The sequence below is a fragment of the Lentisalinibacter sediminis genome (assembly GCF_040706615.1).
Lineage (GTDB): Bacteria > Pseudomonadota > Gammaproteobacteria > Steroidobacterales > Woeseiaceae > Lentisalinibacter > Lentisalinibacter sediminis.
The window spans coordinates 338309-395979 of the sequence record NZ_JAPDRF010000002.1 but is presented as its reverse complement, the minus strand read 5'-3'; the positions used below and the strand labels follow the sequence as shown (position 1 = coordinate 395979).

The window sequence follows — 57671 nt, the reverse complement described above, 5'->3', positions numbered from 1 at the left end:
CATGGTCTGGTTGTCGGTCGAGAGCCGCGGGCCCACGTCCCGGATCACGAAGCCGAAGCGCAGCCGGTCTTCACTGCGGATCGCCACGGCGGAGATCTCCACCTCGGTGACCGTGCCGTAATTGCCCTGCACGGAAGTGGAGAACAGGCGCACCGAACCGTGCTGGCGCACGTTGGCGATGAGTACGTTAAGATCCACGCCCGGCCGGCCGAGCCACTGGTCCAGCGACTCGCCCTTGGCTTCGTCCTCGCCGGCGAGCTGTGCCAGTTCCAGGAAGGCCGCGTTGGCGCTGACGATACGACCGTCCTGGCTCGTGACCACGATGCCGTCCGGCGCGCTCTCCACGATACTGGCGAGCTGGCGCTTCGCCTCGGACAGCGACGAGTCCGCCTCGGTGCCGTCCAGCGTGTGCAGGCGCACCAGCATCAGCGTGCCGCTTTCCTGGCGCAGGAGCGCGGCACGCACGGTGAGGCGCCGGTCATCGGGCAGCTTCGCCTGGATGTCCTCGGCGCGTCCGGCCGCCCGCACCTCGGCCAGGAAGTCATGGATTGCCGCCGTGCTTTTCTTCGCGAAGGCATCGGCGAGCGGCCGGCCGACGGTCTTCTTGCCCCTTTCGCCGAGCAGTTTCTCGGCCACCGGATTCATTTCCAGAACCTTCTGGCTGCCCGCATCGACGATCAGCACGGCCTCGGAGGCGGTCTGGAACAGGAAGCGGTAACGGGTCTCCAGCTGACGCAGGTTCCAGTAGTCGCGCTCGACGGACTGCTGGGCGTCCACCAGCCGTTGCTGCAGGTTCGCGATGGCCTGCAGGTCGCGGCCCACTGCCACGATGTTGCCGTCCTTGCGCAGGCGCACCGTGCAGTAGCGGACGGGTATGTTCCGGCCTTCGGTCGTGAGATGGTTGACGTGACGCCAGCGGGGCGTCTCGCCCCGGGCCGCGTCCTCCAGCAGCGCCTCTACCTTCGACCGGCTGTCGAGAGCGACCGTCTCGAGCCACGGCTTGCCCAGCCAGTGGTCACCGAGCTCCGGCGGCAGATCGCTGCCGCCCAGCGACAGGTCGACGATGACGCCCTTGCCGTCGATCACGAGCGCGATGTCCGCGCTGGCCGCAATCAGGGTAGCGATGGTATTGGCGGTCAGCTGATCCAGCGTCCGGACCGCTGAGCGGAAGGCCTTTCTTATGGCCGTGTGCCGGTTACCTCTTGCACTTACCTGATGCGGGTTGGTCACTAATGCCTCTTCAATTGACGGGGCAGTTCCAGCGCGTCCAGTGCTGCCTGCCGCCCGTCCAGGGCCGTCGCGTCGGCGCCGACTTCGCGCACGAGCTCAGGGTTGTCGACAAATACCCGGCCACCGACGAGTACGCCGATCTCCGGATTGCGGGATTGGTTGCGGATGGTCTGGATCCACTCGGTCAGCTCGTCCAGTCGGTCGTCGCAGCTCACCGAGAAGCCGACCACGGTGAACTTCTCGGCATTGACGACCTGCAGGACGTCGCTGTGGCTGGCGGAAGGGCCGCCCCAGACGTCCCAGCCTTCGCGGCGGAAGAACTCGGTCACCATGAGCAGGCCGAACGTGTGTTGCTCGCCGGGCACGGGTGCCAGCAGGGCGCGCCTGATCTCCACACCGTTGCCGGCGCGCATGAAGCCCGGGCTCATCTCGCGCACCAGCTGGTGCAGCCGGCACAGACCCACCGTCACTTCGGTGAAATCACAGAGGTCGTCTTCCCACAGGCTGCCGAGGTAGCGGGCCGTCGGGCCGAGCAGGTCGAGAAACAGTCTCTCACGCCGGAGGCCCTTGTCGCGCAGTGAGCGGACATAGGTCAGGGCGAGTTCCTGGTTCGGTGAGAGCACCAGGGCGGCGAGTTCGCGCACCGCCTCGGGGCCTACGCCGGGCCCGACCTGTTCCTGCTGGTCGTCGAGTGCGACCTCTTTCTTATGCGCCAGCACTAGTCTCGGGATGGTCTCGGATTCGATGATGCGTACCAGCTGGGCCAGACGGTCCCGCGGCACCTCGCAGTCGTCATCGTCCTCTGTCCATCGGTCCTCGTCCGTTTCGCCGCTCTTTGCCAGCGGATGATGGTTTGGTCCCTGGTCGTCTCCGGCCAGATGCCGAGCTCCCCGTTCGGGCATCGCGCGCCTCCTTCTGTGTCTTCTGCGGCCGGCCAAAACCCTTTGGCCGGGCCGCCGCGGGCCCCTAGGCCCTGCTCCAACATCCACCGTCCTTGCCGCTCTGCGGCGGGTCTGGCGGCGGATGCGCTCCCCTCAGGGGCAGCTTATCCGACAGCCGGCGCGCGCCCTTATGGGGGCGCGAGCCTCATCATCGAATTCTACCCCCGATTTGTCAAGTCTTGTTTACGTCCGGTTTAGTTGACAGATCGAAACAAGGCGTCTAGATTCGTGAACAACGGCACCGAGATCAGCGAGACACGTGGTCGCATGACCCGGCACAAGAACAGAAAACCTCTTTACACGGAAGCGGAGCGCAAGAGGCGGGACGAGTCCCGCTGGACCCTGGTGCAGGGTATCCTCGCGCCGCTCCAGTTCCTCGTATTCCTGGTGAGTTTCGCCCTGGTGATCCGTTATCTCGGCACCGGCGAGGGCTATTACGTCGCGACCGTCTCCGTCGTCGTCAAGACGTTGATTCTTTACGCAATTATGGTGACGGGATCGATCTGGGAGCGGGTGGTGTTCGGCCGCTGGCTGTTCGCGCCCAGCTTCTTCTGGGAGGACGTCGTCAGCATGCTCGTCATGGCGCTGCATACGGCTTATCTCGCGGCTCTTGTCTTTGGAATTATGGAGGCGCGCCATCAGATGCTCCTTGCGTTGGGAGCGTACTTGGCTTATGTCGTCAACGCAACGCAGTTCCTGCTGAAGTTGCGCTCCGCGCGGCTCGAGCAATCGGCGCCGCGGACGAGCCCGGGGCGCGGTGCGCCGGCGGAGTACGCGGTCGAATGAACCGTAGCGCTGCAGCCACCAGCCTCCCCGGCGGCTGTTCCGAGCGGGCGGTGCTGCGCGAGCGGGGCCAGCGGGAGGTCTTCTGCGGCCTCACCGGCATCGTCTGGCTGCACCGCAAGATCCAGGATGCGTTCTTCCTGGTAGTGGGCTCGCGTACCTGCGCACATCTTATACAGTCGGCCGCCGGCGTCATGATTTTCGCCGAGCCGCGGTTCGCCACGGCCATCCTCGAGGAGCGTGACCTCGCGGGGCTGGCCGACTGCAATGACGAACTCGATCGTATTGCCGCCCAGTTGCTGGAACGGCGACCCGAGATCCGCACCCTGTTCCTGGTGGGCTCCTGCCCGTCGGAGGTCATCAAACTGGATCTCGCCAAGGCCGCCGAGCGCCTGTCCCACGCGCACCGGGGCCGGGTCCGCGTGCTCAACTATTCCGGCAGCGGCATCGAGACCACCTTCACCCAGGGTGAGGACAACTGCCTGCAGACGCTGGTGCCGGAACTGCCGGCGCTGCCGGCAGGCGAGCGCTCACTGCTGGTGGTCGGGACCCTGGCGGACGTGGTCGAGGACCAGTTCGCCCGGCTGTTCCGCGAGATCGGGATCGGCGACGCGGATTTCCTGCCGCCGCGGGCCGCGGCGGAGCTGCCGCCGGTGGGGCCCGGCACCGACGTGCTGCTGGCCCAACCCTTCCTCGGCGAGACGGCGAGGGCACTGGCCGCGCGAGGCGCGCGGCTGATCGACGCACCCTATCCCTTCGGCGTGGAAGGTACGCTGGCCTGGCTCGAGGCGGCCGCCGCCGCCAGGGACATTGCCGCCGAGCAGGTCCGCGCGGCCACCGACGCGCCGGCCTCGCGCGCGCGCCGCGCCGTGGCGCGCTACCGGGAAAAACTCGCCAGCCGGCGCATCACCTTCCTGCCGGATTCCCAGCTCGAGATCCCGCTGGCCCGCTTCCTGCACGAGGAATGCGGCATGGAACTGGTCGAGGTGGGCACGCCCTACCTGGACCGCCAGGTGGTGACGGCGGAGCTGGAGCGCCTCCCGCAGGACGTGCGCCTGTCGGAGGGCCAGCACGTGGAGCGGCAGCTGGACCGGGTGCGCGAAGACGCGCCCGATCTCACGGTCTGCGGCCTCGGGCTCGCGAATCCCCTCGAGGCGGAGGGCTTCCGCACAAAGTGGTCCATCGAACTCGTCTTCACACCGGTGCACGGCTTCGAGCAGGCGGCGGATCTCGCCGAGCTGTTCGCCCGGCCGCTGAACCGGATGGAAAGGCTGGCGGTGTGATATGCAGCTGACCCTCTGGACATACGAAGGTCCGCCCCATGTCGGGGCGATGCGCATTGCCACCTCGATGGAGGGTGTGCACTACGTGCTGCACGCGCCCCAGGGCGATACCTACGCGGACCTGCTGTTCACCATGATCGAGCGGCGCCCGACTCGTCCGTCGGTGACCTACACCACCTTCCAGGCCCGCGACCTCGGTGCCGATACCGCGGGTCTCGTGAAGGACACGCTCAGGGAAGCTTATGAACGTTTCCGTCCCCAGGCGATGCTGGTGGGTGAGTCGTGCACCGCCGAGCTGATCCAGGATCAGCCCGGCTCGCTGGCCGAGAGCATGGATTTCCCCGTGCCGATCGTGCCGCTGGAACTGCCGTCCTACTCGCGCAAGGAGAACTGGGGTGCCAGCGAGACTTTCTATCATCTCGTGCGCACGCTGCTCACCGGGCGCATACCGGCGCCGGGCAGCGAGCCCGCGTCCCGGCCCGAGGGGCGCCGGCCCAGTGCCAACCTGCTCGGCCCTTCGGCGCTCGGCTTCCGCTGCCGCGACGACGTGCGCGAGATCACGGGCCTGCTGCAGAACCTCGGCGTGGACGTCAACGTGGTGGCGCCGGAGGGTGCGACGCCGGAAGACCTCCAGCGTATCCCCGACGCGGACTTCAACGTCTGCCTGTATCCGGAGATCGCGCACACCACCTGCGCCTGGCTGGAGCGCATGTTCCGCCAGCCGTTCGTGAAGACGGTGCCCATCGGCGTGGGCGCCACGCGGGACTTCATCGCCGAGGTCGGCGAGCTGGCCGGACTCGACGTCAGCGACGCCCTGGCGACCTCCGCATCGCGCCTGCCCTGGTATTCACGCTCCGTCGACAGCACCTATCTCACCGGCAAACGCGTGTTCATATTCGCCGATGCCACCCATGCGGTGGCCGCGGCCCGGATCGCCAAAGAGGAGATGGGCTTCGACGTCGTCGGCCTCGGCACCTACAGCCGGGAATTCGCCCGCGAGGTGCGCCAGGCAGCGAAGGAGTACGGCGTCGAGCCGCTGATCAGCGACGACTACCTGGAAGTGGAGGCGAGGGTGGCCGAACTCGAGCCGGAACTCGTGCTCGGCACCCAGATGGAGCGCCACATCGCCAAGCGCCTCGGCATCGGCTGTGCCGTGATTTCCTCGCCGGTGCACGTGCAGGACTTCCCCGCGCGCTACTCGCCGCAGATGGGCTGGGAAGGCGCCAATGTCATCTTCGACACCTGGGTGCACCCCCTGATGATGGGTCTGGAGGAGCACCTGCTGACCATGTTCCGGGACGATTTCGAATTCAACGACGAGGCCATGCCGTCCCATCTCGGCCACGGCCGCAAGAACGCCGCCGGTGAGCGCGCCGCAGAGGCACCCGCCACCGGCCATGACCCCGGCGACACCCTCGACACTACCGTCGCGGTGTGGACGGAAGACGCCGAGCAGGAGTTGAAAAAAATACCGTTCTTCGTGCGCGGCAAGGCGCGCCGGAACACCGAGCGCTATGCCACCGAACAGGGCGTGGCGAGCATCACCGTCGAGACACTGTACGATGCCAAAGCACACTTCGGCCGCTGATCGGACGGCGATGAATTTCGTCATGGTGACGCTCGACAGTCACATGGCGAGTGCCGTCGAGCGCGCCCATCGTCAGCTGCGCCGCGAGCTGCCGGGCCTGTCGATGCATCTGCACGTGGCCACCGAATGGAGCGCCGACGAGGATGCGCTGGCCCGCTGCCGGGAGGACATCGCCCGGGCCGACATCATCGTGGTCACCATGATGTTCATGGACGACCACATCCAGCCCATCATCGAGGACCTGCGCGCGCGCCGGGACGGCTGCGATGCGCTGGTGTGCTGCATGTCCGCCGCCGAGGTGGCGCGGCTCACGAAGCTGGGCAATTTCCGCATGGACGGCAGCCAGAAGGGGCCGCTCGCCTTCCTGAAGAAGCTGAAACCGAAGAAGGCCGAAGGCGGCGGCAGCACCGCCGGTGCACGTCAGATGGCCATGCTCCGGCGCTTGCCGCAGATCCTGCGCTTTATCCCCGGCACCGCCCAGGACGTCAGGGCCTACTTCCTGACCCTGCAGTACTGGCTGGCCAGCTCCGACGACAACGTGGCCAACATGGCGCGCTTCCTGATCGGCCGCTATGCCGACGGCCCGCGGCGGGGGCTGCGCGACCGGGTGAAAGCCGCGCTGCCGGCCGAGTACCCGGAGGTGGGTGTCTACCACCCGCGCCTCAGGCAGCGCATGGGCGAGGAGGCACGCCGGCTGCCGAAGACGGATGGTCGCAACGGCGCCGTCGGGCTGCTGGTGATGCGCTCCTACGTCCTCGCCGGTAATACGGATCATTACGACGGCGTCATCGCCGCGCTGGAGGCGCGCGGACTCAGGGTGATACCGGCATTCTCCAGCGGCCTGGACGCCCGTCCCGCGGTAGAGCGCTTCTTCCGCCGCGACGGCGAGACCCTGGTGGACGCGGTCGTCTCGCTGACCGGTTTCTCCCTCGTCGGCGGGCCGGCCTATAACGACTCTGCGGCCGCCGAGCAGCTGCTCGGCGAGCTCGACGTGCCCTACCTGGCCGCCCACGCCGTCGAGTTCCAGTCTCTGGAGCAGTGGGAGGATTCCACCCTCGGCCTGATGCCGGTGGAGTCCACGATGATGGTGGCCATCCCCGAGCTGGATGGCGCGACGGCGCCGATGCTGTTCGGCGGACGCTCCACGGCCGCAGCGGAGGATCGCAAGCGCGATATGCATCCCCAGCCCGAACGGGCCGCGGCCCTGGCCGCACGGGTGGAGCGCCTGATCCGCCTGCGGCGCACGCCGGTGGCCGAGCGCCGGGTGGGCCTGGTGCTGTTCAACTTCCCGCCGAACTCCGGTGCCACCGGCACGGCGGCGCACCTGTCGGTGTGGGCCTCGCTGCTGCACACGCTGCGTGCTCTGGCACGCGACGGCTACGAAGTGGAGGTGCCCGAGAACGAAGATGCGCTGCGCGAGCGCCTGCTCGGCGGCAATGCCGGGCAGTACGGCGCCGACGCGAACGTCTGTGCCCGCATCGGTACCGACGATTACGTCCGTCGCGAAACCTGGCTCGCCGACATCGAATCCCAGTGGGGACCGGCTCCGGGCCGGCATCAGACCGACGGCAGCTCGATCTTCGTGCTGGGCGAGCACTTCGGCAACGTCTTCGTGGGCATCCAGCCGGCCTTCGGCTACGAGGGCGACCCGATGAGGCTGCTGTTTGAACAGGGCTTCGCGCCGACCCATGCCTTCTCGGCCTTCTACCGTTATCTGCGCGAGGATTACGCAGCGCACGCGGTGCTGCACTTCGGCACCCACGGTGCGCTCGAATTCATGCCGGGCAAGCAGACCGGCATGTCCGCCGCCTGCTGGCCCGAGCGTCTGATCGGCGATCTGCCCAATCTCTACCTGTACGCGGCCAACAATCCGTCAGAGGGCACCATCGCCAAGCGCCGCGCCGCCGCCACGCTGATCAGCTATCTCACGCCGCCGGTGGCCCAGGCCGGCCTCTACCGGGGCCTGGCCGATCTGAAGGCCAGCATCGAGCGCTGGCGCGCACTGCCGCCGGAGTCGGGCAGTGAGGGTGTGGAGCTGGCCGCCCTGATCCAGGCCCAGGCGTCCGAGCTGGATCTGGCCGCACTCGAGCCCGAGTGGCCCGCCGCCGCGGCGGAGGGCGAGATCGCACGCCTGAACGAGGCGATGCTGGAACTCGAATACGCCCTCATACCCCACGGCCTGCACGTCGTGGGCGAGGCCCCCTCGGAGGCCGAGCGGGCCGACATGCTGGCCGCCATCGCCGAGGGCGCCACCGGCGAGCGGCCGCCTGCGGCCGCGATGGAAGCGCTCGCAGCCGGTGCATCGGCCGCCGAGGCACTCGCCGCGGGCGGCATGGAGAAGAACGAGAACAGTCTGGAGGTCTTCGGCGAACTGGCCGCTGCCTCGGCGCTGCTGTCCGAAGATCACGAGATAGAGGCCATACTGAAGGCGCTGGACGGGCGTTTCGTGCGGCCGGTACCGGGCGGCGACCTGCTGCGCACCACCGACATCCTGCCGACGGGCCGCAACCTGCACGGCTTCGACCCGTTCCGCATGCCGAGCGCGTTCGCGCTGGCCGACGGTGCCCGGCAGGCCGACCGGCTGCTCGAGCGCCACCTGGCGGAGGGCAACCGCCTGCCGGAAACCACGGCGCTGGTGCTCTGGGGCACGGACAATCTCAAGAGCGAAGGCGCGCCGATCGCCCAGGCCATGGCGCTGATGGGTGCGCGCCCGCGCTTCGACAGCTATGGCCGCCTGTCCGGCGCCGAGCTGATCCCGCTGGCGGAGCTGGGCCGGCCGCGCATCGACGTGGTGGTGACGCTGTCCGGCATCTTCCGCGACCTGCTGCCGCTGCAGACCCGCATGCTCGCCGAGGCGGCCTGGCTGGCGGCCGGCGCGGACGAGCCCTGCGAACAGAACTTCATCCGCAAGCACGTGCTCGCCTACCAGGAGGCCCACGACTGCGACCTGGACACCGCCGCACTGCGGGTGTTCAGCAACGCCGCCGGCGCCTACGGCTCGAACGTCAATTTCATGATCGACAGCGGCTGCTGGGACGACGAGGACGAGCTGGCCGACACCTACACCCGGCGCAAGTGCTTCGCCTACGGGCGCAGCGGCCAGCCGATGCAGCAGGCCGAACTCCTGAAGAACGTGCTCGGCGGCGTGGAGCTGGCCTACCAGAACGTGGATTCCGTCGAGCTCGGCGTTACCACCATCGATCACTACTTCGACACCCTCGGCGGCATCAACCGCGCGGTGAACTCCGCCGCCGGTCAGAGCGTGCCCGTCTACATCGGCGACCAGACCCGAGGCGAGGGCACCGTGCGCACGCTGTCCGAGCAGGTGGCGCTGGAGACCCGCACCCGCATGCTGAACCCGAAGTGGTACGAGGGCATGCTGAAGCACGGCTACGAGGGCGTGCGCCAGATCGAGTCCCACATCACCAACACCATGGGTTGGTCGGCCACCACCGGACAGGTGGCGCCCTGGGTGTACAGGCAGCTGACGCAGACCTTCGTACTGGACGAGGAGATGCGCCAGCGGCTGGCCGACCTGAATCCGACGGCCTCGGCGCGGGTGGCGAGCCGCCTGCTGGAGGCTCACGAACGACAATACTGGACGCCCGACGAGAGCATGCTCGAAGCATTGCAGCGGGCGGGCGATGAACTGGAAGACCGGCTGGAAGGCGTGGTCGAGGGGGTAGCAGTAGCATGAATGTAACGAGCGTTCCGATGTCCGAGATCGGCAACCGGAGCCGCGGCCTGGACGGCGAGGGCAGCGTGCAGGTGCACATGGAGCCCGAGAAAATCGGTCGGGCGAAGGTATTCGCCGTCTACGGCAAGGGCGGCATCGGCAAGAGTACGACCTCGTCGAATCTCTCCGTGGCGTTCTCGAAGCTGGGCAAGCGGGTCCTGCAGATCGGCTGCGACCCGAAGCACGACTCCACCTTCACGCTGACGAAGCGGCTGGTGCCGACGGTCATCGACGTGCTCGAGTCCGTGGACTTCCACCCGGAGGAGCTCAGGCCTGAGGACTTCGTGTACGAGGGCTACAACGGCGTCATGTGCGTCGAGGCGGGCGGACCGCCGGCCGGCACGGGCTGCGGCGGCTACGTCGTCGGCCAGACGGTGAAACTGCTGAAGCAGAACCACCTGCTGGACGACACCGACGTGGTCATCTTCGACGTGCTCGGCGACGTGGTCTGCGGCGGCTTCGCAGCACCGCTGCAGCACGCCGACCGCGCCCTGATCGTCACGGCCAACGACTTCGATTCCATCTTCGCCATGAACCGTATCGTCGCGGCCATCCAGGCGAAGGCGAAAAACTACAACGTGCGTCTCGGCGGCGTCGTCGCGAACCGCAGTGCCGGCACCGACGAGATCGACCGCTTCAACGCCGCCATCGGCCTGGACCGGGTTGCCCACTTCCCGGACCTGGACGTCATCCGGCGCAGCCGGCTGAAGAAGTCCACGCTGTTCGAGATGGAGGGTGCCGAAGGGCTGGAGGCCGTGCAGCAGGAGTACCTGCGCCTGGCCCAGGCACTGTGGGACGGCACCGACCCGATGGATGCCACGCCCATGAAGGACCGGGACATCTTCGATTTTCTGGGATTCGACTGATGACGACCATGACCTACCAGGAACGCCGCGGCGAGCTGGAGACCTATTTCGATCGGACGGCCGTCGACGCCTGGCGGCGGCTCACCTCCGACGAGGCGGTCGGACGCGTGCGCGCCACGGTGCGCGCGGGCCGTGACCGCATGCGTGAGCGGCTGCTGTCCTGGCTGCCGGAGAATCTCGAGGGCCGCACCATCCTGGATGCCGGCTGCGGTACCGGCGCGCTGGCGGTCGAGGCCGCCCGCCGCGGTGCCCGCGTGACCGCCGTCGACCTGTCGCCGACGCTGATCGAACTGGCCCGGGAGCGTCTGCCGGCCGAGCTCGGTGCGGGCCGGATCGATTTCCGCGTGGGTGACATGTTCGACGAGAACCTCGGCCGCTTCGACCACGTCGTGGCCATGGACTCTCTGATCCACTACGACGCGCCGGACATCGTCCGCGTGCTGAGCGGCTTCGGCCGGCTTGCCGGCACGTCCATACTGTTCACCTTCGCGCCGCGCACGCCCGCGCTGGCCGCGATGCACGCCGTGGGCCGCCTGATCCCGAACCGCCAGCACCGGGCGCCGGCCATCGTGCCGGTGGGCCGCAACGCGCTGCAGCGGCGCATCGCTGCCGCCCCGGAGCTGGCCGGCTGGCGCACGGGCCGGGACGAGCGCATCGCCAGCGGCTTCTATACCTCCCACGCCCAGGAGCTGACCCGCGCATGAGATCCCTGAACGGCAGGCTGGCGAAGAGCTGGCGGGGCGTGAGTCCCGCGCTGCTGCCCTTCGCCGATGCGGCCTCCGCCGAGCTGCCGCTCGGGCGGCTGCTGCGCCTGTCCCTGTTCCAGGTCTCGGTGGGCATGGCGATGGTGCTGATCGCCGGCACGCTGAACCGGGTGATGATCGTGGAACTCGGCGTAGCGGCCTCGCTGGTGGCCGCCATGGTCGCCCTGCCGATCGTGTTCGCGCCGTTCCGGGCCCTGGTCGGCTTCCGTTCCGACACCCACCGTTCGGTGCTCGGCTGGCGCCGGGTACCCTACATCTGGTTCGGCACGCTGCTGCAGTTCGGCGGCCTGGCCATCATGCCGTTCGCCCTGATTCTGTTGTCCGGCGACTCGAATGGTCCGGCGTGGATTGGTCATGCCAGCGCGGCGCTCGCGTTCCTGCTGGTCGGCGCCGGGCTGCATACCACCCAGACCGCCGGCCTGGCACTGGCCACCGACCTGGCGCCGGAGGAATCCCGCCCGCGGGTGGTCGCATTGCTCTACGTCATGCTGCTTGTGGGCATGGTGGCGAGCGCGCTGGTGTTCGGCGCGCTGCTCCGCGACTTCAGCCAGGTACGCCTGATCCAGGTGATCCAGGGAGCGGCGCTCGCCACCTTCGCGCTGAACATGCTGGCACTGTGGAAGCAGGAGGCGATGCAGCCGGAGAAGACCGACCGCAGCGTGCCGCGGCCGTCGTTCACCGACGCCTGGCGCGCCTTCGCCGAGGCGCCCGGAGCCCGGCGCTTCCTGGTGGCCGTGGGTCTCGGGACCGCGGCGTTCAGCATGCAGGACATCCTGCTCGAGCCTTACGGCGGCCACATCCTCGGACTGAGCGTCGGCGCCACCACGGCGCTGACCGCGCTGCTGGCCGGCGGCACACTCGTCGGCTTTGCGCTGGCCGCGCGGCATCTCGCCCGCGGCGGCGATGCCTTCCGTCTGGCCGGTGTCGGCGCGCTGGTCGGGCTGTTCGCGTTCCCGGCCGTGATCTTCGCGGCGCCGCTCGCCTCGGCCAACCTGTTCCGGGCGGGCACCGTGCTGATCGGTTTCGGCGCCGGGCTGTTCTCCGTTGGCACCCTCACCGCCGCCATGGCGATGAACCGGGGGCGCTACACGGGGCTCGCCCTCGGCGCATGGGGTGCGGTGCAGGCCAGCGCGGCCGGCATCGCCATTGCTGCAGGCGGCGCCATCCGCGACCTGGTGTCGGGACTGGCGAGCGCCGGCGTTTTCGGGCCGGCCATGAACGATGTCTCGGCCGGCTACAGCTTCGTCTACCACCTGGAAATATTGTTGTTATTTGCGACGTTGATCGCGATAGGACCGCTCGTGCGTCATGCGCCTGCGAGCCCCGAGCGGTCGCCATCGAGGTTCGGCCTGGCGGAATTCCCGGGCTGAGCGGTTTGCCTCAAGGAGATTGACTATGGAAACCGGCGCTATTACTGGCTACATCGACGTAGCACAACTCGTTCTCTACGCCTTCTGGATATTCTTCGCCGGCCTGATCATTTATCTGCGCCGGGAAGACAAGCGGGAGGGCTATCCGCTGGAGTCGGAACGCTCCGGCAGCGTGACCGTGCAGGGCTTCCCGGCCGTGCCGTCGCCGAAGACGTTCCTGCTGCGCGACGGCCATACCGTGCAGTCGCCGCGCCAGGAGTCGCCGGAGACGGACATCAGGGCGAAGCCCTCCGCGCCGTTCCCGGGCGCGCCGCTGATCCCGGACGGCGACGGCGTGGGCGCCGGCGTCGGCCCGGGTTCCTTCGCCAGTCGTGCCGACGAACCCGACCAGACCTACGACGGCCGCGCCCGCATCGTGCCGATGCGCAGCTTGAGCGAAGCGGAAGTGGACCGCCGTGACGCGGATCCCCGCGGCATGGACCTGGTCGGCACCGACGGCGAAGTGGCCGGCACCATCAAGGACCTGTGGATCGACCTGTCCGAGCCCCACGTGCGTTACCTCGAGGCCGAGGTGGGCGGGGCGACGGGCCCGAGGCGCATCCTCGTGCCGATCTACTTCGCCAAGATCAACGGCGGCCGTGGCCAGGTCAAGGTCGACGCGCTCAAGGGCCATCAGCTCGCGCACGTGCCGGGTACGGCCAACCCGGACCTCGTCACGCTGCTCGAAGAAGATCGCATCATGGGCTACTTCGGCAGCGGCACGCTGTATGCCGATGCGATGCGCCAGGAGCCGCTGATATGAGTCATCACGACCACGCCCCCGAGTACATGCCCGGGATTCCGGAGCCGCTGCCCGAGGGCGAGCGACTGCTCTGGCAGGGCTCGCCCCGCTGGCAGAACCTCGCGATCAGCGCGCTGCACGTGCGCAAGCTGGTCTTCTACTTCGCGCTGCTGGCCGCGTGGCGCATCGGCAGCGACCTGGCCGGCGGCCAGGGCGCGGGCGCGGCGCTGGCGGGGGCGGCGGGGCTGGCCGTGCCCGCCGGGCTCGCCGTCGGCGTGCTGCTGCTGATCGCCTGGCAGATGGGCCGCACGACCATCTACACGGTGACCACCGAAAGGGTGATGCTGCGTTTCGGCATCGCGCTGCCGATGACGGCCAACATCCCGTTCTCGCTGGTGCAGTCGGCAGCCGTGAAGATCGGCTCGGACGGTTCCGGGGACATACCGGTGACCGTGAAGCCCGGCAACGGCGTCTCGTGGCTGATCTTCTGGCCCCACGTGCGGCCCTGGAGCTTCGGCAACGCCCAGCCCATGCTGCGCGGCATCCCCGACGCCGAGCGGGTGGCGGGACTGCTGGCCGATGCGCTGGCCAGATATTCGAACCGGATGTCGGGCCAGACTGCGACTCGGTCGCCGGCGCGCTCCGGAGAGCGATTGGCCGAGGAGCGCCCGGCCGACGAGGCAACGGCCGGCTCGTTCGCCGCCGCGGCGCGCTGAGGCCGGTCCCGTGAGCGACGTACACGGCGACCGCATCCCGCGCCCGGCCATCTTCGGCGCGCTGGCGCTGGTGGTGGTCACCATACTCGCGGCCGCCGGGGCGCGGCTGACCGGCGTGGGGACGGTGGAGGTGCCTCCGTCGGCCGCGGTCGACAGCCGCGAACTCGTGTTCGAGGATGCCGCGGACGGCTCGGTGGTCGTGCGGGACGCGGCGGGCGGCGTGCTGTACGTCGTCGAGCCGGGCACCAACGGGTTTCTGCGCGGCGTGCTCCGCGGCCTGGCCCGGGACCGCAAGCTCCGCGGCATCGGGCCGGAGCCGGCGTTCGTGCTCACCCGCTGGGCCGACGGCAGGCTCACCCTGGAGGACCCGCAGACCGAGCGCCGGCTGTATCTGGGGCCCTTCGGCAGCGACAACGTGAAGATATTCGTCACCCTGCTGCAGACGGGCGCGGACGAGACCGCGCAGACGGCCGCCAACGGCGTGGCGACGCAACAATAAAGAGGAGAGAAGGATGGAAGCGACGATGGATGCGGGCCGGGACCGGCCCGGGGTCAATGAATCCACCACGGCGGCGACGACGGAGACGCTGCTGACGCCGCGCTTCTACACCACCGACTTCGAGGCGATGGACCGGCTGGACGTCGGTCCCGTGCGCGAGGAGTGGGAAGCGATGATGGACGAGTTCCGCAACGACGCCAATCGCAACCATTTCGTGCGACCGCCGGAGTTCGAGGACGAGATCCGCGAGCTGCCGGAGGCCCTGCGCCAGGAGTTCATCGACTTCATGGTGAGCTCCGTCACTTCGGAGTTCTCGGGCTGCGTGCTGTACGCCGATATCAAACGGGCGGTGGACAACCCCGACGTCAAGGAGCTGATGGGCTTCATGGCCCGGGACGAGTCCCGCCACGCGGGCTTCATCAACCGCTCGCTGAAGGACTTCGGCGTGGCGGTGGACCTCGGCTTCCTGCGTCGGGCGAAGAAGTACACCTTCTTCAAGCCGAAATACATCTTCTACGCCACCTATCTCTCCGAGAAGATCGGCTATGCGCGCTACATCACGATCTACCGGCACTTCGAGAAGCATCCGGAGCGCCGATTCCATCCCATCTTCCGCTGGTTCGAGCAGTGGTGTAACGACGAGTACCGCCACGGCGAGGCCTTTGCCCTGATCATGCGCGCCAACCCGCATCTGCTGCGCGGCGCGAACAAACTATGGATCCGGTTCTTCCTGCTGGCGGTATACGCCACGATGTACGTGCGCGACCACACGCGCCCGGAGATGTACGACGCGATGCAGATGGACCCCACCGAGTACGACTATCGGGTGTTCGAGATCACCAACGCGATAACGAAGCAGGTCTTCCCGCTGCAGCTCGACATCGACGATCCCCGTTTCCGGCGCGGGCTCGAGCGGCTGCGCCGTATCTCCGAGTCCGCCGCGGCCGCAAAGGAGCGCGGCGGACTTCTCGGTCTGGCCAAGCGAGGTGCGCTCGCGGTGGCCGGTTTCGCCATTTTCGCCCGACTGTATACTCTGCCGGCGAAACAGAACGAGCTACCGGAGACGGTGCGGATGGCACCGGTCTGGTAAAGGAAGAGCGGCGTGCCCGAATATGTCCTGCCGGTACTTTATGCCCTGTTCCTGTGGTGGTTCAGCACCGGCGTGGTGTTCTATCTGGACGGGCTGCCGAAGCGCACTTTCCCCTGGAGCATGGCCGGTGCCACGGCGGTGCTGGTGGCCGCGCTGGCCGGACTCGTCGCCGCCGCCGACGATACCAGTGTGGGCGGCGCCTACCTCTCGTTCAGTTGCGGACTGCTGGCCTGGGTCTGGGTGGAGGCGAGTTACTACCTCGGTTATCTGACCGGGCCCCGCAAGCACCGCTGCGAGGAGGGCTGCTCGGGCTGGCGCCATTTCGGGCATGCGCTGCAGACCAGTTACTACCACGAGGCTGCTATCGTGGCCGTCGTGCTGGTGCTGGCGCTCGTGACCGCAGGCGAGCCGAACCGGCTCGGTCTGTGGACCTTCGTCGTGCTGCTCGCCATGCACGAGAGCGCCCGGCTGAACGTGTTCCTGGGCGTGCGCAACCTCAACGAGGAATTGCTGCCCGACCATCTCGGTTATCTCGCCAGCTTTCTGCGGCGGCGCTCGATGAATCTGCTGTTCCCATTCTCGGTCACAGTCGCAACCCTGGTGACAGCGTGGATGATCGTGGCGGCGGCGACGGCGGCGACGCCCCACGATGCCGTGGCCTGGACTTTCCTGTCCGCACTGATAGCGGTGGCGGTGCTGGAGCACTGGTTCCTGGTGCTGCCGATCGACGTCTCGGCGCTGTGGCGCTGGAGTCTCGGTTCCCGCGGCGCGCGGGCACCGGAGCCCGAGGAGCGTGCCGATGACGGCCCCGCGTCGGTTTTCGCCGGCCGCTACTGAAACCCGCGACCGGAGTCCCTGAGATGGCGGCACCCTTTCCGTTTTCCGCGATCGTCGGTCAGGACGAGATGAAGCTCGCCCTGATGATCGCTGCCGTCGATCCCGGCATCGGCGGCGTGCTGGTGTTCGGCGACCGGGGCACGGGCAAGTCCACCACCGTGCGTGCGCTGGCGGCGCTGCTGCCGAAGATGCGGGCGGTGACGGGTTGCCGCTATGGCTGCGATCCCGATGCCACGGACGATCTGTGCGACGAGTGCCGCGAGCGCAGCCGGCACGGCGAACTGAAGAGCCGCACGCTGCCGGTGCCGGTGGTCGACCTGCCCCTCGGCGCCACCGAGGATCGGGTGGTGGGCGCGCTGGATCTGGAGCTGGCCCTGACCCAGGGCGAGAAGGCCTTCGAACCCGGTCTGCTGGCGCGCGCGCATCGTGGCTTCCTGTACATCGACGAGGTGAACCTGCTGGAGGACCACCTGGTGGACCTGCTGCTGGACGTGGCCGCCTCGGGCGAGAATGTGGTGGAGCGCGAGGGCCTCAGCGTGCGCCATCCGGCGCGCTTCGTGCTGATCGGCAGCGGCAACCCGGAGGAGGGCGAACTCAGGCCTCAGCTGCTGGACCGCTTCGGGCTGTCGGTGGAGGTGCGAACACCGGAGGAGCTGAGTACCCGCATCGAGGTGATCCGGCGGCGGGACGAATACGAGCGCGGTCCCGCCGCGTTCGTCGCGAAGTGGAAACGCCGCGACGGCCGCCTGCGGACGAAGATCCGCAAGGCGGGAGAGCGAATCGACGACGTCGCAGTGTCCGACGCCATGCTGGAGCAGGCGGCCCGGCTCTGTATCGCTCTCGGCACCGACGGGCTGCGCGGCGAGCTGACCCTGGTGCGGGCGGCTCGAGCCCTGGCGGCGCTGGAGGGTGCCGACGAGGTGACGGAGAAGCAGCTCCGTGAGGTGGCGGGCCCGGCGCTCCGTCACCGGCTGCGGCGCAACCCGCTCGACGATTCCGGCTCCGGCGTGCGCGTGGAGCGGGCGCTGGAAGAGGTGCTCGGGCCGTGAGCGCCGCCTGGTCCGACGCGCTGCGGGCCGCGTGTCTGTTCGCGCTGGACCCGGCGGGTTTCGGCGGCGTGAATCTCAGAGCCCACGCGGGCCCGGTCAGGGATGAATGGCTCCGGGTATTGCGTAGCCTCCTGCCTGAGGGGAGACCGTTTCGCCGGGTGCCCGTGCACGTCACCGAGGCGCGTCTGCTGGGCGGCCTCGACCTCGCCGCGACGCTCGGTCAGGGACGGCCGGTGGCGGAGACGGGACTCCTGGCCGAGGCCGACGGCGGCGTGCTGCTGCTGACCTCCGCCGAGCGGACGGAGCGTGCCACCATCGCCCACCTTTGCGCGGCGCTCGACACCGGCCGGGTCGTGCTGGAACGGGACGGCATTGCTGCGCGGCAGACCGCCCGCGTCGGCATCGTCGCGCTGGACGAGGGGCTCGACGAGGACGAGCAGCCGGCCGCCGCCCTGCGCGACCGACTGGCGTTCCACCTGGACCTCGGTGCGATCGGCTACCGGGAGACCCGGGAGGTGCCCGCCGGATGCACGCCCGGCCGGATCGACGCCGCCCGTCGTGCGCTGCCCGGCGTCACGGCCGAAGAGCGCTACGCCGAGGCACTGTGCGGGGCGGCGCTCGCCCTCGGTGTGGATTCCCTGCGCGCCTCCCTGCTGGCCCTGCGCGCCGCCCGGGCGCTGGCTGCGCTGGCCGGCCGGGACGAGGTGACGGACGAGGACGCCGCCGGCGCCGCGCGGCTCGTGCTGGCGTCCCGTGCCACCCGTCTCCCGCAGACGGAGACCGAAGAGGAGGAACAACCCGAGGACCGGGAGCCCGACAACCCGCCCGAGGAGCGTCAGGAGGAGGGTATCCCCGACGGCCCGCTGCCGGATCAGGTGCTGGAGGCGGCCCGGGCAGCGTTGCCCGCGGCCCTGCTGGATGCGCTGCTGGCGGCCGGCGGCGCGCTGCGCTCCGGCACGGCCGGCAAGGCCGGTGCCGTGCAGAACTCGTGGCTGCGCGGTCGTCCGGCCGGTGCACGCCCGGGTGAACTGCGGGACGGCGCGCGCCTGAACGTGATCGAGACACTGCGGGCTGCCGCGCCCTGGCAGCCGCTGCGCCGGGAACAGACCACCCGCGGCGGCGCGCATCGCGATGCGCGGGTGGAGGTGCGCAAGAGCGACTTCCGCATTACCCGTTTCCGCCAGCGTACCGAGACCACGAGCATCTTCGTGGTGGATGCTTCCGGCTCCGCCGCCATGCATCGGCTGGCGGAGGCGAAAGGGGCCGTCGAACTTCTGCTGGCGGACTGCTATGTGCGCCGGGACCGGGTGGCGCTGATTGCGTTCCGCGGGCCGGACGCCGAGCTGCTGCTGCCGCCCACGCGCTCGCTGGTGCGAGCGAAGCGCGGCCTCGCACAGCTGCCTGGCGGCGGCGGCACGCCGCTGGCGGCCGCCATCGATTCCTCGCTGACGATCGCGGACGGGGCACGACGCCGCGGGGAGACGCCGCTGGTGGTATTCCTGACCGACGGCCGCGCCAACGTGGGACGCGACGGCGTCGGCGGCCGCACCCGCGCGCGCGAGGATGCCCTGCAGGCGGCGCGGTCCCTGCGCGTGGCGGGTTTCTCGACCCTTGTGATCGACACCTCGCCGCGGGCGCGGCCCGACGCGAAGGAACTCGCCGAGGCCATGGCCGCCCGCTATCTGCCGCTGCCACAGGCTGACGCGGAGACGCTGTCCCGAGCCGTGCGGCAGGAAGGCGAACTGGCCGCAGAGACAAACCATGCGGCGGCCTGACGGCAGCGCGGCGGTGACCCGCGGAGGCCTGGCTCCGGTCGCGCGAAGCGATGGCAGCGCTGGCACCGGCGAGACGCTGCAATGGGACTCCGACGGCCGCGACTGGCCCAACCGGCAGGCGAGCCGATTCGTGGAGGCCGGCGGGATCCGTTGGCACGTCCAGCAGGCCGGCGACGGCCCGGTCGCGCTGCTGCTGCACGGCACCGGGGCATCCACGCACTCCTGGCGGGATCTCCTGCCGGAGCTCGCGCGTGAGTTCACGGTGGTTGCGCCGGACCTGCCCGGCCATGGCTTCACCACCGCGTCCGCCGACGATGGCTATTCCCTGCCGGGAATGGCCGGTGCCCTCGCATCGCTGCTGGCGTCGCTGGAAGTATCGCCGAGACTGACGGTGGGCCATTCGGCCGGTGCGGCCATCGCGCTGCGCATGGTGCTGGACGGACGCATCGAACCGGACGCCGTCGTGAGCATCAACGGTGCGCTGCTGCCGTTCCGGGGGCTGCCCGGTCAGCTGTTCTCGCCCGCTGCGCGGTTGCTCGCCCGGCTCGATTTCGTGCCGCGTCTCGTCGCCCGGCGGGCGGCCGACCCCGACGCGGTCACGCGCCTGCTGCGCGATACCGGCTCCCGGCTGGATGACGAGGGCGTGGCACTGTATCGCCGACTCATGTGCAGTCCGGGCCACGTAGCGGCTACCATCGCCATGATGTCCCGCTGGGACCTGGCGCCGATGATCCGGCAATATCCGGACCTGGCCGTACCGCTGCTGCTGGTCGTCGGCGAGCAGGACGGCACGGTCGCGCCGCAGGAGGCCGACCGGGTCGCGCGCCTGGTGCCGGGCGCACGGGTGGAGCGGTTGGCGGGACTGGGGCACCTGGCTCACGAAGAGGAGCCGGGAACGGTGGCGGAACTGATCATCGGTTTCGCGCGGAGCGTGGAGGCGGGGGGCGCCGTACGATGACGAGTTTGGAAACCCGGCCACGAGGCGGACTTCATTTCAGGGACGCATCACCGCCGTCGCGGGCCGACGGCGACCTGGCCGCGTGCAGGCAGCTGCTCCGGCACGGCTCGCGGACCTTCCACGCGGCCTCCTACCTGCTGCCGCGCCGGGTACGCGAACCGGCGACGGCGCTGTACGCCTTCTGCCGGCTCGCCGACGATGCCGTCGACGAGGCCGCGGACCCCACCCGGAGCGACCGGGCAGTGCTGGCTGATCTGGACTACCGGCTGCAGCGCGCCTATGCCGGCGATCCCCTGCCGATCGCCGCGGACCGTGCCTTCGCCCGCGTTGTGCGGGAGCACCGCATCCCGCTGGCCCTGCCCGCCGCCCTGCTGGAGGGCTTCCGGTGGGACGCCGAGGGACGGCGCTACGAGACGCTGGAGGAACTGCACGGCTATGCGGCGAGGGTGGCGGGCACGGTCGGCACGATGATGGCGATGCTGATGGGAGTGCGCTGCCGGCAGCAGCTGGCCCGTGCCTGCGATCTCGGCGTGGCCATGCAGCTGTCGAACATCGCCCGCGACGTGGGCGAGGATGCGCGGGCGGGCCGGCTGTACCTGCCGCTGTCGTGGCTGCGCGAGGCCGGTGTCGTGCCGGACGACTGGCTGCGTCGCCCCACTCATTGCGGCGCCCTCGGCGGCGTGGTGGAGCGCCTGCTCCGTGAGGCCGATCTGCTTTACGACCGGGCGGAGGCGGGGATATCCCGGCTGCCGTGGACCTGCCGCCCCGGCATCCACGCGGCTCGTTTCCTCTACGCCGGTATCGGCGACCAGGTGCGCCGGCGGCGCCTCGATTCCGTCAGCGGCCGCGCGGTGGTACCGGCGAGCCGCAAGGCCCGTCTGCTGGCACGCGGGCTCGCCTCGGCAACGATGCCGCCCGTGGACAACGCCGCGCCGCCCCTGCCGGCTACCGCCTTCCTGGTGGAAGCCGCCGCGGCCGCGCCGCCGGCGGCCGCGCCGAATCCGACTGGCCTCACGAGCTGGGCCTACTGGCTGCTGGACCTGTTCGCGCAACTCGAGCGCAGGGAGCGTGCCGGACCGGTCGACGCGGTGGCGGTCGCCGAGGAATAGGGCTCGGCTATGGATACGGTGATCCTCGTCGAGGGGCTGTTCGTCGGCGGCGTGGTGCTCGCCATCGGCGCGTGGGAGCTGTGGTCCCTGCGGCGGGAACGCCGGCGCCGCGAACAGAAAGACCGGTAGGAGGGCCTTCAGGCCCGATCCCGCTTTCTTTTGGCGTTGGCCCGGCATCGGGCGGGCAAGGGTGCCGGGGACGTTCAGTTGGACGTCCTGTCCTCCTTCACTTCGGCCAGGCCTCCTTCCCGCCGTCATGGCTCCAGTCGGCCCGGACGACCCCGCCACCCTTGCCCACCCGTTGACGGGCCCGTCGCCGTGAGGTCTGCTGCATGTCAGTGGGCGTCTCTGACTGGCAGCTCCGTCACGCCACCGCGAGCACCGCCGTCATGCGGGGGCATCCATCGCCGCGACCTTTTGTCGGGAGCGCCATGCATACCCCCGCAGGGCGGCCACAAGAAAATGGGGTTTGGCAGGGCGAGTCGGGCCTGAAGGCCCTCCTACATGATGTCAGCGCCGCGGCGCCCGGAACGGCAGCAGGCATTGCACCCAGGGCGAGGCGAAGCGATCCAGCGACAGGCTTTCGTGGATGCCCGTGAGCGTCTCGCCGAACAGCCGTGCTTCGACGATCGAGCGTGCATAGAAGGGCGTGTCTTCCAGCGTGCGCAGTACTCTGGCGCCGCCGGGTTCCTCGGCGCGGGTGGTCCGCGCCACGCGCCAACCGGTGGCGGGCAGGATCGCCGCGGGCGGTGCCTCGAAATCCACGACAGCGCCGTCGCGTGCGAAACGCAGCGCCAGTGAGTGGCGACTGCCGTCGCGGCGGACGGCGTCGTAGAGCACCGCCGCATCCCGGCCGGCGTCCATGCGGGACCAGTTCCAGCCGACGAAGTCGCGTTCCAGTGCGTCATCGCCCCAGTTGCTGTCGAGGTAGCCGGCGCCGCTCCAGCGGGAGGCGGGCGACGAGAGGTCCACTTCGACCCGGGCCCGGGGCGCCAGCGGCTGCCAGTGGTGGCGACCGTCGGCGTCGAGGGCATAGGGGTCCGTGCCGCGGATTTCCGGGCGCACGCGCACGGTGCCGCGCAGGCGCGTCGGCACCGGCACGGTGACCTCGTCGATCTCGAACAGCAGGCCGTCGCCGTCACGCCGGACCCGGCTCGGGCCGATGCGAAACTCGTCGGCGCTACGCCGGACCCGGTCCGACGTGCGCTCCGTGAACGCCCACCGTTTGGACCGCGGCCGGTACAGCACCGCGTTCAGGGTGCAGTGACCGAGAGGGTCTGTGGGGGCGCGGCGCCGCGACAGCGCGTACCAGGGCGAGAAGACGCTGCCGACGAACGCGATCAGGGTCAGCGCCTGGCGACCGTCGGGGCTCATCGCGTCCACGTACCACCAGCGATAACCGTCGGCGGGAACCGGCGCGTCGAAAGGCGGGAAGGGCGAGGACAACTGATTGACTCCGTCTGTTCGTGTGTCTATTCTAACTGACACTAGCTTTGACAAGCTAACGTGACACTCTAATGCGACAACCTGGAGGCGGGCATGGAAGGCATATCGCGGATCGAGTCGGCGCTGGCTGCGGCGCTGGAGCAGGGGAGCGCGCAGCCGAAGTGCCCGCCAAAGCTCGCCGAGGCGATGCATTATGCCGTCTTCCCCGGCGGCGCGCGGGTGCGCCCGAGGCTGTGTCTCGCGGTCGCCGAGGCCTGCGGCAGCGAGGCGAGTCGTTCGGCCGTCGCCGCTGCGGCCGCACTGGAGCTGCTGCACTGCGCCTCCCTCGTGCATGACGATCTGCCCTGCTTCGACGACGCGGCGCTACGGCGGGGCAAGCCGGCACTGCACCGGGCGATGGGAGAGCCGCTGGCGCTGCTCACCGGGGATGCACTGATCGTGCTCGCCTTCGAGGTCATCGCGAACGGTGCCGCCGGCGCGGACCGCAGCCTGGCACCGCTGCTGCTCACCGTCAGCCGTGCGGTCGGCGGGCCTGCCGGTCTCGTAGCCGGCCAGGCCTGGGAATGCGAACCCCGTGTGGTGCTGGCCGATTACCATCGGGCGAAGACGGCGGCTCTGTTCGTCGCCGCCACCGAAGCGGGTGCGATCGCCTCGGCTGCGGATCCGGCGGAGTGGCGCGCGCTGGGTGAGCGCCTCGGCGAGGCCTACCAGGTCGCCGACGACCTCCGCGACGCCGCGGGCGATCGCGAGGAGCTCGGCAAGCCGGTCGGTCGCGATGCCGCGCTGGGACGGCCCAGCGCGGCCACCGAGCTCGGCATCGCACGGGCGCTGGGCCGCATGGAAGAGCTGGTGGAGGCCGCCATCGCGGCCATACCCGACTGCCCCGGGGCGGAGAGCCTGCAGGACCTGATCCACAACGAGTCCCGTCGCCTGGTGCCGAAGGACCTGGCGCGCCTGGTGGCGTGACGCCGTGACGCGGCAGCCTGCGCCGGCTCTGAGGGACAGGCTGGCGGGGTGGCGGGACTCGCTGCTCGCGAGCGCCCGGTTCCAGCGCTGGGCGGCCGCCTTTCCTCTTACGCGTCCCATCGCCCGTCGCCGCGCGCGGGACCTGTTCGACCTCTGCGCGGGCTTCGTCTATTCCCAAGTGCTGTTCGCGTGCGTCGAGCTCGACCTGTTCGAGCGGCTGGCGGAGGGCCCCCGCGACGGCGCCGCGCTGGCGCGGGACTGTGACCTGCCGGAGAGCGCGGCGACGCGCCTGTTCGACGCCGCCGCCTCGTTGCGACTGCTGAACCGGCGGCGCGACGGGCGCTATGCACTTGGCCCGCTGGGCGCCGCGCTGCGGGGCAACCCCGGCGTGGCCGCCATGGTCCGCCATCATCGTCTGCTCTATGCGGACCTGGCCGACCCGTTGGCATTGCTGCGCGGCGAGCGGGCCGATACCGCGCTGGGCGACTACTGGGCCTACGCCACCGAGGCCGAGCCGGCCGGCGCCGGGGCCGAGCGCGTCGCTGACTACTCGGAACTCATGTCGGCCTCGCAGCCCTTCGTCGCCGCCGAGGTGCTCGCGGCGGTACCGCTGAAGAGCTGCCGCCGCCTGCTGGACGTCGGCGGCGGCCAGGGCACGTTCCTCACCGCGGCCGGGCAGCGCTGGCCACACCTGCAGCTGGCACTGTTCGATCTGCCGGCAGTCGCCGAGCGCGCGCGGCGGTGTCTCGACGAGGCGGGTCTCGGCACGCGCTCCACGGTGACCGGTGGCGATTTCCTCAACGATCCCCTGCCCGGGGGAGCTGATGTGATCTCTCTCGTTCGGGTCATCCACGACCACGACGATGCCTCCGCCGCACGGATCCTGGTCCGCGTGCGCGAGGCCCTCGAGCCGGGCGGGCAGGTGCTGCTCGCCGAACCGATGGCCGGCACCCGGGGTGCCGAGCCGATCGGGGATGCGTATTTCGGCCTCTATCTGTTCGCCATGCGCAGCGGTCGCCCGCGCACCATCGAGGAACTCCGGTTGCTCCTCGGCCGCGCCGGATTCACCGGCATACGCGCGGTTCCCACCCGCATGCCGCTGCTGACCCGGGTCATCGTGGCGGAGCGTGCACGGAGTTAGGCGAAAGTCCCTATGCGAAAAGCGTCAATACAACTTGACAACACTGACAGTCAAGCTAGACTGACGCATAAGGTTTTAGAGGCTGTCCGTGGCGGGCAGCCGGAGTGTGTGTGACTCAGTGACCATGGATGCCCTTGCCGTCGTGCTGGAGAAACCGGAGCAACTGGTGCTCAGCCGGCTGGAGCTGACTTCGCCCGAAGCGGGCGACGTCGTGGTGGATATCCGGTGGAGCGGGATCAGCACGGGTACCGAGCGTCTGCTCTGGTCCGGCCGCATGCCCCCATTCCCGGGCATGGGTTATCCGCTGGTCCCCGGTTACGAATCGGTGGGAGTGGTCCGCGAGGCCGGTCCCGCCTCCGGCCGCCGCGCCGGCGAGTTCGTGTTCGTGCCCGGTGCCCGTTGTTTCGGCGAGGTGCGCGGTCTGTTCGGGGGCGCCGCGTCCCGGGTGGTCGTGGCCGGTGCGCGCGTCATACCGATCGATGAAAACCTGCAGGAAGATGCAGTGCTGCTGGCGCTGGCCGCGACGGCTTACCACGCGATCGCCGGTGCCGACCCGCCCGAACTGATCATTGGCCACGGCGTGCTTGGGCGGTTGCTCGCGCGCCTGGCGGTGATGTTCGGCGATCGTCCCGTGACGGTGTGGGAGAAGGACCCGTCCCGGACCGGCGGCGCACTCGGTTACAGGGTGCTCGACCCGGCCGAAGACGAGCGCCGCGACTATTCGGTCATCTGCGACGTCAGCGGCGATGCCTCGCTCCTCGACGAACTGATCGCCCGGCTCGCCCCCGGCGGCGAGATCGTGCTCGCCGGCTTCTACCACGAGCCGGTGTCGTTCTCGTTCCCGCCGGCCTTCATGCGCGAGGCCCGGCTGCGCATCGCCGCCGAATGGCGCCCGGACGACATGGTCGCCGTGCGCGATCTCGTTGCCGGCGGCGGGCTGTCACTGGGCGGCCTCATCACCCACCGACATCCGGCCGGCGAGGCCGCCGATGCCTATCGCACGGCGTTCGGCGATCCCGCCTGCCTGAAGATGATCCTTGACTGGAAAGACGCGAGAAGCGGGAGAGATTCATGAGCGAAAGGCGAACCGAGGGCGGCGTGACCGTGCAGCTTCCCGACAGCATGCAGGCCAGGCTGCGGGCCGAGGCTTCCATAGAACCCGACCCCGTGCCCACCGGCGAGCCTGCCAAGGAGACGCAGATCATCGCCATCTATGGCAAGGGCGGTATCGGCAAGAGCTTCACGCTCTCCAACCTGAGCTACATGATGGCCCAGCAGGGCAAGAAGGTGCTGCTGATCGGCTGCGATCCGAAGAGCGACACCACCTCGCTGCTGTTCGGCGGCAAGGCCTGCCCGACCATCATCGAGACTTCGTCGAAGAAGAAGCTCGCCGGCGAGGAAGTCGAGATCGGCGACGTCTGCTTCGTGCGCGACGGCGTGTTCGCCATGGAACTCGGCGGCCCCGAAGTGGGCCGCGGCTGCGGCGGGCGCGGCATCATCCACGGCTTCGAGCTGATGGAGAAGCTCGGGTTCCACGACTGGGACTTCGACTACGTGCTGCTGGACTTCCTGGGCGACGTCGTCTGCGGCGGCTTCGGCCTGCCGATCGCCCGCGACATGTGCCAGAAGGTGATCGTGGTCGGCTCCAACGACCTGCAATCCCTCTACGTCGCCAACAACGTCTGCTCGGCGGTGGAGTACTTTCGCAAGCTGGGTGGCAACGTGGGCGTGGCCGGCATGGTCATCAACAAGGACGACGGCACCGGCGAAGCCAGCGCCTTCGCGGATGCCGTCGGCATCCCCGTGCTGTCCGCCATCCCGGCGGACGAGGACATCCGTCGCAAGAGCGCCAACTACCAGATCGTCGGCATGCCCGGCGGGCAGTGGGGGCCGCTGTTCGAGGAACTGGCCAGCAACGTGGCGGATGCGCCGCCGCAGCATCCGACGCCGCTGGAGCACGACGGCCTCCTGAACCTGTTCAAGTCCGAGGACGTCGGCCGGGGCATCCAGCTGCAGCCGGCGACCCAGGCCGACATGTGCGGCAAGAACCACGTCGAGAAACCTTCACTGGAGGTCGTCTACGAGCAGATCTGAGCCGGGGGCAGCAACGACAAGAATGACGGACAAGAGCGACAAGACGGACATCAACGTGGAGGCCACCCGCGCGGACGGTCATGGCTGCCACGCGGGCCGCGACAAGATGCGCGAGGCGGCGGCCGCGGCGGGCAACGGCGAGGCGCTCGAGCGCTACGCGGAGGATTATCCGCTGGGGCCCCACGACCAGCCCCAGAGCATGTGCCCCGCCTTCGGCTCCCTGCGCGTCGGCCTGCGCATGCGCCGCACCGCCACCATCCTGTCCGGATCGGCCTGCTGCGTGTACGGGCTCACCTTCACGTCCCACTTCTACGGCGCCCGCCGCACCGTCGGCTACGTGCCGTTCAACTCGGAGACGCTGGTCACCGGCAGGCTGTACGAGGACATCAAGGAAGCCGTGGAGAAGATGGCCGACCCGGAGCACTACGACGCCATCGTCATCACGAATCTCTGCGTGCCTACGGCCTCCGGCGTGCCGCTGCGGTTGCTGCCGAAAGAGATAAACGGCGTGCGCATCATCGGCATCGACGTACCCGGCTTCGGGGTGCCCACCCACGCCGAGGCGAAGGACGTGCTGGCCGGGGCCATGCTCGCCTACGCCCGCACCGAAGCCGAGCACGGTCCGGTGCAGGCGCCTCGCGAGGGCGTCGATGACCGGCCCACGGTCACCCTGGTCGGCGAGATGTTCCCGGCCGACCCGGTCGGCATCGGCATGATGCTCGAGCCCATGGGTCTCGCCGCCGGGCCGGTCGTGCCGACCCGGGAGTGGCGCGAGCTGTACGCGGCGCTCGACTGCGCCGTGGCGGCCGCCATCCATCCTTTCTATACCGCTTCCTTCCGCGAGTTCGAGGCGGCGGGGCGGCCGATCGTCGGCTCCGCGCCGGTCGGCCATGAGGGTACCGCCGCGTGGCTGGAGGCGATCGGGGAGGCCTGCAACGTGCCCGCCGACCGCATCGCCGCGGCGAAGAACGCGGTGCTGCCGGCAATCCGAGGCGCGCTCGCCGAGGCACCGATCGACGGGCGTATCACGCTGTCCGGTTACGAAGGCTCCGAGTTGCTGGTGGCACGGCTGCTGGTGGAGAGCGGCGCGGACGTCCGCTACGTGGGCAGCGCCTGTCCGCGCACCCGCTGGTCCGACGCCGACCGCAAATGGCTGGAGGCGAAGGGCGTGCAGGTGCAGTTCCGGGCCTCGCTGGAGCAGGACCTGGCGGCCATGCGGGAGTTCGAACCCGACCTCGCCATCGGCACCACGCCGGTGGTGCAGAAGGCGAAGGAACTGGCGATACCCGGTCTGTACTTCACCAACCTGATCTCGGCGCGGCCGCTGATGGGCCCCGCCGGCGCGGGCTCGCTGGCGCAGGTCGTCAACGCGGCGCTCGCCAACAAGGCCCGCTTCGACGAGATGCGGTCGTTCTTCGAAGGCGTCGGCACGGGCGACACGGCGGGCGTCTGGGAGGACCGGCCGGCGGAGCGCACCGAGTTCCGCGAGAGCTACCGCCGCCAGCTCGAGAGGCTGGCGAAGAAGAAGGCGTCGGAGGCGATGGTCTGATGCTGGTGCTGGATATGGATCGGGCTGGCGGCTACTGGGGGTCGGTGTATGTCTTCACCGCCATCAAGGGCCTGCAGGTCATCATCGACGGCCCGGTGGGCTGCGAGAACCTGCCCGTGACCTCCGTGCTGCATTACACCGACGGGCTGCCGCCCCACGAGCTGCCCATCGTGGTGACGGGACTCGGCGAGGACGAGCTCGGCCAGCACGGCACGGAAGAGGCCATGAAGCGGGCCCACGCCACACTGGACCCGGACCTGCCCGCGGTGGTCGTGACCGGTTCCATCGCCGAGATGATCGGCGGCGGCGTCACGCCGGAAGGCACCAACATCAAGCGCTTCCTGCCGCGCACCATCGACGAGGACCAGTGGCAGAGCGCCAACCGGGCCATGCAGTGGTTGTGGACGGAATACGGTACCAAGCGCATCCGCAAACCGAAGAAACGCAAGGAAGGCGAGAAGCCGCTGGTCAATATCATCGGCCCGATCTACGGCTACTTCAACACGGTTTCCGATCTGGCCGAGATCCGGCGGCTGGTGGAAGGCATCGGCGCCGAGGTGAACCTGGTGTTCCCGCTCGGCAGCCACCTCGCCGACGTGCAGAAGCTATCGGATGCCGAGGTGAACGTCTGCATGTACCGGGAGTTCGGCCGGCTGCTGTGCGAGACGCTGGAGCGCCCCTACCTGCAGGCGCCGATCGGCGTGCACTCCACGACCAAGTTCCTGCGCAAGCTGGGCGAGCTGCTGGATCTCGATCCGGAGCCGTTCATCGAGCGCGAGAAGCACACCACCATCAAGCCGGTGTGGGACCTGTGGCGCTCGGTCACCCAGGACTTCTTCGGCACGGCGAGTTTCGCCGTGGTGGCCAACGAGACCTACGAGCGCGGCCTGCGGAATTACCTGGAGCACGAACTCGGTCTGCCCTGCACGTTCTCGTTCGCGCGCAGCGCCGGCAAGAAGCCCGACAACGAGGCCGTGCGCGAAGCGGTGCGTGACAAGACGCCCCTGATCCTGTTCGGCAGCTACAACGAGCGCATGTATCTGGCCGAGTACGGCTCACGGGCCATGTACATCCCGGCCTCCTTCCCGGGCACGGCGATCCGCCGGCACACGGGTACGCCGTTCATGGGCTATGCCGGTGCGACCTGGGTCGTGCAGGAGGTGTGCAACGCGCTGTTCGATGCGCTGTTCCACATCCTCCCCCTGGCCACCGACATGGACAGCGTCGAGGCCACGCCCACACGGCTGCACCAGGAATTGCCCTGGGAGGACGGCGCCAAGGCAGACCTGGACCGAGTGGTGGAGGAGCTGCCGGTGCTGATCCGGATCTCGGCGGCGAAGCGTCTGCGCGACGCCGCCGAGCGCCGGGCCCGCAGCCGGGGCGAGGAGCGGGTGACCGAAGAACACGTGGCCGACGCGCGGGCCGCGCTGAAAGAGGGACGGGCGGCGTGAACGGGCCCGTTGAGGACATGAGGAGAGAAGACTGATGACTGGAATGCACAAGACGATGGATGCAAGAGCGAGCCTGTCGGCCCGCGGCGCGAAGCAGTATCACCTGATATTCGCGGTGGGATTCACGATCTTCCTGATGATCGCGATAGCCACGCGGGCCGGTCGGGTGCTGCCGCGCCGCTGGCGCAACGTGCCCCCGGGCGCGCCGGCCGACATGTCGATATTCGAAGAGGCCCGGGCCATGGCGAACACCTACGTGCCGTTCGCCTTCATGGCCTGAGTCCAGGAGTTTCGTCCCTCAGGGGACGGGAAGGGGTCGTGGTCATGGTCACGGCCATCCCCGCCGCGCGGGATTTGCGCGGTAACCGGCCGCGAGGCCGATCTGGAGGTGAGATCTATGTCTGAGTCTTTCACCGGGCTGACAGATGAACAAGCACAGGCTTTCCACAAGCTGTTCGTCGTTAGCTTCATCGTGTTCACGGCAATCGCCATCGTTGCGCACTTCCTAGTGTGGCAATGGCGGCCGTGGCTCCCGCCGGAAGGTGGCTATGCGTCCCTCATCGATGGTGCGCGGATGGCTGCTGAACCGCTCATCCAGTACCTGTCATAAGGAGGAAAGAATATGTGGCGTTTATGGCAACTATTCGATCCGCGGAGGACGCTGATCGCGTTGTTCACGTTCCTTTTCGTGCTGGCCCTGTTGATCCATTTCATCCTGCTCAGCACGGATCGGTTCAACTGGATAGAAGGCCCGACTGCTTCGGCGCAGGACCTGCCGGCGGCCACCGCGCCGCTAGAGCAGCCCGCACGGGTCGCCAGACTGACGTAACCGCGTCGACCGCCGAAGGTGGTGGGCAGGCCAGGGACTGCCCGACCCTGCCCGCCACCCTCTGCGGACTACATGGAGCCGCGTACGAACGCGGCCCTGACGGAGAATAAAGCGATGGCGATGCTCAGCTTTGAAAGAAAATATCGCGTTCGTGGCGGTACGTTCATCGGTGGCGACCTGTTCGATTTCTGGGTCGGTCCGTTCTGGGTCGGCTTCTTCGGAGTCACCACCATCTTCTTTACCGTCCTCGGGACGCTCCTGATCATCTATGGCGCGGCGATCGGGCCGACCTGGAATATCTGGCAGATCAATATCGCACCGCCGGATCTGAGCTACGGTCTCGCCCTCGCACCGCTCAAGGAAGGGGGGCTGTGGCAGCTCATCACCTTCTGCGCGCTAGGCGCGTTCGTCTCATGGGCGCTGCGCCAGGCGGAGATATCACGCAAACTCGGCATGGGATATCACGTCCCCATTGCCTTCGGCGTTGCGATCTTCGCGTACTTCACGCTCGTAGTGATCCGCCCGGTGCTGCTGGGTGCCTGGGGACACGGCTTCCCCTACGGGATCCTGAGTCATCTCGACTGGGTCTCCAACGTGGGCTACCAGTATCTGCACTTCCACTACAACCCCGCGCACATGATCGCGGTGACGTTCTTCTTCACGACGACACTGGCACTGTCGCTGCACGGCGCGCTGATCCTGTCGGCAGCCAACCCGAAGAAGGGCCAGGTTGTGAAAGGCGGCGAACACGAGAACACCTACTTCCGTGACGCAATCGGCTATTCCATCGGCGCGCTCGGCATCCACCGCCTCGGCCTGTTCCTGGCCCTGTCGGCCGGCTTCTGGAGCGCCGTCTGCATCGTGATCAGCGGCCCGTTCTGGACGCGCGGCTGGCCCGAGTGGTGGAACTGGTGGCTCGATCTGCCGATCTGGCGCTAGGAAAGGGGACAAGACATGGCGCAATACCAGAACATATTTACCCAGGTGCAGGTGAACATGCCGCCCGAACCCGGGGTGGCACTGCCGCCCGGCAGCTGGCCGCGGCTGGGGTCACCGAGACTGCAGTACTGGTTCGGCAAGATCGGCGATGCCCAGGTGGGCCCGTTCTATCTGGGCTGGCTGGGGCTCTCCTCGCTCATCTGCGGCTTCATCGCTATCGAGATCATCGGCCTGAACATGTGGGCCTCGGTCAACTGGGATCCGATCCAGTTCGTCCGACAGCTGCCGTGGCTCGCGCTCGAGCCGCCGTCGCCGGAGTACGGTCTGAGTCTGCCGCCGCTGGCGGAAGGCGGCTGGTGGCTGCTGGCGGGTTTCTTCCTGACCGCATCCATCGGGCTGTGGTGGCTCAGGATGTACCGGCGCGCCCGCGCGCTGGGCATGGGCACCCACGTGGCCTGGGCCTTCGCGGCCGCCATCTGGCTGTACCTGGTGCTCGGTTTCATCCGGCCGGTGCTGATGGGCAGCTGGGGCGAGGCGGTGCCGTTCGGCATCTTCCCTCATCTCGACTGGACCGCGGCCTTTTCGATCCGCTACGGCAACCTGTTCTACAACCCGTTCCACATGCTCTCCATCGTCTTCCTCTACGGTGCGACGCTGCTCTTCGCGATGCACGGCGCCACGGTGCTGGCGACGGGACGCTACGGCGGCGACCGGGAGGTTGAACAGATCGTGGACCGCGGTACCGCCTCCGAACGCATGGGGCTATTCTGGCGGTGGACCATGGGCTTCAACGCCAACATCGAGTCCATCCACCGCTGGGCGTGGTGGTTCGCGGTGCTGTGCCCGCTCACCGGCGGTATCGGCATCCTGCTGACCGGTACGGTGGTGGACAACTGGTACCTGTGGGGTGTCAAGCACGGCATCGCTCCGGCCTATCCGCTGGTCTTCCCTGAAGTCCCGGCAGATCCGGGCATGCTGCCGGGAGGTCCGCAATGAGAAACTGGACAATGAAACCCGCAGGGTTGCTGTTGACGGCCGCGGTACTGCTGGCCACGGCCGGCTGCGAATGGCCGCCCCAGGAGACCGAACAGGTCGGCTATCGCGGCACGGGCATGGAGCTCGTCAACAGCCCCGAGACCGTCGCTGCGAACGCGGACCTGCACGAAGTGCCGGTGCCTCAGCCGCCGACGAGCACCGACGGTCCGAAGGCACGGGACATCTACCAGAACGTCCAGGTGCTCGGCGACCTCTCCGTGGGCGAGTTCACGCGTCTGATGCTGGCGATCACCGAATGGGTGTCGCCGGAGCAGGGCTGCAACTACTGCCACGTCGGCGAGAACTTCGCCGACGACTCGCTGTACACGAAGACGGTCTCGCGGCGGATGCTGCAGATGAACCTGGACATCAACGGCAACTGGCAGGACCACGTCAAGCAGACCGGCGTGACCTGCTATACCTGCCACCGGGGCCAGAACGTGCCCGGTGAGATCTGGTTCGACCAGCTGCCGCGCGAGTCGGCTGCCGGCTTCACGGCCGACAACGGCATGCAGAACATCGGCGGGATGGCATCCGTGGCCTATTCGTCACTGCCCGGTGACCCGTTCGAGCAGTTCCTCGACGACTACCGTCAGGTCCGCGTGATCGCCGACACCGCATTGCCGCAGAAGAACAACCAGGGTGCGAGCATACAGGCCACGGAATACACCTACGGCCTGATGATGCACATGTCCACCTCGCTGGGCGTGAACTGCACGTTCTGCCACAACTCGCGCGCCTTCGCCCAGTGGGATCAGAGCACCCCTCAGCGTCTCACTTCCTGGCACGGTGTGAATCTGGTGCGGAATCTGAACGCCGAGTACATGGTGCCCCTGAAACCCGTCTACCCGGAGAATCGGCTGGGGCCGACGGGCGACGCACCGAAGGCGAACTGCGCGACCTGCCACCGCGGTGTCAACAAGCCGCTGAACGGGCAGAGCATGTTGCCGGATTATCCCAACCTGGCCCCCTGAGGGCCGGCGCGGGAGACAGGAATCGGCAAGCGGTCGGCCAGAAACCGCACCGATGGAAAAGCGCCGCCTCGTGCGGCGCTTTTTTGTTCTGGAGCGCCGCCGCGTCCCCCCTCTAGGCCTCTTTCTCCACCCGCCGCCGCACCCGGCGGATCAGGAACCACACCAGCGCCGCCACCGGGATGACCGACAGCGCCGACAGCACCCGGCCGCTCGGTACCAGCCCCACCTGCTCCATCAGGCCGTAAGGGCGGTCCAGCAGGCCGACGGAATAATAGGTGATGGCGGCCACGGACAGACCTTCGACCGTGGTCTGCAGCCGGAGCTGCATGCGGCTGCGGCGATCCATGGACGAAAGCAGCGTCCTGTTCTGCTCCTGCAGATGCAGGTTGACCCTTGCCTGCAGCAGCGAGGTGGCCGAGGACAGACGCCCGGAGATCTGCTGGATTTCGGACTGGATGGCCGTCACCGTGCGCATGGCCGGGCCGAGTCGCCGGCCGAGGAAGGTCGAGAGCATCGGCACCCGGCCGAACGGCTCCTCGTCCAGGGCCTCGAGCCGCTCGTTCACCAGCTGGTAATACGCCCGGGTGGCGCCGAAGCGGAAACTCGCGCGGGTCTGCAGCCCTTCGAGGCTGCCCGACAGTTCGGTGATCTCGATCAGGATCTCGCGCTCGGCCTCCATGGTATCCGCGTGGCGCAACTGCTCCAGCAAAGCCGACAGGCCGGTGTTGATGCGGGCGAGCTCGGCGGTCATGCTGCGGGCCAGCGGGAAGCCCAGCAGGGCGAGGATGCGATAGGTCTCGAGCTCCACCAGCAGCTGCAGGAGCTGACCGGTCTGCGCCGGCCTGAGGTCGCCGACGAAGACCACGTAGCGGGCGCTCGAGTCGCTGTGCAGCCGGAAACTGGTCCAGACCGTCGCGCGCCCGCCCATCACGCGGGCGCCGGTCACCGTGTGATTCTCCAGGTGCTCGCGGACCTTGCTCGCGTCGATCTCGGTGTATTCATCCGGGATCAGTTTCACGCTGTTGTGGATCATCAGTCGGCCCGGCAGCTCGGCGATCCATTGCTCCGGCACCACCCGCTTGCGCACCAGCATGCCGTCCGGGGATTCGCGCTGCCAGATGAACAGGTAGGAGCAGAACTCACGGTGCCGCTCGAGCCGCACGTCGTAGCCGTCGCCTTCCAGCAGCAGGGTGTTGGACGCGGATGCGTCGGCGGGCGGCGTCTTGCCGATCAGGCCGTAGAAATGAGTGACGACGTCGTCCGCGTCGACATCCGCCGTCATCGTCACCAGGTGCCGGACCGAGGTGGGCGGGGTGATCTTCGGGAAGGGCCGCGCGTGGATTTCCTCGTAGAGCCGCCGGGCGGTGGCATCCAGCTTCGCGACAGATTGATCTCCCATGCTCGACTCCCGGTGCGCTTGCTTCGCCTTGCCCGCCCAGCATCCTAGCACCGCGCCGGGCTATGCGCCTGTCCGTCGCGTTAGAATACGATATTACGACCCGATTACGGATTGCCACGGAGCAGCCATGTTCGATACCGCCGAACTCGGCCAGAGCGTCGCCAAGGACGAATTCAAGGAGCGCGAGAAAGCCTTGCGCGGCGAGCTGCTGGAGCTGCAGTACCGCACCCTCGAGCTGGCCCGCTTCCCGGTCATTGTCGACTTCGCCGGTGTCGACGGCGGAGGCAAGTCCACCACCGTGAACATCCTCAACAAGTGGATGGACCCCCGCTTCGTGCGCACGATCGGGTATCAGGATCCCACCGAAGAGGAGCGCGCCCGGCCCCGCTTCTGGCGCTACTGGCTGGACCTGCCGCCGAAGGGCCGCATCGGCCTGTTCCTGAGCGGGCGCTACTCCCGGCCGCTGCTGCAGCGGGTCTACGGCGAACTCGACGAGAATGCCTTCGATGACCGGCTGGGCGAGATCATCCGATTCGAGAACGCGCTGGGCGACGACGGTGCGCTGATTCTCAAGTTCTGGATGCATCTCAGCCGCGACCGCCAGAAAGAGCGTCTGGAGGCGTTGTCCGCCGACCCGGCGCTTGCCTACAAGGTGGGGGAGCAGGACTGGCGCAACCACGAGAATTACGACACTTTCGTGGCCGCCGCCGAGAAGATCATCACGCGCACGAACCGGGCGCTGGCGCCCTGGTACATCGTCGAGGGTGCCGAGGAAAATTTCCGCCACCTGCGGGTCGGCGAGATCCTCGTCGCCGAATTGCGGCGGCACCTGGAGCAGCACGAGAGGCAGGCAGCGCGGGAGCGTCAGGTCGAGCCGGCAGCCAGCCACCGCGAGGATAGCGAGGAAGATCCTGCCCGGAGGCTCACGGTATTCGATCGGCTGGATCTCTCCCTGGCCCTGCCGCGCCGGGATTACAAGAAAAAGCTGAAGAAGCGCCGGGCCCGCCTCGGCGAACTGGCTCGTCAGGCCACGGCCGAGGGGCTGTCGACGGTGCTCGTGTTCGAGGGTCCCGATGCGGCAGGCAAGGGCGGCGCCATCCGTCGCACCGTCTGGGGCCTCGATGCGCGCACCTACCGGGTACATCAGTTTGCCGCGCCCACCGAGGAGGAGCGTGCCCAGCATCATCTCTGGCGCTTCTGGCGGCGTCTGCCGCGGGCCGGCCACGTCGCCATCTTCGACCGCAGCTGGTACGGCCGCGTGCTGGTGGAGCGCACGGAGGGCTTCGCCAGCGAGGACGAATGGCGGCGGGCCTACAACGAGATCAACGACTTCGAGTGGCAGATCACGGACCGCGGCATGCTACTGATGAAATTCTGGCTGCACGTCAGCAAGGAAGAGCAGCTGGTCCGCTTCCGCCAGCGCGCCGAGTCGGCCTACAAGCACTGGAAACTGACCGACGAGGACTGGCGCAACCGGGAACGCTGGGACGACTACGCCGTGGCCGCACACGACATGATCCAGTACACCAGCACCCGGGGTGCGCCCTGGATTCTGGTGGAAGGCGACGACAAGCACTACGCCCGCCTGAAGGTGATCGACGCCATCGTCGAGCACCTGGAGCAGAAGCTGGGTCAGGGGTGAGCGCCGGGCCTCAGGCCGGCGCCGCGCCGGCGTCGGTATACAGGTGACAGCGCACGTAGTGGGGCTTCGCGGCGGTGCCCGCATTGACCTTCGGCGGCACCACCTCCCGGCACTGCGGCATCGCCTCCGGGCAGCGGGGATGGAAGGGACAGCCCGACGGCGGATGCATGGGCGAGGGCACGTCGCCGCCCAGCACGATGCGCTTCGATTTCCGCTTCACGTCCGGCACCGGTATGGCCGACATCAGCGCCCGGGTGTAGGGGTGCTTCGGATCCCGGTACAGATCCTCGCTGGTGGCGAACTCCACCAGCGCGCCGAGGTACATCACGCCCACGTCGTCGCTGACGTGCTGGATGACGGCGAGGTCGTGGGAGATGAAAAGGAATGCGACCCCGTGCTCGCGCTGCAGCCGGGCGATGACGTTCAGCACCTGTGACTGCACCGAGACGTCCAGCGCGGACACCGGCTCGTCGGCCACGATGAAGCTCGGGTTCAGTGCCAGGGCCCGGGCGATGCCGATGCGCTGGCGCTGGCCGCCGGAAAACTCGTGGGGGTAGCGCGACAGCACCTGCTTCCGGAGGCCGACGATGTCCAGCAGTTCCTCCACGCGCCGGCGGCGCTCGGCGGGGGTGCCGATGCCGTGCACGTCCAGCGGCTCCTGGATGGTCTGGCCGATGAGGCGCCGGGGGCTGAGCGAGGCGTAGGGGTCCTGGTAGATGATCTGCATCTCGCGGCGCTTCGCCTTCATGGCGTCCGCGGACAGCGCCAGGACGTCCTCGCCGTTCAGGTGCACCGCGCCGCCGGTCGGCTCGGTCAGGCGCAGCACCGCGCGGCCCAGCGTCGACTTGCCGCAGCCGGACTCGCCCACCAGGCCGAGCGTGCGCTGACGCTCCAGCTCGAAACTCACCCCGTCCACGGCCCGCACCCACGCCTGCACGCGCCGGAACAGCCCGCCGCGTACCGGGAAGTGCTTCTTCAGATCGACGACTTTCAGCAGCGGGGTCGGCACGGTGCGTCCTCAGGCCAGCGGATGGAAGCAGGAGACGGCAGCGGGTGAGCCGGGTCCGCCGTCGAGGGAGGGGCGCTCACGGCGGCAGTCGTCCTGCGCCCGCGGACACCGGTCGGCGAAACGGCAGCCGGGGGGCAGGTGCATCAGGTCCGGCACCATGCCGGGTATCACCGGCAGCTCGGCGAGTTTCTCGGCGCGCAGTCGGGGGATGGAATCGAGCAGCCCACGCGAATACGGATGCCGGGGCGCCTCGAACAGGCGGTCGATCTCCGCCCGCTCGATGACCTCGCCGCAGTACATGACCAGCGCCCGTTGGCAGGTCTCGGCCACCACGCCCAGGTCGTGGGTGATCAGCACCACCGCCATGTGGAACTCCTCCTGCAGCTTGACGATCTGCTCCAGCACCTGGGCCTGGGTGGTGACGTCCAGTGCGGTGGTCGGCTCGTCGGCGATCAGTACCTTCGGGTCGCACGACAGCGCCATGGCGATCATCACCCGCTGGCGCATGCCGCCGGACATCTCGTGCGGGTATTCGTCGATGCGCTTGTCCGGCACGGGGATGCCGACCCGCGCCAGCATCTCGACCGCCACGGCCCGGGCCTGGCGGCGGGTGTATTGCTTGTGCCGGCGCAGCACGTCGACCATCTGGCTGCCGACGGTCAGCACCGGGTTCAGCGCCGTCATCGGCTCCTGGAAGATCATGGAGATCTCGTGGCCCCGCAGGTCGCGCAGCTTCTCCTCGGGCATCTTCGTCAGGTCGAGGCCGGCGAGGCGGATCTCGCCCGAGACGATGCGACCGGGCGGCGAGGGGATGAGGCCCAGGATGGACAGCCCCGTCACCGTCTTGCCGCAGCCGGACTCCCCCACGATGCCAAGCGTCTCGTTGGGGTACACGTCGAAGCTTACCCCGTCCACGGCACGCACCGGTCCGTAGCGGGTGGTGAACTCCACCACCAGGTCGCGCACGCTCAGTACGGGCTCGCGGGCGCTCACGACTCGGCCACCTTCTTCGGGTCCAGCGCATCCTGCAGCGCGTCGGAGAACATGTTGAACGCCATCACCAGGCCGAACAGGAACACCGAGGCCCAGACGAAATTGTTGAAGTAGCCCGCCAGCACCTCCAGCGTGGATTCGGAGATCATCAGCCCCCAGCTCACGCCGTCCTGCACGCCGAGGCCGAGGAACGAGAGGATGACCTCGGACTTGATGGCGGCCACGAACACGATGGTGGCCTGCACCAGCAGGATGTGGAACGTGTTCGGCACGATGTGACGGAAGATGATGGTGGTCTGGGGTACGCCGATGGCCCGGGAGGCCTCCACGAACTCGAAGTTCCTGAGCTTGATCACCTCGCCGCGTACCAGCCGGCCGGTCGTGGTCCAGAATACCGACACCATGGCCACGTGCATGGACCAGGCGTTGCCCTCCAGCGCGAAAGCCACGGCGGCGACGAACAGATAGAAGGGGATGGAGTCCAGCACGCCCTTCATCCACAGGATGATCTCGTCGATCCAGGTGCCGCTGAAGAAGCCGGCCAGGGCCCCGAACAATGCGCCGATCAGCGTGGACAGCACGGCCACGATCAGACCGATCTCGAACGCCGTCTTGGTGCTGTAGACCGACCGCTGGAAGATGTCCTGGCCGATGATGTTGGTGCCGAACCAGTGCTCCGCACTCATCGGCGCCCATTTGGGCCCCTCAACGTCGCTCCACTCCATGCCCCAGACGCCCAGCCAGACGCCCAGGGCCATCACGAAATAGGCGAACACCACGCCGAGGCCGACCATACCCGCGCGGTCGCGGCGAAACTTGTAGACCGCCTTGCCCCAGATGGATTCGGCGCGGTCGGGTTCGGCCGACGGGTTGGGATCCGCGCCGCCGCGCAGTTGGTCCGAGGTCTCGGGTATGGCACTCATTTCAGCGACACCCTGGGATCCACGGCCCGGTACATGATGTCGGTCAGCAGCAGGGTGATCACGAAGAGCACTGCGGTGAGCCCGACCACCGCCTTCAGCACCGGCTGGTCGCCCGTGGTGATGGCGTCGAAGGTCACCTTGCCGACGCCCGGGATGCCGAAGTAGCTCTCGATCAGCAGGCTGCCGCTCACGATCACCAGCGGGATGGAGAACATGATGCGGGTGATGATGGGGATGGCGGAGTTCTTCAGGATGTGTTTGTACAGCAGCTTGCCCGGCGGAATGCCGAAGGCCCGCGCCGTGCGCACGTGATCCCGCGTCATCTCCTCCACCAGCACGGCCCGGTAGAAGCGCGTGTTGTAGCCGAGCGCCACGAAAACTGTGGCCAGCGTCGGCACGGTCACGTACATGACGTAGTCGTAGAGCGAGTTCACCTCCCAGCCCCGTACCGGGAACAGGTTCAGTCCGTAGCTCGAGGAGAGCAACAGCTGGAAGCCGATGATCACGATCAGGAACGACACGCTCATGCCCACCACCGAGAAACCCATGATGGCCTTGTCGATCCAGCCGCTGCGGTGATAGGCAGCCACCAGCGCCAGCAGGATGCCGAGCACGTTGCCGAGGATGAACCCCGGCGTGATGAGCGCCAGCGAAATGGGGATGCTGCGCCCGAGCATCTCGCTCACCGGCTCGCCGGTGGAGTCGGACAGGCCGAAGTCCAGGGTGACGAGTTCCTTCAGATACTCGCCGTAACGCACGAAGAACGGCCGGTCGTAGCCGAGTTCCCTGCGGACTTCGGCGATCTGCTCCTCGGTGGGGTTCTTGCCCAGCAGCTCGTAGGTCTGGTCGGGCCCGAAGTAGACCATCAGCAGGAAGCTCACGAAGGTGACGCCCAGTATCAGCGGGATGCCGCCGACGAGCTTTCTGACGGCGTACTGCAGGACTTCCATCGTCAGGTTCCCCCGGCGCCGTCGGCGATGTCCACGAAGCGCAGGAAGAAGCCGCCGACGATCTGGCGGTCCGGCATGGCGATGACGTCCTTGTGCCAGAGGTAGACCCGGGTGCGGGACAGGCCGGTGATGGCCACGCAGTCATCGATGACCAGCTCGTTCATGCGCCGGTAGATCTCGGTGCGCTCGGGGCTCGGCAGCATCACCGCCGATTGCTCGTACAGACGGTCGTACTCGGCGTTGCGCCAGTTCGCGTCGTTCGAGCCCGGCGAGCCGTTCGGGCCGTAGAACAGCTGCAGCGTGTTCTCGGCGTCCGGGTAGTCGAGTCCCCAGCCCTTGGCGACCAGCGGCAGGCGGCTCTGGGAGACGTCCTTGATGAAATCCCCGAAAGTCGCGTACTGCTTCAGCACGATTTTCTCCCGGGGATAGCCGATCTTCTTCATGAAACCGCGGAACTGCTCGTAGAACAGCCGCTGGCTGACGCCGGCCTGGGCGCCGTAGACCAGCTCCGGCAGGTTGTCGGCGTTCCAGCCGTGCTCGGCCAGCAGCCGGCGCGCTCCTTCGATGTCCAGCGTGACACTGTCGCGGGACAGGTCGGGATCGAACTCCGGTACCGCCGGGGTGATCACGCCGGGGAAGACCTGGCCGAGGCCGAAGTAGAAGCTCTCGTTCCGCCGGTACCAGTCGAAGCCCTTGATCATGGCGCAGCGCAGGGCGTGATTGCGCCGCTCGCGCTCCGGGTCGTCGTTGTAGCCGATCTCGGGGAAATCCATGTTGAAGGTCATGAAGACGAATCCCGCCTCCACGCCGTGGTGCATGTGGTAGCGGGCGGCGATCTCCGGCGTGGGCGTGATCGGGTCCTTCGAAGCCAGGATCCGATCCACCTGCTCGTTCGGCACCGTCAGGTACTGGATCTCATTGCCCTTGGTAAAGGAATTCCAGCGTGCGGCATTTTCCGTGATGAAATCGATCTGCAGGCGGTCGACGAACGGGGGCGAGCGGCCCTCGATGGCCTCGACGCCGGTGTAGGCCTGGGTGGCCGGGTCGTAGCCCTCTGCGGCCAGGTCCACCGGTTCCTGGCGGAAATCCTCGTTGCGCTCGTAGACCACCCGGGAGGAGTCGTACGAGATGACACGGAACGGCCCGGATCCGACCGGATGGGAGCCGAACTCGCGGCCGTACTTCTCCACCGCCTCCCGCGGCACGACCGCGGCATAGCCCTGGGCGAGCGTGTAGACGAACTGGGGATAGGGATTGGTCAGGCGCACTTCCACGGTGTAGCGGTCCAGGGCGCGCAGGCCCTCGACTTCGGCGTCGTAGTCCGAACCGGCGTCCTTCCATTCGTCCAGTCCGACGATACGCCCCTGCCACAGCCACGCCCCCCGAGGCCGCTGGGACGGGTCGAAATGACGCTTCAGGCTGTAGACGAAATCCTCGGCCGTCACCTCGCGGCCGGTGCCGTCCTGGAAAGCCGGGTCGTCGATGAAGTGCACGCCCTGCTTGAGGCGGATGCGATAGACCAGACCGTCGCCGGAGATCTCCGGCATCGCCGCGGCCAGGTTGGGGGTGGCCTCGTAGGGCCGCGCCAGGTACTTGAACCGGTAGAGGGTGTCGTAGGCGTTCAGGACGACCGTATTGGCGTAGATGTTGGAAGACTGGACGGGGTCGATGGTGGAGGGCGCGCCGTCCAGGGAGTGGCGGTAGACCTTGGCGCCCGCGGGAGCGGCGGGTGCCGCCGGATCGGTCGCATCGGCCGCGGTCTGCTCGGACTCGCCGCAGCCGGACAGCACGAGCATGCCGGCGCAGGCCAGCACTATCGGGAGGACCATCGGGATAACAATACGTTGCGGATGGGCCATTCGCCGGTCTCCGCCCTTCAGACACAAGCGGCGAAAGCTACCACTTCCGGCCGCCGTGCAACAGGACCCGGCATTCGTTTTTCCTTTTGCTCAGGGACAGCGGCGCCCGGGCTGCAACTGCACCAGTTCCTCGATGAACAGAACGTCGCCTCCCGCCGTCGGTTCGAGACGGCCACGGACCGTCGCCAGCGCATCCTCGCCACGGGGTACCCGGCCGTACTGATGCAGCAGCCGGCGATAATCTCCCCGCGGGACGATCGGCCACGCGAGGCCGCTGCGGCATTCGCGAAAACGGCGCTCGCCGTCGGCGACCCGGTATTCGCCCTCCAGCACGATCGTGTCGGTGAACGGCGCGAGGTCGCCGCTGCGTTCGAGGCGATGGGGCAGGTCGGAGGCCACCCGCATCGCCAGCAGGCCGGGCCCGGCCCTGTCGAACACGCGCTCGGGCCCGCCGCTGCGCAGCCGGAGCTCGGGCTCGGCGTCGACCCACACCCAGCGCCCGAGGCCGTAGTAGCGCTCGCCGCCGCCGTCATCTGCCAGGTAGTGCTGGCGCAGGAAGAAGGCACCGTCCGGGCGCAGCCACAACGTGACCTCGATGCCGGGGCAGTCGGCGCAGGGGAAGGTGCCCTGCCAGAGACCGGGCCGGGGCGCGGGAACGGCTGCGCGGCCGTCGTCCGGCGGCGGTTCGCCGCCGCCGCACGCGCCCAGGACGAGCGGCAGCATCGAAAGACAAATCCCTGAAAAAAAACGGATTTGTCGATTATTGCCTGTCTTTTCCCTGCGCATTGGAAAGGCTCCGAAGACTCCTTCGCGACACAAATTTTCCAGTCAGTCAAGTCTGTGGTTATACTGATCCCAGATATACCAATAACAACAAGTCTCCCCTGTCCGGGGGCCTGGAGAACGTGATGCGCAACGCATTTTCCCGCCGGGGTTCCCGGGCCGGTGTCCTGTTTCTGCCTCTGATGATCCTGCTGTTTATCGGCGTCAATGCGCCGGCCCAGCAACAGCAGTTCGTCACGCCGGGGCCGAACGTCAACATCGTCGGCCCGACGCCGGACCCTGACTTCGACCGCATCCCGGACTGGCGCCTGAAGCAGCAGCACGAGCCGTCATGCGTCGTCAGGCCGAATAATCCAGCTTACGTACTCTGTGCCTTCAACGACATGCGTGCCTCGGACTGGCCCTCCATCCAGGGCGACGGCTGGATCGGCGTGGCCGAGAGCAACGACTTCGGCAAGACCTGGAAGAGCCGGCTCGCGCCGGGCTACGTCGGCCATCCGACGTCGTCCATCGGCCAGGGCTTCGCGGCGGATCCCGCACTGGTAGCGATCCCCGGGATGGGCACGCCGGGCATGTCGGTGCTGTCGTACATCGCCAGCTTCAGAGACAGCGATCAGGGCGTGCTCGCCCTGCAGCGTTACGTCGACTTCAACCAGGAAGACGGCGACTTCAACAAGCCGGAGACATTCGTTCGAATCATCGATCTGGGCACGGAGGGTCGTTTCATCGACAAGGTGGCGTCACTCTATGTCGTCAACGAAACCCAGGCCGGGGATAACGGCGAGTCACAGCCGAAGATCACACAGTCCATCGAAGTTGAAGGGGTCGCGGAGCCGATCCAGGTCACCACGCCCGACGGCGTCATCGTGGTCGCCTATTCCGTTTTCACGGGCTCCGGTAAGTCCGTCAAGCTCTACGCGATCGTCTGCGAGGACAACGGGGCGACCTGTGCTAACCCGAAGAAGGTGTCCGAGGAACTGAACATCGTCACCGGCGTCTCCCTCGCCTACCTGCCGGGCGAGGGCATCTCGCTCACCTACCGGCGCAGCCGTGACTCCAACGAGACCGACGCCATCGTGCACGCGTTCTCGTCCAATCTCGGCAAATCCTGGGCGAAGACGAAGACCACCTTCCCCATCTGTCCGTTCGACCAGCAGGCGAGCGGCGCCACGTTCCGCAACTTCACCTTCCCGTGGATGGCGGACGATGGCGAGCGCGTATGGGTGTTCTCGGCCGATCGCGTGGTCTACGACGAGTCTGAAGAACGGTGGCGGAGCACCGCGGCCGTCGGCGGCTGCGAGCAGCTAGCCGGTGCACCGCCGGGCACCTATCCGGGTATCCCGCGCATCGTCGGCATGTCCTCGACGGACGGCCAGAACTGGTATGGCAGCGCCGAGCATCCGGACGAGCCGTTCATCCTCGACCTCAATCTGGGCGGGAACGGCAGCGGCATATTCCGTGCCGGCGGGCCGGTTGCCATCGACCCGAATACGGACGACAGCCCGACCGGCTATCAGGTCCTGCCGTTCGCCCACGGGACGAAGGGCCGGGTGGACGTCGCCTGGTGGGACACGCGGCGGGAGGAGGACTCCCGGGTGCGCCCTGCCGATGAGATCCCGCTGATCTACGACTACAACGTTCCCGGAGTACGTGTCTTCCGCTCCGCCGACGTGTACATGACCCGCATCGAGGGGTGTTCGGCGACCTCGGCTCAGGGCGCCTGCACGCCGAAGCAGCCGATCGACGACGGGCAGCTATCGCCGGTGCGCGTCTCCAATTACGACACCATCGTGCTGTCCGACGGCACTGTGCAGGAGGCGCAGACGAATCGTCTGAACCTGCGCACCCACGCCAGCGGCACGCTGGCTTATAACGGCGACTACGGTTCCATCGCGACACCCCTGCTGCGCAAGACTCCCAGCGGACGCTGGATCCAGAACAGCCTGCCGGAACAGGCTGACGAAGGCGGCAGCTTCATAGCGAAAGAGAATATCTTCGTGGCCTGGGGCGAGAACCGGGACATCCGCATTGGCGATCCTTTCGCGACGCAGCTCCTGTTCGCGCCGGTCCAGGGTACCGAGGCGCCGGGGCTCCAGGCTCCGGGCCTGCAGGCGCCGGGCTTCCAGGCGCCGGGTTTCCAGGCTGCAAACGACGAAGAGGGCGCGGAGGCGACGCTGGCCGGACAGCCCAGGCAGACGCCGGAACTCGAGGCGGTGACCGAGCCCGACGACGATCCGACCCAGCCGGACGACTCGCCGGCTTTCTGCAGCTCCGTGAACTTCAGCCTCAGCCGCAGCCGGGACACGAACGTCTACAGCTCCCTCGTGGAGGACGTGCCGACACTGGTCGCGCTCACCCAGAGTCGCCGATTCAACACGGTGCAGCGCATGTTCCCGCTGGTGATCAGCAACCCCGGGAACCAGCCGGCGTCCTATTGCCTGAAGATAATGAACCAGCCGGCCGACTACCTGTGTACGTCGCCGGCCACCTGCAGCCCGGCGCGCGCCTCGTTCGATCCGCTGCCGGCGTTCAACTATTTCGACGACATCCTCCTTCAGGAGGCGCCCCGGCGGACGCTGGTGGAAGTGCCCGTGGCCGCGCAGGCCTCGGCGGCGCGCTCGGCATTCGTCACCAGCAGCGACGCGAGCACCGTCATCCGGGTGAATGCCTACGAAGGATCCTGCCCGGCGGACGGCGTCTCCTTTGGCGGGCTCGTCAGCACCGTGGAACTGAGTGACGGCAAGCTGTTCGATCCGGTGTTCTGCGAGGGCAGGACCGATCCGGCGTCGCCGGACTACGACCCGGCCTGCGACTCGGTGGAGAACGCCGAGGCGCACAACATCAGCCTCGCCTCACCCGGGCTGCAGGCACCGATACTGCAGGCACCGGGCCTGCAGGCGCCGGGCCTGCAGGCCCCTGGCTATCAGGCGCCGGGTTACCAGGCCCCGGGCTTTCAGGCGCCGGGTTATCAGGCGCCGGGATTGCAGGCGCCCGGATACCAGGCCCCGGGCTTCCAGGCGCCCGGTTACCAGGCGGGGTCGCTGACTAGTCCGGGCCTGCAGGCGCCGGGTTTCCAGGCGCCGAGCCTGCAGGCGGCGGCCGAGGGTGACATCGTCTATCAGGACGTCGTGTACGTGGTGGCGGCGGACGGCAACGTGACGACTACCTATTCCGGCGACGTCGCGCTGTTCGGGCTCGACCCGGACAGCCACCAGGTCCAGCTGATCGCGTGGTCGCCGAGCATCCAGAACACGACGGTGCTGAGCGCGGCGACAGACGGCCTGTGTCTCCTGGCGCCAACCTCGGACAACGAGATACTGGCCACGGCGGACCTGGTAGCCCCCGGCCTGCAGGCACCGGGTCTGCAGGCGGGCAGCCTCGGCGATGTTTCGCTGCCGACGGCCTTCACGCCGGAGAATCAGAATCCTTACGACGGGGCGCTGTCGTTCGCGGCACAGCCGGGCGAGCAGGTGATCATCACCGCCCGGATCTGGGCGACCGGCGCGGCCAGGACCGAGCTGCACCGTCTCGACGCCTGTTACCAGGCGGCGGAGAACGGTGACCCTCTGCCGGCCGGGTGTTCACCCCAGGACGGCAAGGGCATCGCGGTGAAGGTGGCGTTCGGTGCCGCGGCCCACGGTTGCAGTAGTCTTGACGTTGATACCGGGCAGCCCGGCGACCCCGACTTCAGCGAGCAGATCGACTGCATCGACACCGGCTTCGAGAAGATCGCCCCGCCGGATCTGATACCGCCGGAGTTCTTCCCGGCGGACGGCGGCACGGTGACCTACGAGGCGACGTCGCCCGCGGGCGCGCCCGTGCCGACGCCCGGCACGTTGCCGGATGCCATCTCGGTCAGCGATCCGAATCTCGACCCGGCCAGCGTCGGCTGTACGTCCGGGACGCTCACGATCCAGGACGGCACCACTCTCTTCCCGTTCGGCGATACCGCCGTCACCTGTACGGCCAGCGACACGGAAGGCAACATCGCCACCGCCGGCATCACCGTCTCTGTCGACGACTTCACGGATCCGGTGACGACCGTAACGGGTATCTTCGCCGGCATCGAAGCGACGGGTCCCGATGGCGCCACGGTGAACTTCACCGTCTCCGCCACCGACAATACGGACACGCAGACCAGCTGTTCGGCAACCGGTGCCACCGTCGAGGGTGCGGCCACTCCGGGTCTGTTTACCGGCACCTTCGACGTGGGTACCACGGGCGTGTCGTGCACGACCACGGACCAGGGCGGCAACAGCGTCATCGACGCTTTCGACGTCTCGGTGGTCGACACGAAGCCGCCGGTGGTCACGGTTTCCACGACGCCGGTCGACACCTCCGCCGTCGAGGCGACCGGACCCTTGGGTGCTACGGTCTCCTTCACCGTCAGCGCGGTCGATCTCTACGATCCGTCGCCCGGCAGTATCTGTACGCTGGACGCCGACGGTACGGTCATTACGACGTCGGCCACTTTTGCGGTGGGTACGACATCGGTGACCTGTACCGGCACGGACTTTTCCGGCAATGCGGCGAGCGCTCCGTTCTCGGTGACGGTCGTGGATACGACGGCGCCGAGCATCACGGTGCCCGGCGATGTCAACGGCGTGGAAGCCACCGGACCGGGCGGCGCGATCGTCGACTTCGACGACCCGGCGACCTACGACGTGACGGCCACCGATACGGTCGACACCGACGTCGAGATCGTCTGCACGCCGGCCTCCGGTAGCACGTTCCCGCTGGGTACGACGGCGGTCAACTGCACGGCGACAGACGACAGCGGTAACAGCGCTACCGGCACGTTCAGCGTCGAGGTGGTCGATACCACCGCCCCGTCGCTGACGGTCCCGTCAGACTTCACGGTAATCGCTACCGGTGCCGATGGTGCGGTCGTGGACTACGACGCGGACCTGACCGCGAGCGATCTCGTGGACAGCGACGTGGATGTCACCTGTGCGCCGGCCTCGGGCAGCATGTTCCCGCTCGGCGATACCGCGGTGTCCTGCACGGCGACGGACGACACCGGCAACGAGACCACCGCCGGATTCACCGTCACCGTCGGCCTCGACGCGAGCGGTATCACGACCACCCAGAACCCGAACAATCTCAAGTCGGGAACATCCATCCCGCTGGTCTGGGCATGGCTCGGCGCCGACGGGACGCCGATCGACACCGGGCCGGCCAGTCAGCGCATCCAGATATCGCCCTGTGCGGACCCGGGCAATCCGGTGGTGAACGAGGATCCGGGCTCCAGTGGCATCCGCCAGAAGAACGATTTCACCTGGCAGTTCAACTGGCAGGCGGTGGGGCCGGACGGCCAGGATCTGCCCGCGGAGCGGGGCGGCACGTTCTACTGCGCGATGGTGGAGGACGTGACCACGGGACAGAAGCAGTACGGGGAGTTGAAGCTCAAGCCCTAGCGCCGGCCGCCGGGGCCGTCATGGCAACCGCTGGCGGGCGTCCTCAACGAGGCGCCCGCCGCTCTCCCAGCGGGAGAGGAACGCGCGGTAGTTCTCGTGAGCGGCGGCCTTGATGTCCAGCGCCTCCTGGGCGCGGCCCTGCCAGTAGGGCATCGTCGCCATGTAGCGATAGGTGGGTATGTCGTCCAGGAAGACCGCGGACGCCTCGCCGCGGCGCTGGTCGGCGACGGTGAACTCGTCCAGCGCCTCCGCGTAGTATTCGCCGGCCAGGTAGGTCTGGCCGAGTTCGAAGTGGATCAGCCACAGATCGGCCAGTTCGATGGCTTCGCGCATGTTGTCCACGGCGGTGACGTAGTCCCCGTCCTCGCGGGCGATCATTCCTTTCAGCATCAGGCCGTAGGCCCGGCTCTGGGGCTGTAGCTGGCTCGCCAGATCGTCCGCGATCTCCGCGGCCCTCTCCAGACGTCCGGTCATCACGTAGATGATGCCGGCGGGCGCGCGCTCGCCGAGGCCGGAGGCCAGCGCGAGGCCTTCCTCCACCGCGGCGACGGCCTCGTCGTACTGACCCTCTGCCAGCCAGGCATGCGCTAGGGCGAGATATTTCCTGGCCGCCGCGCGCGTGTTCTCGTTGGAGACATCGGTCTGGATAGCCTCCGTGAGGATCCGGCGGGCGGAGTCGAAGCGGCCGGTGAAGATGTCGATGTCCGCCAGGCCCAGCTTGGCCAGGGACGGGCCGTGCTCGCTCTTCGAGGCCTCCGCCATTTTGCGGTAGGCCTCCCGCGCCGCTTCCGGCTCGCTCTGAGCCAGCGCGCCGATGGCCAGCGGCAGGTAGGCGGAGCCGTAGTCCGGATTCCGTTCGAGCACCTTCTGCGCTTCCGTTCTCGCCTTCTCGAACTCCCCGGAGTACATTGCATAGAGCGCATAGTTGGTGCGATAGAGTTCGCTGGCGGGGTAGATCTGGAGGATGTGGCTGCCCTGTTGCGCCGCCTTGTCGAATTCCAGCCCGAGGAAGTAGGACACGGCCAGGTTGTTGTGGCCGGCCGCGTCGGCGGGATACTTCTCCACCAGGCGCTCGAAGCTCTCGATGGCCTTGTCAATGTTGCCGGTGACCACCGAATAATAGAGACCCTGTGTGCGCAGCCGCTCGCGCTCGGTCATTGTGTCCATCAGCGACAGGGCCTTCTTCCACAGTTCTTCCGCCTCTTCCTGCCGGCCCAGTTTGAAGGCACTGAGCGCCCAGCCCGAGTAGGCGCGGCCGAAGCGCGGGTCCATTTCGGTCGCCGCCTCGAAGTTCGCGATGGCTTTGTCGTGATCACCCTCGTACGCGAGGTCGATGGCGGTCGTGTACGCCTGCGCCGCCTCGATGGATGCTGCGGTGAATGTCTCGGCCGTGGCCTCCTCTCCGCTCTTCAGGGTGACGTCGCCCAGCGCCTCGCGGATGTCGCCGGACAGTTCGCCTACGGCGGCGAGTACGGCGTCTTTCGCCTTGGCCTCGTGGCTGCTCTCGGAGGCCACCTCGCCGGTCTGCGGGTCGATGGCCTGCAGACTCAGCTCGTAGCCCGAGCCCGCCTGTGCGATGCGGCCGGCCAGGACCAGGTCGATGCCCTGGCGGACCGCGATCAGCCGTGCCACCTGGGCACTGATGCCTTTCGTATCCGGCGAGACCTGCCTGGCCACCGTCTCGGCGGCGTTGCGCAGGTACGCCGTGATATTCGGCGCCGATTCGATGCCGATGTTCAGGGCCTGCTCCAGCAGCCCGTCGAACAGGGGGTCGCCGGTGGCGTTCTCGAAGTCGGCGACCAGCACCGACGTGGGCTCCATTTCGACCGGCTCCGCAGTCGTGGTCCGGGTGATATTGAGGTAGACGGAGAAGATCAGCGCCACCGAGAGGACGCCGATGGCGATGAAGTCGGCCTGGCGTCCGCCGACCAGCGGCTTGGTCGTGGCGTCGACCTCCGATTCGCGTATGACGCCGCGCTCGGTGATCTCGAAGACCCAGGCGAGTACGAGCGCGACCGGGAAGCCGATGAACGTGATGATGACCAGCCAGCGCAGCGCCCAGTCCGGCGCCTCGAAGGTGGGCAGGAGCACGCTGGCCGCTTCGATGAGAATCCAGGAAACACCGACGTAGACGCCGGCAACGCGAAACACGTTTCGCCGGCGCAGTTCCTGTATGAAGTTGCTCATCGCTCCGCCCGCCGTGCCGCCCGAGGCGCAGGGAGTCTAGCATAGCGCTCTGAAGCCCAGTAACGGCCGGTCAGGCTGTATATGCTGGGCGCGACCCTGCGTTCCCGGTTATCCTAGCGCGCTTTGCGCCCGGGGCCGCATTGTGGTCTGCCACCGGCGTATTGCACCAAAACGGGGAAAGTCACGGCATGGTTTTTCGGCTACTTGCGGCGGGTCTCGTGATCGGCCTGATCACTGTTCCCGGCTCGGCGGAGGAAGCCATCGACGAGATACAGGTGACGGCCACCCGGATCCCGACCACGGTGACCGACGTGCCGACCGGCGTCACCCTCATATCTGCCGATCGGATCGCGGCCGAGACCCTGGTGACCGACGCGCTCGGCCAGACCACCGGCGTGTACCTGCAGCAGACCACGCCCGGCCAGGGCGTCGCGATCATCCGCGGCCTTAAGGGTTCCGAAGTACTGCACCTGGTCGACGGCATGCGCCTCAACAATGCGATATTCCGCAACGCTCCCACCCAGTACCTGGCGCTGGTAGCCCCGTCCTGGGTGGAACGCATCGAGGTCGTGAGGGGCTCCGAGGCATCGCTCTATGGCAGCGACGCGATGGGCGGCGTGGTGCAGGTGCTGTCCAGGAAGCCGGTATTCGAGGGCGGCGAGTATCAGCGCCGCGGCCGCCTGGCGCTGGGCGCCGATACGGCGGAACGCGCCCGCTACGTCGCCGCCGACATGGAAGTAGGGACCGAGCGTCTGGGCGTGCTTGCAAGCATCGATTATCGCGACATCGGCGATCGGCGCACCGGCGACGGGGAGCGGATCAGCCCGAGCGGCTTCGAATCGCAGGCGGCCCGCCTCGCCTTCGCCGGCCGGCCTTCGCCCGACGTGGGCTGGTTCGTCGACCTGCAGTACTTGCGCCAGCCGGAGACGCCGCGCGTGGATGAACTGGTCCCCGGCTTCGGGCAGACGGAGCCTTCCTCGGCCGAATTCTATTTCGAACCCAACGAACGCCGGTTCGTCCACATCCAGGGAGAGCGGCGCAACGGACCGTTCGCGACGGACTGGACCCTGGACCTCGGCTGGCAGCGGGTGGTGGACGACCGCAGGAACCGGGAGACCGGCTCCGACCTGCGCCGTTTCGAGGACAACCGCAGCGACCTTTTCGGGGTCACCCTCAACGGCGCGCGCGAGGCGGGCGAGACCAGTTGGACGTACGGGGCCGAGTGGTACTACGACACGGTCGACAGCACGCGGGTGGCGCTGGATCTCGCCAGCGGCGAAACAGAGACGGTGGCCGCCCGCTTCCCCGACGGCTCCACGATGGAGCAGCGTGCGGTGTACGTCCATGCGCTGCGCGATATCGGCGAGCGGCATGGCATCTCCGCCGGACTGCGCTTCAGCTCGGCCCGCATCGAGCTGGCGGAGACTGCGGCCTCTCCGGCGGCGACGCTGACCCCCGACGACATCAGTGGCGATATCGGCTGGGTCTATCGGCTGACCGATCGCTGGAACCTGGTGGCGAACGCGGGCCGGGGCTTCCGCGCGCCGAACATCTTCGACCTCGGCACGCTCGGGCCGCGCCCGGGTAATCGGTTCAACGTCGCGAACACCTCCCTCGGGCCGGAGCAGGTCTATCAGTACGACGCCGGCTTCAAGGGGGCCGGAGAAGGCTGGCAGTTCGAGCTGATGGTCTACCGGCTCGATTATCGGGACCGGATAACCTCGGTCCTCACCGGGGAGACCACCCCGGACGGGCGGGATATCGTCCAGAGCCGGAACCTCGCCGAGGCCGAGATCTGGGGAATCGAGTCCGGCCTGCGTTTCAGCTGGGGCGAGCGGTGGGGGATGGATGCCGTCGTGAACTACACCTATGGCGAGGAACGGGAGCCGGGCAGCGAGGCGGAGCCGGCGGATCGCATCCCGCCGCTGAACGGCCGGGTGGGGCTCAGCTACGAGCCGGACGATCGGCTGGCGCTGGAGTCGTACGTGGAATTCGCTGCCGAACAGGACCGGCTGGCGTCCAGAGATATCCGCGACGTCCGTATAGACCCGGAGGGTACGCCCGGCTGGGCCACGCTCAACTTCGATGCCACCTACCGTGCGGATGAGAACTGGCGGCTCCGGCTGGCCGCGGAGAACGTGTTCGACAAGGCCTACCGGACCCACGGTTCCGGCGTCGATGCGGCGGGCCGCAACCTGTCGCTGAACGTGTACTACGACTGGTAGCCGCTCACCTGCCTGCCGGCACCGCCCGGTAGAACGGGAACAATTGGTCGTCCTGATCCTGCTGCTCGAACGCTACGTCGTCGCGGTGGGCGAGCGCCGCCCGGGCGCGCTCGGTGAGCAGCGTCTCGCCCGCGCGGGCGATGTCCTCGCCCAGCTTCGAGGCCTTGTTCATCTCGTCGCCCTGGGCCAGGTTCGGGCCGATCGCGAAGACGGTCCCGAAGCCGATCCCTGCGCAGCAGCGGGTGGGGTGCCGGGAGGCCAGCGGTGAGGCGTTGAAGAGCTCGACGCGCCGATGTATCTCCAGGGCCGCGTCCAGGGCGGCGTCCGTCGACTCGAACAGCGCGACGATGTCGTCGGCGAAGCAGCGCACCAGCCCCGCGCCGTGTTCCTCCAGCACCGGCAGGCAGACCTTCTGGGCGTCGAAGATGCGCAGCAGGCTCTCGAGCTCTCCCTCGCGTATTGCGCTGGCCGTGAAGCCGGTCATGTCCATGTTCAGGATGGCGCGCTGCCAGTGATATTTCGCGCCGAATTCCGCCGGGCCAATCTCGCCGCGCTGCAGGCGCAGGAAGTCCCGGTAGACCTCCTCGCTCCAGCCCTGGTAGCCGGCGAGCCGCGCCGCGTCCTCCAGCAGATCGTGGGGAAAACTCACGCGTCACCTCCGCGGGCAGGATGTTCCCGGTCGAGCCGGTGCAGTGTTTCCAGGATCACGCCGAGCGACTCGGCCAGCGCCGAGAAGCGCTCTTCGTCGGTGGCGTCGAAAGGCCGGTCGTCGCGCCGGTTCAGCAGCTGGGTGACGGCGAACACCTCGCCGTCGTGGTCGCGCAGCGGCACGCACAGTACGGCACGGGTGCGGAAGCCGGTGCGCCGATCCACCTCCGGGTTGAAGCGTGCGTCGGCGTAGGCGTCGTCGATGCGGATGGTCTCGCCCGAGGCCGCCGCGGCGCCGGCGATGCCCGTGCCCGGCGGTATGCGCACCTCGCCCATCTCCGGCAGATCCTGGGAGACGCGCACGACGAGTTCGCCGGTAGCCCGGTCCACCAGCATGAGCGAAGCCCGTTCGGCATCCAGCAGCCGGGCCACCCGGGCGGTGAAGGCGCGCAGCGCACGCTCGAGCATGCTCTGGAAGGCGGCGTCGTTGGCCAGCCGGGTGGCCTGCAGGAAGTGCTGGGACTCCTGGGTGAGCTCCGCGAGCGACGCGCGGAAGCGGGTCTCGTCCATCTCCTCCACCACGCTCTCCAGGGGCTGTTTCTGCCGGTTCTCCGCCAGCATCTGCATCATGTGCTCGGTGTTGGCGATCACCGCGTCCGTGAAGGTCTGCAGGCGGCCGTCCTCCAGATGCATGATGCGGTCGGCGACGTCCAGGATGCGATTGTCGTGGGTCACCATCAGGATGGTAGTGCCGTGCTCCTTCGCGAGGGTCTGCATGCGTTCGACCACCTCGCGGCCGGACTGCTTGTCCAGCGAGGCGGTGGGCTCGTCGGCGAGCAGCAGCCGCGGCTCCGCACCCAGCGCCCGGGCGATCGCCACCCGCTGGCGCTGGCCGCCGGAGAGTTGCTCGGGCTTCTTATCCCGGTGCTCGGCCATGCCGACGGACTCGAGCATGCCGGCGGCGCGGCGTCGCAGCGCGGCACCCCGCATCCGTCGTGCCATGCGCAGGCCCAGTTCCACGTTCTGCTGCGCCGTGAGCGCGCCGAGGAGGTTGTGCTGCTGGAAGATGAAGCCGATCTGCCGCCGCACGCTTTCCAGCCGGCGCGCTTTCGCGTCGCGGAGTTCCTCGCCGAGTACCCGCACGCTGCCGCTCTGCGCGGAACGCAGTGCTCCCACGATGGTGAGCAGGGTGGTCTTGCCGGAGCCGGACGGGCCGGTGACGATGACGATCTCGCCGGCCGGTATCTCGGTGTTGATGCCGAACAGGATCTGTTTCCTGAGTGCGCCCCTGCCGTAGCTGTGATCCAGTTCGGCCACCGTGATCGGCGCGTCCATCAGAACACTTCCGCCGGATCGAGCCGGCGTACCTTGCGCACCGCCAGCAGTGCAGAGATGGAACACATGGCCAGCGTCATCAGGAACACGTTCAGGGTGCGTTCCCAGGTGATGTAGATCGGCAGATTGGTGGCGCCGGCAGCCGTGCCGTAGAGCCAGTGGACGATGGCGAGTCCGGGCAGGAAACCGAGCACGGCCAGTATTACCGATTGCTGCAGCACGATGCCGGAGACGAAACGGTTGGAGTAGCCGATGGCCCGCAGCGTCGCGTACTCGTTCAGGTGCTCGGAGACGTCGGCGAAGAGAATCTGGTACACGATGATGGCGCCCACGACGAAGCCCATGATGGCGCCGAAAGCGAATATGTAGCCGATCGGTGTGGCGGAGCCCCAGTAGGCGGTCTCCCTGTCGATGAAATCCTGCTTGGTCATGACCAGCACGTCCCCCGGCAGGTAGGCGCGCAGCCGGTCGCGTGCCGCGTCCGGGTCGGCACCGTCCACCAGGCGGATCAGTCCCAGCTGGATGTCGTTTCTCGGGCGTTCCGGGAACAGGCGCAGCCAGTTGTCGTCGCTCATGATGATGGTGCCGTCGATGCCGAAACTGGTGCCCATCTCGAACACGCCTGCGACGTCGACCCGGCGGTCGTTCACTTCGGTGGTGAGCGTGCCCCGCTCGGCCAGCGCTGCCGCCACCGGGCCGAATTCGGGCCGTGCCAGCGCGTCGAAGATGACCGTATCCTGGCGGGTGAGCAGAGGCAGGTTCTCGCTGAAGCCCGGAGTCCTGAGCACGTCTTTCTCCGGGTCGATGCCGACGGCATTGATACTGCGCCGGTCGGCGCCCCACGGGCTCTTCCAGACCGCCGGGAATATGTAGACCGGGGTGACGTCGGCCACGGCCTCCAGCGCCAGCGCCTGATAGAGGCGGCGTATCGAGAAGGGCTGCGGGCGCACGATGAAGACGCTGTCGGGACTGAACAGGGCCACGTCGTAGTCGAAGCGCTCCTGGAAGCGCACGGCACTCTCGAACAGCGCCGAGCGGAATCCCAGCTGCATCATGATCAGCAGTACGGCGAAACTGATGCCGGCGATGGCCACCAGCAGCCGCACGGGGCGGTGGCGTAACTGCAGCCAGCCGATGGGTGCCCTGCTCATCCCTGCCGCCGCCCGTCAGGGCTGGAAGATCACTTCGACCTGGAGGTGGGTCAGACCGGCAGCCGGCGCGGACTCGTCCAGAGCCACCTCGACCTCGACGATGCGGGCATCCTTGCGGGCCGCCGGGTCCGTATGCGTTTCGTCCTGCTTCTGCACCTTGGGCCGGATACGCTCGATCCGGCCGCCGAGCGGGCGTGGCAGCGCGGCGCTGGTCACGGTGGCCTTCTGGCCGGGGCGCAGGCGTGCGACATCGGTCTCGTAGACCTCGGCGATGGCGTACATCCGGTCAACCTGACCGAGCTCCAGGATGCCCTGCATGCCCACCACCATGCCCACCAGTTCGCCCGGGCGCGCATTGATGGCGAGTACGCGGCCGTCCGTCGGCGCATGGATATGGGAGCGGCGCAGTTCGATGTGGTGACGCGCCAGGCGCGCCTCGGTCACGGCGACGGCCGATTCCGCCACCGTCGCATGGCTGCGGGCTGCGGTGCAATCGGCGGAGTAGGCCTCGGCGTCGCCGCGGGCGCGGTCCGTCTCTTCCTCGGAGGCCAGGTTCTGGTCGCGCAGCCGGGTCAGACGTGCCGCCTCGCGCCCGGCTACACCCGCCCGCACGCAGGTGGCGTCGGCGATGCTGGCGGCGGCCTGCGCTTCCTGCTGCGCCAGCGCGAACTCGGCCTCGGTCTGTGCGATCTCTGCCTCGTGCAGGACGGCCGTGTCGGATACCGCGAGCAACTGTCCCCGTTCCACGTCGTCGCCGACCTCGACCAGCAGCTCGGCGAGTATGGTGCCGGATATCGCTTCCGGCTCCGAGGGAGCGGACACCGTGATGATGCCGTGCTTCGGTTCCAGCCGGCCGAGCGCGGAGACGGCCGCCGGCGGCGCCGGGTCGGCTCGCGGCGCGTCCTCCTCGATCGATGCCGCCGGCTCGACGCAACCGGCCAGCAGTATCCCGACCGCCAGCGTAGCGGCAAGCACGGGCCGACTCGATTCCCGACAGGCCTGGAACATGCTGGACTCCCCCTCTTCCCGGCCGGGCTCCTCGTGGGGCCGGCAGGTTGTTGTTCTTGTATATGGGACGATTGCCCCCCCCCGCTGCAAAATATAGCACGGGCGCCGTTGGTGCATGCCGCCCGCCCCGCCGGACGCTATACTGCCGGCCGGGGGCCTGGCCGATCCGTTCCGCGGCCGTATTCCAGTGCCGGGACAGCATCCGGGAGAGCACATGTTTACCGCCGATCAACTCGTCGCGCACGCGGTCGGCGATTACATCCTGCAGAGCGACTGGATGGTGCGGGAGAAGACCCGCCGCTCACTCGCCGCTCTGGTGCATTGCCTGTTCTACGTGCTGCCG

The 57671-nt window shown here is 68.1% G+C and carries 47 protein-coding genes (2 of these 47 running past the window's edge); 32 read left to right on the top strand and 15 right to left on the bottom strand.

The features are described 5' to 3' along the window. A protein-coding gene (gene ppsR / locus ACJMKX_RS04660) for a transcriptional regulator PpsR (protein WP_405221717.1) crosses the window boundary here: on the bottom strand, positions 1–1230 show its 5' portion. It extends 237 nt beyond the left edge of the window; only the first 1230 of its 1467 coding nucleotides appear in the window; the start codon lies at positions 1228–1230; the stop codon falls past the left edge of the window. After that, positions 1230–2132 (bottom strand): cobalamin B12-binding domain-containing protein, encoded by a 903-nt coding sequence (locus ACJMKX_RS04655; protein WP_405221714.1) that lies wholly within the window; start codon positions 2130–2132, stop codon positions 1230–1232. Before ACJMKX_RS04655 ends, ppsR begins: the two co-directional genes overlap by 1 nt. Positions 2133–2438: 306 nt before the next feature. Here ACJMKX_RS04655 and bchF point away from each other — a divergent pair, with 306 nt between their 5' ends. From bchF to ACJMKX_RS04575, 16 genes are read left to right on the top strand one after another with little or no spacing between them, the layout of a single operon-like run. Beyond that, positions 2439–2957, top strand: coding sequence for a 2-vinyl bacteriochlorophyllide hydratase (gene bchF / locus ACJMKX_RS04650; RefSeq protein WP_405221865.1), 519 nt, complete (start codon positions 2439–2441; stop codon positions 2955–2957). Continuing rightward, positions 2954–4237 carry a ferredoxin:protochlorophyllide reductase (ATP-dependent) subunit N gene (locus ACJMKX_RS04645; protein ID WP_405221711.1) on the top strand — a complete coding sequence of 428 codons (1284 nt, stop codon included), beginning with the start codon at positions 2954–2956 and terminating at the stop codon, positions 4235–4237. The genes bchF and ACJMKX_RS04645 overlap by 4 nt, the downstream gene beginning before the upstream one ends. 1 nt (position 4238) lies before the next feature. After that, positions 4239–5825 carry a ferredoxin:protochlorophyllide reductase (ATP-dependent) subunit B gene (gene bchB / locus ACJMKX_RS04640; RefSeq protein WP_405221708.1) on the top strand — a complete coding sequence of 529 codons (1587 nt, stop codon included), beginning with the start codon at positions 4239–4241 and terminating at the stop codon, positions 5823–5825. After that, entirely contained in the window at positions 5800–9522 is a 3723-nt protein-coding gene (locus ACJMKX_RS04635) for a magnesium chelatase subunit H (RefSeq protein WP_405221705.1), read from the top strand. Before bchB ends, ACJMKX_RS04635 begins: the two co-directional genes overlap by 26 nt. After that, positions 9519–10427, top strand: coding sequence for a ferredoxin:protochlorophyllide reductase (ATP-dependent) iron-sulfur ATP-binding protein (gene bchL / locus ACJMKX_RS04630; protein ID WP_405221702.1), 909 nt, complete (start codon positions 9519–9521; stop codon positions 10425–10427). Before ACJMKX_RS04635 ends, bchL begins: the two co-directional genes overlap by 4 nt. Then, entirely contained in the window at positions 10427–11131 is a 705-nt protein-coding gene (gene bchM / locus ACJMKX_RS04625) for a magnesium protoporphyrin IX methyltransferase (protein ID WP_405221699.1), read from the top strand. The genes bchL and bchM overlap by 1 nt, the downstream gene beginning before the upstream one ends. Continuing rightward, positions 11128–12561: a BCD family MFS transporter gene (locus ACJMKX_RS04620; protein ID WP_405221696.1), complete on the top strand. Its 1434-nt coding sequence runs from the start codon at positions 11128–11130 to the stop codon at positions 12559–12561. Before bchM ends, ACJMKX_RS04620 begins: the two co-directional genes overlap by 4 nt. A 25-nt stretch (positions 12562–12586) precedes the next feature. Continuing rightward, positions 12587–13363: a photosynthetic reaction center subunit H gene (gene puhA / locus ACJMKX_RS04615; RefSeq protein ID WP_405221693.1), complete on the top strand. Its 777-nt coding sequence runs from the start codon at positions 12587–12589 to the stop codon at positions 13361–13363. Next, a complete protein-coding gene (gene puhB / locus ACJMKX_RS04610; protein WP_405221690.1) occupies positions 13360–14058 on the top strand; it encodes a photosynthetic complex putative assembly protein PuhB in 699 nt (232 codons plus the stop codon). Before puhA ends, puhB begins: the two co-directional genes overlap by 4 nt. A 10-nt stretch (positions 14059–14068) precedes the next feature. After that, positions 14069–14557 carry a photosynthetic complex assembly protein PuhC gene (puhC, locus tag ACJMKX_RS04605; RefSeq protein ID WP_405221687.1) on the top strand — a complete coding sequence of 163 codons (489 nt, stop codon included), beginning with the start codon at positions 14069–14071 and terminating at the stop codon, positions 14555–14557. A gap of 25 nt (positions 14558–14582) precedes the next feature. Further along, positions 14583–15647 carry a magnesium-protoporphyrin IX monomethyl ester (oxidative) cyclase gene (gene acsF / locus ACJMKX_RS04600; RefSeq protein ID WP_405221862.1) on the top strand — a complete coding sequence of 355 codons (1065 nt, stop codon included), beginning with the start codon at positions 14583–14585 and terminating at the stop codon, positions 15645–15647. A 12-nt stretch (positions 15648–15659) separates the two neighbouring features. Then, entirely contained in the window at positions 15660–16484 is an 825-nt protein-coding gene (puhE, locus tag ACJMKX_RS04595; protein WP_405221684.1) for a putative photosynthetic complex assembly protein PuhE, read from the top strand. A 23-nt stretch (positions 16485–16507) separates the two neighbouring features. Next, on the top strand, positions 16508–17533 hold the full coding sequence (gene bchI, locus ACJMKX_RS04590; RefSeq protein ID WP_405221681.1) for a magnesium chelatase ATPase subunit I: 1026 nt from the start codon (positions 16508–16510) through the stop codon (positions 17531–17533). Then, the gene (locus ACJMKX_RS04585) at positions 17530–19308 is read left to right on the top strand and encodes a magnesium chelatase subunit D (protein WP_405221679.1); all 1779 of its coding nucleotides are present in this window, start codon (positions 17530–17532) and stop codon (positions 19306–19308) included. Before bchI ends, ACJMKX_RS04585 begins: the two co-directional genes overlap by 4 nt. Continuing rightward, a complete protein-coding gene (gene bchO / locus ACJMKX_RS04580) occupies positions 19295–20266 on the top strand; it encodes an alpha/beta fold hydrolase BchO (RefSeq protein ID WP_405221676.1) in 972 nt (323 codons plus the stop codon). The genes ACJMKX_RS04585 and bchO overlap by 14 nt, the downstream gene beginning before the upstream one ends. Next, entirely contained in the window at positions 20263–21375 is a 1113-nt protein-coding gene (locus tag ACJMKX_RS04575) for a phytoene/squalene synthase family protein (protein WP_405221673.1), read from the top strand. The genes bchO and ACJMKX_RS04575 overlap by 4 nt, the downstream gene beginning before the upstream one ends. Before the next feature lie 510 nt (positions 21376–21885). Here the strand turns inward: ACJMKX_RS04575 and ACJMKX_RS04570 are convergent. Next, positions 21886–22821: a carotenoid 1,2-hydratase gene (locus ACJMKX_RS04570; protein ID WP_405221670.1), complete on the bottom strand. Its 936-nt coding sequence runs from the start codon at positions 22819–22821 to the stop codon at positions 21886–21888. A 93-nt stretch (positions 22822–22914) separates the two neighbouring features. On the opposite strand from ACJMKX_RS04570, the gene ACJMKX_RS04565 reads away from it, so the two are divergent. From ACJMKX_RS04565 to pufC, 12 genes are all read left to right on the top strand, one after another. Continuing rightward, entirely contained in the window at positions 22915–23787 is an 873-nt protein-coding gene (locus ACJMKX_RS04565; RefSeq protein WP_405221667.1) for a polyprenyl synthetase family protein, read from the top strand. A 4-nt stretch (positions 23788–23791) separates the two neighbouring features. Further along, positions 23792–24928, top strand: a complete 1137-nt coding sequence (locus ACJMKX_RS04560) for a methyltransferase (RefSeq protein WP_405221664.1) — start codon at positions 23792–23794, stop codon at positions 24926–24928. A 124-nt stretch (positions 24929–25052) separates the two neighbouring features. Further along, positions 25053–26003, top strand: coding sequence for a chlorophyll synthesis pathway protein BchC (gene bchC / locus ACJMKX_RS04555; protein ID WP_405221860.1), 951 nt, complete (start codon positions 25053–25055; stop codon positions 26001–26003). Positions 26004–26050: 47 nt separating this feature from the next. Beyond that, positions 26051–27022 carry a chlorophyllide a reductase iron protein subunit X gene (locus ACJMKX_RS04550; protein WP_405221857.1) on the top strand — a complete coding sequence of 324 codons (972 nt, stop codon included), beginning with the start codon at positions 26051–26053 and terminating at the stop codon, positions 27020–27022. Between the two features lie 22 nt (positions 27023–27044). After that, positions 27045–28571, top strand: coding sequence for a chlorophyllide a reductase subunit Y (gene bchY, locus ACJMKX_RS04545; protein ID WP_405221661.1), 1527 nt, complete (start codon positions 27045–27047; stop codon positions 28569–28571). After that, complete coding sequence (bchZ, locus tag ACJMKX_RS04540) at positions 28571–30022, top strand: chlorophyllide a reductase subunit Z (RefSeq protein ID WP_405221658.1); 1452 nt, start codon at positions 28571–28573, stop codon at positions 30020–30022. Before bchY ends, bchZ begins: the two co-directional genes overlap by 1 nt. Before the next feature lie 34 nt (positions 30023–30056). Then, complete coding sequence (locus tag ACJMKX_RS04535; protein WP_405221656.1) at positions 30057–30302, top strand: hypothetical protein; 246 nt, start codon at positions 30057–30059, stop codon at positions 30300–30302. Positions 30303–30419: 117 nt separating this feature from the next. Next, positions 30420–30632 carry a light-harvesting antenna LH1, beta subunit gene (pufB, locus tag ACJMKX_RS04530; protein ID WP_405221653.1) on the top strand — a complete coding sequence of 71 codons (213 nt, stop codon included), beginning with the start codon at positions 30420–30422 and terminating at the stop codon, positions 30630–30632. Between the two features lie 12 nt (positions 30633–30644). Then, the gene (gene pufA / locus ACJMKX_RS04525; protein ID WP_405221650.1) at positions 30645–30851 is read left to right on the top strand and encodes a light-harvesting antenna LH1, alpha subunit; all 207 of its coding nucleotides are present in this window, start codon (positions 30645–30647) and stop codon (positions 30849–30851) included. A 114-nt stretch (positions 30852–30965) separates the two neighbouring features. Further along, positions 30966–31790 (top strand): photosynthetic reaction center subunit L, encoded by an 825-nt coding sequence (gene pufL / locus ACJMKX_RS04520; protein WP_405221648.1) that lies wholly within the window; start codon positions 30966–30968, stop codon positions 31788–31790. Positions 31791–31805: 15 nt separating this feature from the next. Next, on the top strand, positions 31806–32786 hold the full coding sequence (gene pufM, locus ACJMKX_RS04515; RefSeq protein ID WP_405221645.1) for a photosynthetic reaction center subunit M: 981 nt from the start codon (positions 31806–31808) through the stop codon (positions 32784–32786). After that, positions 32783–33799 carry a photosynthetic reaction center cytochrome PufC gene (gene pufC / locus ACJMKX_RS04510; protein ID WP_405221642.1) on the top strand — a complete coding sequence of 339 codons (1017 nt, stop codon included), beginning with the start codon at positions 32783–32785 and terminating at the stop codon, positions 33797–33799. The genes pufM and pufC overlap by 4 nt, the downstream gene beginning before the upstream one ends. A gap of 112 nt (positions 33800–33911) precedes the next feature. On the opposite strand, the gene ACJMKX_RS04505 is transcribed toward pufC, so the two are convergent. After that, positions 33912–35198 carry a DUF3422 family protein gene (locus ACJMKX_RS04505; RefSeq protein ID WP_405221639.1) on the bottom strand — a complete coding sequence of 429 codons (1287 nt, stop codon included), beginning with the start codon at positions 35196–35198 and terminating at the stop codon, positions 33912–33914. A gap of 127 nt (positions 35199–35325) precedes the next feature. Here ACJMKX_RS04505 and pap point away from each other — a divergent pair, with 127 nt between their 5' ends. Beyond that, positions 35326–36840: a polyphosphate:AMP phosphotransferase gene (gene pap / locus ACJMKX_RS04500; protein WP_405221636.1), complete on the top strand. Its 1515-nt coding sequence runs from the start codon at positions 35326–35328 to the stop codon at positions 36838–36840. A 10-nt stretch (positions 36841–36850) separates the two neighbouring features. Here pap and ACJMKX_RS04495 read toward each other — a convergent pair whose 3' ends face one another. From ACJMKX_RS04495 to ACJMKX_RS04470, 6 genes are all read right to left on the bottom strand, one after another. Continuing rightward, positions 36851–37849: an ABC transporter ATP-binding protein gene (locus ACJMKX_RS04495; RefSeq protein WP_405221633.1), complete on the bottom strand. Its 999-nt coding sequence runs from the start codon at positions 37847–37849 to the stop codon at positions 36851–36853. Between the two features lie 9 nt (positions 37850–37858). After that, positions 37859–38842: an ABC transporter ATP-binding protein gene (locus tag ACJMKX_RS04490; protein WP_405221631.1), complete on the bottom strand. Its 984-nt coding sequence runs from the start codon at positions 38840–38842 to the stop codon at positions 37859–37861. Then, positions 38839–39765 carry an ABC transporter permease gene (locus ACJMKX_RS04485; protein WP_405221628.1) on the bottom strand — a complete coding sequence of 309 codons (927 nt, stop codon included), beginning with the start codon at positions 39763–39765 and terminating at the stop codon, positions 38839–38841. Before ACJMKX_RS04485 ends, ACJMKX_RS04490 begins: the two co-directional genes overlap by 4 nt. Beyond that, complete coding sequence (locus ACJMKX_RS04480; protein WP_405221627.1) at positions 39762–40715, bottom strand: ABC transporter permease; 954 nt, start codon at positions 40713–40715, stop codon at positions 39762–39764. The genes ACJMKX_RS04485 and ACJMKX_RS04480 overlap by 4 nt, the downstream gene beginning before the upstream one ends. Before the next feature lie 2 nt (positions 40716–40717). Next, entirely contained in the window at positions 40718–42544 is a 1827-nt protein-coding gene (locus ACJMKX_RS04475) for an ABC transporter substrate-binding protein (protein ID WP_405221625.1), read from the bottom strand. 120 nt (positions 42545–42664) lie between these two features. Next, positions 42665–43297 (bottom strand): copper resistance protein NlpE N-terminal domain-containing protein, encoded by a 633-nt coding sequence (locus tag ACJMKX_RS04470; RefSeq protein WP_405221622.1) that lies wholly within the window; start codon positions 43295–43297, stop codon positions 42665–42667. Positions 43298–43482: 185 nt separating this feature from the next. Here ACJMKX_RS04470 and ACJMKX_RS04465 point away from each other — a divergent pair, with 185 nt between their 5' ends. Further along, a complete protein-coding gene (locus tag ACJMKX_RS04465) occupies positions 43483–48774 on the top strand; it encodes an HYR domain-containing protein (protein ID WP_405221621.1) in 5292 nt (1763 codons plus the stop codon). Between the two features lie 18 nt (positions 48775–48792). On the opposite strand, the gene ACJMKX_RS04460 is transcribed toward ACJMKX_RS04465, so the two are convergent. Further along, the gene (locus ACJMKX_RS04460; RefSeq protein WP_405221618.1) at positions 48793–50961 is read right to left on the bottom strand and encodes a tetratricopeptide repeat protein; all 2169 of its coding nucleotides are present in this window, start codon (positions 50959–50961) and stop codon (positions 48793–48795) included. A gap of 188 nt (positions 50962–51149) precedes the next feature. Between ACJMKX_RS04460 and ACJMKX_RS04455 the strand changes: the two genes are divergently transcribed. Next, positions 51150–53186, top strand: a complete 2037-nt coding sequence (locus tag ACJMKX_RS04455) for a TonB-dependent receptor plug domain-containing protein (protein WP_405221615.1) — start codon at positions 51150–51152, stop codon at positions 53184–53186. A gap of 4 nt (positions 53187–53190) precedes the next feature. Here the strand turns inward: ACJMKX_RS04455 and ACJMKX_RS04450 are convergent, their stop codons facing one another. The 4 genes from ACJMKX_RS04450 to ACJMKX_RS04435 are packed head-to-tail and all read right to left on the bottom strand — an operon-like array spanning position 53191 to position 57328. Beyond that, positions 53191–53835: a nucleotidyl cyclase domain-containing protein gene (locus ACJMKX_RS04450; RefSeq protein ID WP_405221612.1), complete on the bottom strand. Its 645-nt coding sequence runs from the start codon at positions 53833–53835 to the stop codon at positions 53191–53193. Further along, the gene (locus ACJMKX_RS04445) at positions 53832–55169 is read right to left on the bottom strand and encodes an ATP-binding cassette domain-containing protein (protein WP_405221609.1); all 1338 of its coding nucleotides are present in this window, start codon (positions 55167–55169) and stop codon (positions 53832–53834) included. Before ACJMKX_RS04445 ends, ACJMKX_RS04450 begins: the two co-directional genes overlap by 4 nt. After that, positions 55169–56320, bottom strand: a complete 1152-nt coding sequence (gene devC / locus ACJMKX_RS04440) for an ABC transporter permease DevC (protein ID WP_405221606.1) — start codon at positions 56318–56320, stop codon at positions 55169–55171. The genes ACJMKX_RS04445 and devC overlap by 1 nt, the downstream gene beginning before the upstream one ends. 15 nt (positions 56321–56335) lie before the next feature. Further along, complete coding sequence (locus ACJMKX_RS04435) at positions 56336–57328, bottom strand: efflux RND transporter periplasmic adaptor subunit (RefSeq protein WP_405221603.1); 993 nt, start codon at positions 57326–57328, stop codon at positions 56336–56338. 214 nt (positions 57329–57542) lie between these two features. On the opposite strand from ACJMKX_RS04435, the gene ACJMKX_RS04430 reads away from it, so the two are divergent. Further along, positions 57543–57671: the 5' portion of a DUF3307 domain-containing protein gene (locus ACJMKX_RS04430; protein WP_405221600.1), read on the top strand. Its footprint extends 258 nt past the window's final position; only the first 129 of its 387 coding nucleotides appear in the window; it begins with the start codon at positions 57543–57545; its stop codon lies off the right edge, out of view.

What these genes read in the sequence shown, in the direction of transcription:
- pufC (WP_405221642.1), top strand. Translation starts at nt 32,783, where the DNA reads ATGAGAAACTGGACAATGAAACCCGCAGGGTTGCTGTTGACGGCCGCG.
- ACJMKX_RS04460 (WP_405221618.1), bottom strand. Translation starts at nt 50,961, where the DNA reads ATGAGCAACTTCATACAGGAACTGCGCCGGCGAAACGTGTTTCGCGTT.
- acsF (WP_405221862.1), top strand. Translation starts at nt 14,583, where the DNA reads ATGGATGCGGGCCGGGACCGGCCCGGGGTCAATGAATCCACCACGGCG.
- ACJMKX_RS04565 (WP_405221667.1), top strand. Translation starts at nt 22,915, where the DNA reads ATGGAAGGCATATCGCGGATCGAGTCGGCGCTGGCTGCGGCGCTGGAG.
- ACJMKX_RS04550 (WP_405221857.1), top strand. Translation starts at nt 26,051, where the DNA reads ATGCAGGCCAGGCTGCGGGCCGAGGCTTCCATAGAACCCGACCCCGTG.
- pufL (WP_405221648.1), top strand. Translation starts at nt 30,966, where the DNA reads ATGGCGATGCTCAGCTTTGAAAGAAAATATCGCGTTCGTGGCGGTACG.
- ACJMKX_RS04620 (WP_405221696.1), top strand. Translation starts at nt 11,128, where the DNA reads ATGAGATCCCTGAACGGCAGGCTGGCGAAGAGCTGGCGGGGCGTGAGT.
- ACJMKX_RS04475 (WP_405221625.1), bottom strand. Translation starts at nt 42,544, where the DNA reads ATGGTCCTCCCGATAGTGCTGGCCTGCGCCGGCATGCTCGTGCTGTCC.
- bchB (WP_405221708.1), top strand. Translation starts at nt 4,239, where the DNA reads ATGCAGCTGACCCTCTGGACATACGAAGGTCCGCCCCATGTCGGGGCG.
- ACJMKX_RS04535 (WP_405221656.1), top strand. Translation starts at nt 30,057, where the DNA reads ATGACTGGAATGCACAAGACGATGGATGCAAGAGCGAGCCTGTCGGCC.
- bchF (WP_405221865.1), top strand. Translation starts at nt 2,439, where the DNA reads ATGACCCGGCACAAGAACAGAAAACCTCTTTACACGGAAGCGGAGCGC.
- ACJMKX_RS04485 (WP_405221628.1), bottom strand. Translation starts at nt 39,765, where the DNA reads ATGAGTGCCATACCCGAGACCTCGGACCAACTGCGCGGCGGCGCGGAT.
- bchC (WP_405221860.1), top strand. Translation starts at nt 25,053, where the DNA reads ATGGATGCCCTTGCCGTCGTGCTGGAGAAACCGGAGCAACTGGTGCTC.
- pap (WP_405221636.1), top strand. Translation starts at nt 35,326, where the DNA reads ATGTTCGATACCGCCGAACTCGGCCAGAGCGTCGCCAAGGACGAATTC.
- puhB (WP_405221690.1), top strand. Translation starts at nt 13,360, where the DNA reads ATGAGTCATCACGACCACGCCCCCGAGTACATGCCCGGGATTCCGGAG.
- ACJMKX_RS04635 (WP_405221705.1), top strand. Translation starts at nt 5,800, where the DNA reads ATGCCAAAGCACACTTCGGCCGCTGATCGGACGGCGATGAATTTCGTC.
- ACJMKX_RS04655 (WP_405221714.1), bottom strand. Translation starts at nt 2,132, where the DNA reads ATGCCCGAACGGGGAGCTCGGCATCTGGCCGGAGACGACCAGGGACCA.
- ACJMKX_RS04470 (WP_405221622.1), bottom strand. Translation starts at nt 43,297, where the DNA reads ATGCTGCCGCTCGTCCTGGGCGCGTGCGGCGGCGGCGAACCGCCGCCG.
- bchL (WP_405221702.1), top strand. Translation starts at nt 9,519, where the DNA reads ATGAATGTAACGAGCGTTCCGATGTCCGAGATCGGCAACCGGAGCCGC.
- bchM (WP_405221699.1), top strand. Translation starts at nt 10,427, where the DNA reads ATGACGACCATGACCTACCAGGAACGCCGCGGCGAGCTGGAGACCTAT.
- devC (WP_405221606.1), bottom strand. Translation starts at nt 56,320, where the DNA reads ATGAGCAGGGCACCCATCGGCTGGCTGCAGTTACGCCACCGCCCCGTG.
- pufM (WP_405221645.1), top strand. Translation starts at nt 31,806, where the DNA reads ATGGCGCAATACCAGAACATATTTACCCAGGTGCAGGTGAACATGCCG.
- ACJMKX_RS04445 (WP_405221609.1), bottom strand. Translation starts at nt 55,169, where the DNA reads ATGGACGCGCCGATCACGGTGGCCGAACTGGATCACAGCTACGGCAGG.
- ACJMKX_RS04465 (WP_405221621.1), top strand. Translation starts at nt 43,483, where the DNA reads ATGCGCAACGCATTTTCCCGCCGGGGTTCCCGGGCCGGTGTCCTGTTT.
- ACJMKX_RS04455 (WP_405221615.1), top strand. Translation starts at nt 51,150, where the DNA reads ATGGTTTTTCGGCTACTTGCGGCGGGTCTCGTGATCGGCCTGATCACT.
- bchY (WP_405221661.1), top strand. Translation starts at nt 27,045, where the DNA reads ATGACGGACAAGAGCGACAAGACGGACATCAACGTGGAGGCCACCCGC.
- bchI (WP_405221681.1), top strand. Translation starts at nt 16,508, where the DNA reads ATGGCGGCACCCTTTCCGTTTTCCGCGATCGTCGGTCAGGACGAGATG.
- ACJMKX_RS04645 (WP_405221711.1), top strand. Translation starts at nt 2,954, where the DNA reads ATGAACCGTAGCGCTGCAGCCACCAGCCTCCCCGGCGGCTGTTCCGAG.
- pufA (WP_405221650.1), top strand. Translation starts at nt 30,645, where the DNA reads ATGTGGCGTTTATGGCAACTATTCGATCCGCGGAGGACGCTGATCGCG.
- ACJMKX_RS04480 (WP_405221627.1), bottom strand. Translation starts at nt 40,715, where the DNA reads ATGGAAGTCCTGCAGTACGCCGTCAGAAAGCTCGTCGGCGGCATCCCG.
- bchO (WP_405221676.1), top strand. Translation starts at nt 19,295, where the DNA reads ATGCGGCGGCCTGACGGCAGCGCGGCGGTGACCCGCGGAGGCCTGGCT.
- puhA (WP_405221693.1), top strand. Translation starts at nt 12,587, where the DNA reads ATGGAAACCGGCGCTATTACTGGCTACATCGACGTAGCACAACTCGTT.
- ACJMKX_RS04505 (WP_405221639.1), bottom strand. Translation starts at nt 35,198, where the DNA reads ATGGGAGATCAATCTGTCGCGAAGCTGGATGCCACCGCCCGGCGGCTC.
- ACJMKX_RS04575 (WP_405221673.1), top strand. Translation starts at nt 20,263, where the DNA reads ATGACGAGTTTGGAAACCCGGCCACGAGGCGGACTTCATTTCAGGGAC.
- pufB (WP_405221653.1), top strand. Translation starts at nt 30,420, where the DNA reads ATGTCTGAGTCTTTCACCGGGCTGACAGATGAACAAGCACAGGCTTTC.
- ACJMKX_RS04435 (WP_405221603.1), bottom strand. Translation starts at nt 57,328, where the DNA reads ATGTTCCAGGCCTGTCGGGAATCGAGTCGGCCCGTGCTTGCCGCTACG.
- bchZ (WP_405221658.1), top strand. Translation starts at nt 28,571, where the DNA reads ATGCTGGTGCTGGATATGGATCGGGCTGGCGGCTACTGGGGGTCGGTG.